This is a genomic window from Vreelandella janggokensis (assembly GCF_031451615.1).
Classification (GTDB): domain Bacteria; phylum Pseudomonadota; class Gammaproteobacteria; order Pseudomonadales; family Halomonadaceae; genus Vreelandella; species Vreelandella janggokensis.
Genome location: NZ_JARWAJ010000001.1, coordinates 115,344 through 173,014, shown reverse-complemented (window position 1 = coordinate 173,014; position 57,671 = coordinate 115,344). Strand labels below are relative to the sequence as shown.

Genomic DNA, 57,671 nt, shown 5'->3' with positions numbered 1-57,671 from the left:
CCATGGAGGCATCTTTGACCAGCACCGGAAAGCCTTGGGCTTCCAAAGCGTTAATGCCTTCGACAATGCTGGGGTACTTCGCCAGCACCTCCTGCGGTACATCCGGCAGGGTCAACTCCTGTTCGAGGATTTCACGCTTGACCGCTCGCTCGAAGATTTCCGACAGGCACTGCACCTGGGCTTCCACCAGGGTATTGCCCGCGCTCATACCGTTACTGAGGAACAGGTTTTCAATCAGGTTGGACGGAAAGTAAACAGTCTCGCCATCGGACTGACGCACATAAGGCAGCGAGACAATCCCCCGGTCTTCGCGACCCGAGTTGGTATCGATCAGATTAGAGCCGCACAGCTCGCCTTCCGGGTTGTAGATCGCCAGACAGTGCTCGTCGAGAATCTCCGCAGGCAGTTCGTCGTTAGGGCCCGGCTGGAACCACTTCTCATTGGGGTAGTGAACAAAGTCACTGCCCGCAATCTCTTCCCCGAAAAACTGGTCGTTGTAAAAGAAGTTGCAGCTCAAACGCTCGATAAATTCGCCCAACGCCGAACATAGCGCACTCTCTTTGGTGGCGCCTTTGCCGTTGGTAAAGCACATGGGAGCAGCCGCATCGCGGATGTGCAGTGACCAAACGTGGGGCACAATATTGCGCCAGGAAGCGATCTCGATCTTCATGCCCAGGTCAGCGAAAAGTGCGCTCATATTAGCGATGGTCTGCTCCAGCGGCAGATCCTTGCCTTCAATATAGGTACTGCTGCCTTCCGGCGCGCCCATCAGCAACGCCTGAGCGTCCTCGTCGATGTTCTCGACCACCTCGATCTGAAATTCAGGGCCGGTCTGGACGACTTTCTTCACCGTACAGCGATCGATGGAGCGCAGCATGCCCTCGCGATCCTTGTCGGAGATATCCTCCGGCAATTCGACCTGAATCTTGAAAATCTGCTTATAGCGGTTTTCCGGGTCGACGATGTTATTTTGCGACAGGCGAATGTTCTCGGTGGGAATGTTCCGCGCGTTGCAGTACACCTTGACGAAGTAAGCCGCGCACATGGCCGACGAGGCCAGGAAGTAGTCAAACGGGCCAGGCGCCGAGCCGTCGCCCTTGTAGCGAATCGGCTGGTCGGAGATAACGTTAAAGTCGTCGAACTTGGCCTCCAGGCGGAGGTTGTCGAGGTAGTTGACTTTGATTTCCATGAACGGGCACCCGGAGTGGTAAATGTCTAAAGGCCGTAAGCTGATTGGTGGCCATTATCCAGTTTTTTACCCGCTTCGTCTTGGGCAGTCTCCCGAATAATCTATTCAACGTCGATGGTGGGAAAGCGTTGCACTCTGCCACCCAAGGCATCACATCAGGCAGCCCAAAGCCCATGAGAAACTCGAGCCATCCCATGATTGTTCGATGGCGCCCTGATCGCTAACGACGTGGCCAACGATGAGCATCACTTCAGAGCCAGGCATTAATCGTCAGAGACCAGCACCTGTTGAAACAGAATTTTCTCAAACTGCTCCATCGGCTCAACAGACTTGAGCGTTTTGGCCCGCAGAATCGCGCCTTCCCAGCCCGAGAGAATAAAGCTGGCCAGATGATCGGCAGGCAGGGCCGCACTGAGTTCGCCGGCCTTTTGAGCGTCCTGCAGGCAAGCGACAAAATATTGTTCCCAGCGCTGGAAAACGCGATCCAGAGCATCGCGAAAGGTATCGCTTTGCCCGGAAAGCTCCTGCCCAAGGTTGCCAATCAGACAGCCGGTCGTATGGTTGCAATCGCACATATACTCACGACCCGCCGCAAAATAGCGCCTTAGCCGTTCAAGCGCAGGCATCGTGGTGTCTTCCAGAAGCTCGGCAAGCTGGGCGTCATAGGCCGTTGCAAACTTATCGATCACCGCCAGACCGAACGCCTCTTTGCTCGAGAAATAGTGGTAGAAGGATCCCTTCGGCACGCCGCAGGTTTTTAAAACAGCATTGATGCCCGTGGCATTATAGCCGTGCTGACCAATCAGTTCGGCACCGGTCTCAATGAGCTTGTCGCGCGTAGCGGTATTTTTCATATCATTAAAGTAGACCAGTCAGTCTATTGTTAGCAAATAAAGTGTCAGCCAAGTAGTCTTGAGCCACGTTACGGCGATAAAGGCGCTTCGCAAGGCGAGTTGCACGCAATTTACACATTGCTTACCTAATCGCTGCGTGACATAGGGTGATGCTAGCATGATACGCCCCAATAGCTCTAAGTTTCGATTTCGGCCAATGGATAACCCGCGACCATGACAGATCATCAACCACTATCACCATCACAACATGGTCGCATTCGGCTAAGCGCAGTGGTTGCGCTATTTGTTTTGATAGGTGGTGCGGCGCTGGCATGGTGGATCGTCACTCAGCCCCCGCGTATTGAGCGCCAGCCCCCACCCGAACCCGCGCCACCACTGGTCGATGTGGTCAGCGTATCATCCGCCGCCCGTTCTCCTGACCTGCAAGGCTTTGGCCGCGTTGAGGCCGAGCAGGCAACCATGCTCGCCAGCCGGGTCGACGGCCAGCTCGAACGGTTCGCCGAAGGTGTCATGCCTGGGCGGGTGGTCGAAAAGGATGCCCCCGTCGCTTATATCGACCAGGCCGACCTACAGTTGGCACTGGAAGATGCCGAGGCTCAGTTAGCCGATGCCCAGGCGCAGTTGTCACTTGAACAGGCGGAGCAGCAACGTGCCCGCAGTGAGTATGAGTCTTTCGGACGCCAGCTTTCCGCCGAGCGCCGGGCGTTGGTCCTCCGCGAGCCACAGTTGCGCCAAGCCCAGGCGCTGGTTGCCCAGGCACGCGTTGCCCGCGACCAGGCCGCGCTTAACCTGGACCGAGCCACCCTGCGCTCGCCCTGGGAGGCGATGGTGCAGGAGCGCCTCGTCGGCGCGGGCAGCCTGCTGAGCCAGGGCACCGAGGTGTTGCATCTGGTGGGCGTCGACCAGTTCTGGGTGCGCGCCTCGCTACCCGGCGAATGGCTTGACTGGCTGCAGGAAGGCAGCCGTGTCAGCTTGTCGAGCAGCGGGTGGCCGGCAGGCGAGCAGCGCGAAGGAACATTGGTCTCGATTCTTCCCGCGCTGGAAGAAAACGGCCTGCAGGCGCAGCTACTGATTGCCGTTGATGATCCGCTGGCGCTTAACACCCAAGGTCCGGCCCTGCGCCTTGGCGATGTGCTGCGCGTCTCGTTTACCACCCGCACCAGGCCGGATCTCATCGCCCTGCCCTCCGCCGCGCTGCGTCCCGGCGAACAGGTGTGGTGGGTCGACGCCGATGACCGCCTGCAGCGTAGCCAGGTCACGCTCGCCTACCGCGGCCAGGATCAGGCATTGGTCAGTAGCGGTCTGGCCGACGGCCGACGCGTCGTGACAGCAGGGTTGGCCCAGCCCAGGGAAGGCCAGCACGTTCGTATCCGACAACGCGGCGACATACCCTCGGACGACAACGGGGGTGACAGCTGATGCTGCGTAAAGGCCCCCTGGCGTGGATGGTCGACCATGGCGTTGCACCAAACCTGCTGATGATCCTGTTTATTGTCGGCGGGCTCATGGCGTCGCTGGCAATCAAGAAGGAGATCTTCCCGGAATTTGAGACTGAAGTGGTCCAGGTCACCATCAGCTACCCGGGCGCCACGCCGGAAGATATCGAACAGAGCCTGCTGCTGCCCGTTGAGGCCGCCATTTCCGACGTCGAAGGCATCGATGAACTGACATCCAGCGCCAGCGAGGGTAGCGCCAACGTCAGCGCCACACTCGTGGATGGCATCGACGTGATGCGCGCCTATCAGGATATTCAGCAGTCGGTTAATGCGATCACGACGCTGCCCAACGCCGCTGACCCGCCCCGCTTCACCCTGGCCGGTCGTGCGCGAAGCGTATTGAGCCTGCAGGTTTACGGTCAGACCGACTTGGGCACGCTCCACGATGCCGCGGAAAACGTCCGGGCCGAACTACAGGCCACCGACGGCCTTTCCCGTGCCGAACTATCGGGGAATCGCGCCCGGGAAATCCAGGTGCTGCTGGATGACGAAGCCATTGAACGCTACGGCCTGGATCATCAGGCATTGGCCAGCGTGATTGGTGAGGAAGCGCTGGACCTGGCCAGCGGCCAGCTGACCACCAACGAAGGTGAATGGCTGGTGCGCTACCAGGGGCGACGAAACAGCGCCGATGCCTTCGCCGAGCTGCCGGTTCTCACCAGCTCCCAGGGTATGCCAATTCGACTAGGCGATATCGCCGACGTACGCGAGGGGTTTGCCGAAACCGACCGGGAGGAGTTTTATAACGGCCAACCCGGCCTCTCGGTGGATGTTTATCAGATTGGCGACCAAACACCGACCAGCATTTCAGAAGCCGTCAACGGCGAGCTTGAACGCCTGCGTGCCGGGCTACCCGAAGGTGTCAGTCTGGATGTTTCCCGGGACAGCTCCGAGGTCTACGAAGACCGGTTGAGCCTTCTGCTGAAAAACGCATGGATGGGCCTGGCGTTGGTCCTGGTCTTGATGGCGCTGTTTTTGGAAGCCCGCTTGGCTTTCTGGGTCACGCTTGGGATCCCCACGGCATTCCTGGGCGCGATGCTATTCCTTCCCTGGATCGGCGTATCGCTGAACATGATATCGATGTTCGCGTTTATCATCGCGCTGGGGATTGTGGTCGACGACGCCATCATGGTGGGTGAAAACATCTACAGCTACCGTGAAGAGGGCTATTCGCTGCGCGATGCAGCGGTCAAGGGTGCCCGGGAAATCGCCACGCCACTGACCTTTGCGATTCTTTCCAACATCGTCGCTTTTCTACCTCTGTTGTTCTTGCCTGGCTTCTTGGGGCTGATTTTTGCGACCGTCCCGGTAGTGGTCATCACCGTCTTCTTGATTTCCTGGGCCGAAGCGCTGTTTATTCTGCCCGCGCACCTGGCCCATAGCCGTAAACCCCGCCAGACACCCACCTGGCAACGCCCGCTGGAAGCCTTGCGCCAACACATGCAAGGCGGGCTTCATCACTTTACCTATCATCAGTTCGAGCCCTTTCTGCAGCGGGCGCTCAATGTCCGCTGGCTGACCGTCGCGCTGGGAATCGTCATCTTGCTGGTGACGCTTGCCTGGAGCATGAGCGGGCGGCTTGGTTTCTCGCTGATGCCTCGGGTCGAATCCGATGAGGTCGAGGCCAGCGTCACACTGCCCATTGGCAGTCATATCAGCGTTAGCCGCGAACTCAGCCAACAGCTATTGGAGGCTCGCGATCAACTGAGTCAACGTGAGGAGTCTCTCCACTTCAGCAGCACCCACACCCGCCTGGACGGCGAGAGCCTGCAGGTAGAATTGGAGATTGCGCCAGAAAGCCTGGAGGACTGGCCGCCTTCGCGAGTTGCCCGGGAGTGGCGCGAGCTAACCGGCGATTTACTTGGCGCGCAATCGGTGCGCTTTGCTTCAGATGCAGGCGGGCCGGGTAGCGGTGCAGCGCTTAGCTTACGCCTGTCACACCCTGACACCCAGGTGCTCGAAGGAGCGGCCAACCAATTGGCCGATTCACTGGGCAACTATGGTTTGATCGATATCGACAGCGGCCTGGGCGATGGTAAACCGCAGCTTGAAATGCGCCTTTCCTCCGAAGGACGCTCGCTGGGCCTTACCGGCAGCGATCTGGCCCAAGCCCTGCGCGGCCCCCTCCAGGGTGCCACGGCCCTGGAGCAGTTTGTCGGGCGCAGCGAAGTCAGCGTCGAGGTACGCCTGCCCGAAGAAAACCGCAATAGTCTGAACGAACTCTACCGCCTGCCGGTACGCACACCCGACGGCCTCAGCGTGCCGCTTTCCCGGGTCGCCGACATCTCGCTGAGCCAGGCCTCCAGTGGCCTTGAGCGGATTAATGGCCGGCGGGTTATCACCGTCACTGCGGATGCCGAGGATGACCTGCCCATCAACCAGGTAATGGCCACCCTTCAGACGGATGTTTTCCCCGACCTGGAAACCAACTGGCCGGGGCTTGACGTCACCCTGGGCGGGCGCCAGCAGGATACCGCCGACAACCTCGCTACGCTTCGCACCTCCATGTGGTTGATGATGGCCGCGCTTTATGCGCTGCTGGCGATCCCGTTCAAAAGCTATCTGCAACCGCTGCTGGTGATGGCCGCGATCCCGTTTGGTATCGTCGGAGCGATTGGCGGGCATATGCTGATGGGCTTCGGACTGTCGATCATCAGCCTGCTCGGCATGCTGGCGCTCTCGGGTGTGGTGATCAACGATGCGCTGGTGCTGATCGATTTTGCCAACCGCAAGCGGCGCGAAGGCATGGCGGCGCGCGAAGCCATCGTCACCGCCGCCACCCGCCGCCTGCGCCCCATCATGATGACCACACTAACCACGTTTTTGGGGCTGGCGCCGATGATAATGGAAACCTCCCGGCAGGCTCGCTTCATGATTCCCATGGCGATTTCGCTGGGCTTTGGCATGCTTTTCGCCACGCTGATTCTGCTGATTCTGGTACCGTGCCTCTACCTCAGCCTCGAGAATCTGCGCGAGCGGTTACGTACGCCGCCGCAGCCGCATTCAGCAGGAGTTAGCTAATGTCTTTGACCTCGTTGCGCTCAACCCTGGGCGGCTTTCGCTGGCGTTTCTCGCGGCTGGGACTGAAGCTGTTCCTGATCATCCTGAGCGTTAACGTGGCGATTTCCGCGGGCGCCTTTCTGGCCGTCTCGTACAGCATTGACCGGGGATTTCTTGAGTATCTTAACCAGGCCCAGGAGCGGCGGGCCACCTTGCTGGCCGACAGCCTGGTGACGCGTTGGCAGCCCCGGCAAAGCTGGGCGTGGCTCGAACGCTCACCGGAACGCTGGCCGATGGTCGTACGCCACGCCCTGGGCCAAGAGCACCGTGACCGTCCAAGTCCACTCGGCGAGGCACAGGACTTTGTGCTGCGCGATGCCGATGAACGTTTTGTGATCCCGCCCCATAATGCCAGTCAGAGCAACTGGCACTGGCTCACGCTACGCAGCGACGACGAAGAGATCGGGGAGCTCGGGTTTCGCCCTCCCCAACAAGTCATGGAACGCATGGAAAACCGCTTCCTTGAACGTCAGCAGCGCAACCTGGTTATTATCGTTCTCTCGCTGGGTGTCGCCTCCTTGTTGTTGGCCGGTGGGCTCTCCTGGTGGCTGGGACGACGCACTCGGGCCCTGGCCACCGCCACCCGGCGCTTGACCGAAGGTGATTATCACAGCCGACTGCCCGAGCGTGGTCGCGACGAGCTTTCGCTATTGGCCCGCGACTTCAATGTCCTGGCTGCCACCCTGGAAGCGAGCCGCAATGCCCGGGCCCGCTGGGTCTCAGACACCGCCCACGAGCTACGTACCCCGCTGGCGGTGCTGCGCGGTGAGATCGAAGCCATGCAGGATGGGATTCGTCCGCTGAACCAGGAAAGCCTCGGGTCCCTCGGCCAGGAAGTGGATCAGTTGGAGCGGCTGGTCGCCGACCTGCGTCTGCTTTCCCAAAGCGATGCCGGCGCACTGGATATTCAGTTGGCGCCGATGAATCTTAGCGATGCGCTGGCGGGTCGCCTGGAAGATGCCGAACGCTGGCTGACAGACAGCGACATGAGTCTGACCCAACAGATCACCCCCGAGATAATGATTCGCGGCGATGCCCAGCGACTGCGCCAACTATGGGATAACCTGATGGATAACAGCTGTGCCTATACCAGCGCCCCGGGTTCACTCAACGTCACCCTGGCCCAAGACGGCAACGAGGCCGTGGTCAACTGGCAAGACAGTGCGCCAGGCGTGCCCGATAGCGAGCTTGAGCGCCTCACTGAACGACTTTATCGGGTCGAAGGCTCGCGCAGCCGCTCTAGCGGCGGCAGCGGTCTTGGCCTGTCGATCGCCAGTGCCCTGGTACATGCCCATGGTGGCAGTCTTTCGGCCTCTCATTCGACGCTGGGTGGATTATGCTGGACACTACGTTTCCCGTTGCTGGAACGCTAACCATTAATCCGGTCCTTTTTCTTCAAGCGAGCTTGCCATGATGGATACCCCCTCTTTACTGGTCGTGGAAGACGAGCCAAAAATTGCCCGTCTGATGGCAGACTACCTGACCACCCATGGCTTCGAGGTGACCACCCTCGACCATGGCGATCATGTGGTACCGTGGATTGAAAAGCAGGTTCCCCGCCTTATCCTGCTCGACCTCATGCTGCCCGGCAAAGACGGCCTGACGCTATGTCGTGAAATCCGCCATCAATGGCCACATATCGCGATTATCATGGTAACCGCCAAGGTCGAGGAAGTGGATCGCCTACTGGGGCTGGAACTGGGGGCCGACGACTACATATGCAAGCCGTTCAGCCCGCGCGAAGTGGTTGCCCGTGTCAAGGCGGTACTGCGGCGAAGCCAGGCGGCGGCCGACACCACCCCGCAAGCGGCGAGCAACGCGCTGGTAACGCTTGATGAAGACGGCTGGCAAGCCCTGGCACAGGGCCACGACCTGGGTCTCACGGCGGTGGAGTTCCAATTGCTGCGGGTGATGATGCAGGCGCCGGGGCGCATCTTCAGCCGCGAGCAGTTGATGGATCACATGTACCGAGACAACCGGATCGTTTCGGAGCGCACCGTGGACAGCCACATCAAGAAGCTGCGCAAGAAAATCCACGAAGCGCTCCCCGAGCAGGAAATCATCCGCTCGGTGTATGGCGTCGGCTACAAATACCAGCCCGAAGGTTAGCGGTACGCACTCCTCAGGGGGAAACCTGGTCGTTGAGGAACGCAATCCCCGCCTCTATGGCGCCGCCACGCAGCAGAAAGCTGGCGAAATGGCCACGCCCATGCAGCAGGTAGAGCTCGCTTTCCACGCCGTTGTCGATCAGCGCTTGATAAAAGTCTTCCGCATGATCCACCGGCACTAGTTGATCCCAGGTGCCGTGGAAGATAAAAAACGGCGGCGCTTCCGACGTTATCTGGCGCTCGGGGGAAGCGAGACGGTAAGCCTGATTTTTTTCAGCGCGGGTACCACCGATAAAGTCGACCACCAGGCGCCCGTCATCAAACTTGAGCAAATCACTGGGCAGGCCACCGGCCAGCACGGCGGCCAAGCGAGCATGCTCTCCGCCATAGGGTTCCGCAAGCGGCCCTTGCGACCCGGCCAGCGCCAGCAGGCTCACCAGGTGCGCGCCGGATGAAAAACCTACGCCCACGATGCGCTGCGTATCCACTTGCCACTCATCCGCGTTGGCGTGAATCCAGGTCATCGCCTGCTGCAGGTCATGCAACTGCGCGGGAAACTGGTAGCTCGGCGCAAAACGATGCTCGATATTCACTGTCACGTAGCCTTGCGCGGCCAGCTGCTCGGCAATCCCCTGCATATCTTCAGGGCCACGATTGCGCCACCCCCCGCCGTGGACAATCAGCGCCGCGGGGCGACGGGTCTGGGTAGGCGAATGCGGCAAATAGACCTCGGCATTGAGCGCCTCAGGCCATGCATCGGGTGTATAGGGGGTAGGCGGAAGGCGCTTATAGGACAACGCCTGACGCGCACCTTCGTCCGCGCCGCTGGCGGGCTCACCTTGGCTGGCAAGATGGGTGACACCGCAGCTGCTTAACAGCAACGCCAAGGCACTCACAGCGCTACAGCGTCGTAAGCAAGACCACCGCGATATATGCAACACAGCATTTCTCCTTGAACAATCCCCCGACCCCCCAGCGAGCCTACCAAGATCACGATTATTGCACACTCCCTGCAAAGGGTTTGCACCCGGACGGACAATACTGACAACGTCCACCCATCAGGAGATACGTCATGACCCTTTCACTCCGTCAATTCGTTGCCCCGGCGCTGTTCGTCGCCGCCTTGTTGCCATTAGCCGCGACCGCCCAGGCGGATCATCACGACGGCGAGAAGCCTCACCATGACCGCGAGCGCATGGAAGAGAGAATGGAAGAACACCGTCAGGACGTTTATGAACGCGCGGCGCTCAGCGACGATAAACAACAAGCACTTAACGAGGCCCACGACACATTTCGCAATGAAATGAAAAACGTTCGCGACGCCCACCAAGCACGCATGGCCGAGATTCTGACCGAGGACGAGCAGGAAGCGCTGCGCGACGCCATGCACGAGGCCCGTGAAGAGTACCGTGAGGAGTACCGGGAAGCCCAAGGTAAACGTCATCACGGTGAGGAAAAAACTAGCCAATAAGCGCGTTTATTTAACGTCTAATACGCTTAATGCCCGGTTCTACCGGGCATTTCTATTTCTATCCTGATCATACAAGGAGGTTGATCACCCCGGGATCGGCCATGTACCGATCAAGGAAGCGACACGGGGAGTTGAAAGACAGACTTGAAGGGAAAGGGTAAAGCGCGTATTTTATTTGAACGTTCATTCAAAATAAAATTGCTTGATCGCATTTCCATCATTGTCTAACAACAGGAGTCCGCCTCCATGGCGAAAGACAACCCCGTCTTACCCTCCCGAGACCGCCTCAACCCCGTGGTATTCCACGGCAGCGTAGCGGGCATTGTGGTCTTTCTGGTGCTTACCATGCTCTTCACCGAGCAGGCTGGTACCTTTTTCGATGCTGGCCTTGCCTGGGTGAGCAAAACATTTGGCTGGTATTACATGCTGGCCATCGTCGCGTACCTGGTGTTTGTCGCGCTGATTGGCATGTCGCGCTACGGCAGCATTCGGCTGGGGCCTGATCATTCACGACCGGAGTTTTCCCTCTTGTCATGGTCAGCCATGCTGTTTGCCGCCGGTATCGGTATCGACTTGCTGTTCTTCAGCGTTGCCGAGCCGGTTGCCCATTATTTGGCGCCACCGGATCTGACCCCTGAAAGCCAGGCAGCCATGCGTAACGCCGTCGTTCAAACCTATCTGCACTGGGGCCTCTCCGGTTGGGGACTCTACGTGTTGATGGGTATGGCGCTGGCTTACTTCAGCTACCGCCACCGTTTGCCGCTGGCAATTCGTAGCGCCTTGTATCCCATACTGGGCAAGCGCATCCATGGTCCTATTGGTAATGCGGTTGATATTACCGCGGTGATCTCGACGGTGTTCGGTATCGCGACCAGTTTGGGCATTGGCGTCATGCAGCTCAATTACGGCCTGAACTATATGTTCGATGTGCCGGAAACCCTCACCGTGCAAATCATCCTGATTGTACTGGTCGTTGTGTTAGCGACGATTTCCGTGGTCACTGGCGTTGAGAAAGGTATCCGCCGACTCTCCGAGTTCAACATGCTATTGGCGTTAGCGCTGATGCTGTTTGTGCTGTTTTCCGGCGATACGCTGATGCTGCTGGATAAAATGGTCAATAACGCGGGTGATTACCTTTCCGGATTTGTGGCCGCCAGCTTCAACACCTACGCGTTCGACGGTGAAGGCGCTCAAGAATGGAAAATGTGGTGGACGATTTTCTTCTGGGGCTGGTGGATTGCCTGGACGCCGTTTGTCGGTCTGTTTCTGGCGCGTATTTCGCGTGGCCGCACCATTCGTGAGTTTGTTGCCGGTGCGTTGTTTATCCCGCTGGCCTTCATGATGGTGTGGATGTCTATCTTCGGCAACAGTGGCATCGAACTCGTCGCCAACCAGGGCATTACAGAGCTTGGCGAACAGGCACTCAATACGCCGCAAACCACTCTATACACGCTGCTTGAATACTATCCGTATGTCGGCATTACAGCGGCAGTGGTCACTATACTGGGGATTGTGTTCTTTATAACCTCGGCAGACTCCGGCGCGCTGGTACTGGCCAACTTCACGTCCATTCTCAGCGATGTCAACCACGACGCGCCGATCAAACTGCGTATTTTCTGGTCAGCCATCATTGGCTTGATCACCATTGCGCTGCTGATGGCAGGTGGCTTGAACGCGCTGCAAAGCGCCGTCGTGATTACCGCGCTGCCGTTCTCACTGGTGATTTTTGCTATCATGGTGGGCATGGTCAAAGCCTTGAAGCTTGAAGGCAGCAAGGCCGATGCACGCCGCATGATTGCTGGCGGCGCCTCTGGGGGTGACTGGCGCGAACGCCTTGATCGTGCGCTGGATACGTCCAACCGTGCTGGCGCAGCTGCGACGATTGAGCACTCGATTCGTCCGGCGATGACGCAGTTTGCTCAGGAGCTGGAGAGCCGTGGCCAGACCGCCAACGTGACCGAAGAGCAGTTAGAGGGCGAATCACTACCCAAGTTGATGCTGCAGGTCGACTTTGGCGAAGCCACCAGCTTTGTCTATCAAGTATGCCCGCACCGCATGCGGACGCCAAGCTTCATACCGGCAGACGATGATTTCTACGTGCGGCTGGATGTTTTCCTCGCCGAAGGCGGTCAGGATAAAGACCTCAACGGCTATACCCGTGGCCAGGTGATTGGTGATCTGGTGGCCGAGTACGAACGCCACCTGCACTTCCTGACACTGGCAGGCCATCAGCAGGCTATGCCGGGCACTATCGGTGAACCACCGGAAGAGTCCACGCAACCTTAAACCAAGCGTGCAACGCCCTCCCGGCCTAATGGCTGGGAGGGCGTTTTTTTGTGGGTAAAGTGCGCTAACTGGGTCGGCTGACCCAGTGCGTCATGCCACTCACCAATACCGGTGAAGCGCACTCGATAGCCATGGCGCTTGGCCACTCCCCTTGCCCACTGCTGAAAACGCCCCCGGGACCATTCAAACTTATGGTCTGGATCTCGGTACTCGCCCTCTTCTAACCCGAGTAACGGGTTATAGTCGGCGTTGGGTGTGGTCACCACCAGATAAGTCGGCTGGAAGCTCGCAAACACCGCTTTTTCCACCGCCGACAGTTGGGCGGGAGGAATATGCTCAATGGTTTCCACCATGGCCGCGGCTGAAAAGTGCTTTAGCGGTTGCTTGTCATCTGTATACGAGCCACAAATCAGCTCTAGACATTGCTTTGCTCGGGGTAAATCCGCCAAGCGAAATTTGGCTTGCGCTAATAGCTCACCGTCCAGTTCGACACCAACGACTCGCTCAAACTGCTCCACCTGCAATAAATATTGTAACAATCCTCCGGACCCGCAACCTAAATCCAATACGTCGCGGGCTTGGGTTGCGCGAAGTTTTTCAGCGACATAAAGCAACCGCTGCTGATGAAGATCCGGCGTTTCTAAATCGGTCACACAGACTCCAATATAAAGTAAAAGACCCTTTGTGGATCGGATCCATCGAACAGTTTGGCGGAATTGATAGCCGATCAAATCAATGCAACTGACCAACAGCGTAAGCGGCAATATCTTAACACCCGCCGTCCAGGTGCCCACGGCGAACCATTAGGGAGGCCCTATCATATATAACGCCCCGTTGTGCAAATTCAGCAGGCAGAGTAACGTAACAATTTGATTTACTTACCACCCAAGAGGCCTACCGCATGTCCCGTTCGCGTTACGTTTTTCCGGTGCCTGGTAGTGCACTCATTAGCGCTTGGCGTGAAGGATACACCCTTGGCAAATTGAAGCGCGATATCATGGCGGGGCTCACGATTGGCGTAGTCGCGGTACCGCTTTCCATGGCGCTGGCAATTGCCACCGGTGTCCCCCCTCAACATGGTCTCTACACTGCCATCGTGGCGGGAGCGGTAATCGCCTTGACTGGCGGTTCGCGGTTTAACATCTCCGGCCCCACCGCTGCCTTTGTGGTCATCCTGTTTCCCATCGTGGCCAACCACGGTCTGGGCGGGCTACTGATTGCCACATTGATGGCAGGTGCTATCTTGGTCGCACTGGGGTTGTCGCGGCTGGGCAGCCTGATTCAGTACGTGCCTTATCCGGTGATTCTCGGCTTTACGGCGGGTATCGGTGTGGTGATTGCGCTATTGCAGCTGCCGGACTTTCTCGGTCTATCCGGCGTCGAGCTTGGCGATAGCACCCTGCATAACCTGATGCTGATTGGCCAAGCACTACCCCGTCTTTCACCCGCAGAGATCAGTGTCGGGCTTATCACCTTGGCGACGCTGATAATCTGGCCCCGTCTGAATACTCCCATCCCAGCCCCGCTGGTCGGTTTGGCAATGGGAACGCTGACGGCCGCGCTGCTCATGATGACTGGCGTTGAAGTCGATACCATCGCCTCACGTTTTAGCTGGGAGTTCGAAGGCCAAACCGGCGGAGGCATTCCCCCCTTTGCGCCTGGTTTTACGGCACCATGGCATTTCCCTGGGGCGGATGGCACACCGCTCGAGATCAACTTTACGCTGATTCAGTCGTTGCTCGGTCCGGCACTGGCGATTGCACTATTGGCGGCCATTGAGTCACTGTTGTGTGCCACGGTGGCGGATGGCCTGACCCGTACGCGCCATGACCCTAACGCCGAGTTAATCGGTCAGGGCCTGGGCAACATGGTGGTGCCTTTCTTTGGCGGCATTACCGCTACCGCGGCCCTGGCCCGCACCGCGACCAATATCAAAAGCGGTGCCTGCTCTCCTGTCGCCGCGGTGGTACATTCGCTGGTGGTATTACTTGCCGTGGTCGCTTTGGCGGGTGTACTGGGCTACGTTCCCATGGCCGCCCTAGCCGCCCTGCTGTTTATCATTGCCTGGAACATGAGCGAGGCGCGCCACTTTGTGCATACGCTGAAAAGCGCCCCCGCCAGCGATGTCACAGTGCTGGTAATCTGCTTTGCATTGACGGTGATTTTCGACATGGTGATTGCCGTGGCCGTGGGTATTGGCCTGGCAGCCGCGCTGTTTATTCGTCGCATGGCACAGTTAACTCATACCCAGCGCTTGGCGGCACCCGACGTCGGCGAAAACTTTCCACCAGAAGTTGCACTCTACAAAATCAGTGGTCCGCTATTTTTCGGCGCGGCCGAAAAGGCCATTGCCACGCTAAGAGTCATTGATCACAGCATTCGGATTGTCGTACTGGATATGCGCGACGTGTCTAGCCTGGACACCACGGGCATGGTGGCGCTGGACAGCCTGCGACGAGAACTGGGTGAGCAAGATGTAGGTGTTATATTTGTTGGACTGCCGCCGCGGATGGCGCTGAAAATAAAACGCGCGGGCATTAAGCGCGAAGCGGGCAAGCTAGCGGTCGTCAGTAACCTTGCCCACGCCGAGCGCATGGCGCGCCGTTGGTTGGGAGGCGCTGCCTAACAAGCAGGTGCGGACAACAAAAAGCACCCCGGCAATCCATGCAATAAACACATGGCCGGGATGCTTATGATGACGTGTTACAAATCGCTAGGCCTTAGAAGAAGCCCAGCGGATTGATGTCGTAGCTGACCAGCAGGTTTTTGGTCTGCTGATAGTGCTCCAGCGCCACTTTATGGGTTTCGCGTCCAACGCCGGATTTCTTGTAACCACCGAATGCCGCATGGGCAGGGTACTGGTGGTAGCAGTTGGTCCACACACGCCCGGCTTGAATACCCCGGCCCATGCGGAAGGCAACGTTGATATCGCGGCTCCACAGGCCAGCGCCCAGTCCGAACTCGGTGTCGTTGGCAATCGCCAACGCTTCTTCCTCATCCTTGAAGGTGGTCACCGCCACGACAGGACCAAAGATCTCTTCCTGGAAGACACGCATCTTGTTATTGCCCTTGAGCAGCGTTGGCTGAATGTAGTAGCCGCTGTTGATGCTGTCATCCAGGGTCTCTTTGTTACCGCCAGTGAGGAACTCGGCGCCCTCGTCACGAGCTATATCCATGTACGACATGATCTTGTCGAACTGCTCCTGAGAGGCTTGAGCGCCTACCTGCACGTCGGTATCCAGCGGATTGCCGCGCTTGATGGTTTGCGTACGCTCGATGACTTTGGCCATGAACTCGTCGTACATGCTTTCCTGAATCAGCGCACGAGATGGGCAGGTACACACCTCGCCCTGATTAAAGAACGCCAGCACCAGGCCCTCGACCGCTTTATCAATAAATGTCGGTTCGGCATTCATGATATCGGCGAAGTAGATGTTGGGGGATTTACCACCCAGCTCGACCGTGGAGGGAATAATATTTTCCGCGGCACACTTCAGGATGTGTGAGCCCACCGGGGTGGAGCCAGTAAAGGCGATTTTGGCGATACGCTTGCTGCTCGCCAGTGCCTGCCCCGCTTCGGCACCGAAGCCATTGACGATATTCAGCACGCCAGGCGGCAGCAGATCGCCAATCACTTCCATCACTTTCAAAATCGACGCTGGCGTCTGTTCAGCGGGCTTGAGCACCACACAGTTACCTGCCGCCAGCGCAGGCGCCAGCTTCCAGGTAGCCATCAGAATCGGGAAATTCCAAGGGATAATCTGCCCCACCACGCCCAGCGGTTCATGGAAGTGGTAGGCCACCGTGTTGCCGTCTATATCGGCCGCCGTGCCTTCCTGGGAACGGATACAGCCGGCAAAGTAGCGGAAGTGGTCAACGGCAAGCGGAAGGTCGGCATTGAGCGTTTCGCGCACGGCCTTGCCGTTATCCCAGGTTTCAGCAACGGCCAGCATTTCCAGATTCTGTTCGATGCGGTCGGCGATCTTAAGCAGAATATTGCTGCGCTCTTGTGCGGACGTTTTGCCCCATGCAGGTGCGGCGCTGTGAGCCGCGTCCAATGCTTTGTCGATATCTTCCGCGCTTGATCGGGGGATTTCGCAAAACACCTGGCCGTTAACCGGGCTGATATTATCGAAGTATTGGCCCTTCACCGGAGGAACAAACTCGCCGCCGATGTAATTGCCGTAGCGTTTTTCAAATGACACCAGTGAACCAGCATCACCAGGATTGGCGTAGATCATTATTGAGCTCCTGCGTATTATGATTATTAAAGGTTGCTCATGCAGTGTTGGTCAGACGGGCGCAACGCGACATACCCCGTTGGCAGGATGCGCCCTCATCCCTTGGTAGGAGACGCCATGTATTCGTTATTGGTGGCAGACGATCATCCGCTGTTTCGCGACGCGCTGCAGGTCGTGGTCAGCAGCGGCTTGCCACATAGCCAACTGTTGGAAGCCGATAGCCTCGCCACCGCCATCTCCCTGATTAGCGAGCACGACGGCCTGGACTTACTGCTGCTCGACCTGAGCTTACCCGATGCGGAAGGGCTCGACGGTTTGACCCACCTGCGCGAAGCGTTTCCCTGGCTGCCGGTGGCGATTATTTCCGCCCATCAGGAGCGTCAGTTAGTGCTGGATGCGATCAGCCTGGGCGCCGTGGGCTACATCCCCAAATCAACCCCCAGGGAGGTCATGCTCAATGCACTCACCCAGATTCTTGAAGGGCAGCTCTATCTGCCTTCCGATGTCATGCGCCGCCCACCATCAGCAACGCCCCCGTCCAAATCCAGAGGATCGGCAGCCGCCGAGCGCCTGGCCGGTGAAAGGCTCACCCAGTTGACCGATAAGCAGCTTGAGGTATTGCGCTGCATGACTCAGGGCATGTCGAACAAGCTGATCGCCCGCGAACTGGATATTGCCGAGACGACTGTCAAAACTCACGTCTCGGCGATCTTGCGCAAACTGGAAGCGACCAGCCGTGTCCATGCCATCGTGATGGCGGGCGAGGATAACCTGCCGCTTTATTTGGCCAGTCGAACGACGCGTTAACCTTACCTCTCCCGTTTGGTTAACAGGCTGACCAGCAGCATCCTCAGGCGCATCGGCTTTAACGGCTTCAACAAGCAGTGCATGCCCGCCTCGCGGGCGGAACGGCTGAGTTGCGCATCATGGTTGGCGGTAATCACCACCACCGCCAAGCCTGGATAGCGACGGCGCAGGCGCGCCGCCAGTGCCAGGCCTGTTTCCCGGTGATCGCCAAGATGATAATCGACCAGCAAGACGTCAGGGGTCTCGCCGTCACTGGTGGCTTCAAGAGCACTGGCCGTGGCCGCCGCCCTGACCCGGCAGCCCCAGCCCCCCAGCAGCGCCTGCATGCCGTCGATAATCGCCTCATCGTCATCGATGACCCACACCACGCATTCAGCAAGCGGAGACCCTGGATCATCGTCTCCCAGAGCACCTCCCTGCTCGGGACTCGTTTGAGACAAGGCGACACGGGAAGATGCATAAGGCACGGTGATCGAAAACAGTGATCCATGCCCAGACCGAGAGGCTAGCGTTACCGGTTGATCCAGCATGGTACTGATACGGTCGACGATCGCTAAGCCGAGACCCAGCCCTCGGCTATGATGGCGCTGAGCGTCCGGGGCGCGCTGAAACTCAAGGAAGATCGCCTCGCGCTGCTGTTCAGCAATCCCCGGGCCGGTATCACCGACCATGATTTCGACGCCCTCGGGGCGGCGGCGGCAACCCAATAGCACGTGGCCGTGCTCGGTATAGCGCACGGCGTTGCTCAAGAAATTACGGACCACCCTTGCCAGCAACGCCAGGTCTGACTCCACCATGACATGCGACGGCACGTAATGCAGACTCAAGCCACGCACTGCTGCCACCTGACGGTACTCCTCTGCCAAGGCATCCAGCAGAGTGCTGACCGCAAAGGGTGCCTTGTCGGCGTGCAGCACCCCGGCATCCAGGCGCGAAATATCCACCAGGGTGCCCAGCAGTCCTTCAACATCTTTCAATGAACGCCCCACATGGCCGACCAGCGTCGTCGATGCCTCGGGCAAGGAATGAGATTCCAAGGCACTGACAAACAGCCTGGCAGCGTTAAGCGGTTGCAGCAGGTCGTGACTGACGGCCGCGAGAAACTTGGTTTTTGACAGGTTGGCGGCGTCAGCGTCGGCTTTTGCCGCCTGCAAATGCGCGTTGGCCTCCCCCAGCTCGTCCAGAGCACGGTGCAGCGCATCGGTACGTTCCTTGACCTGTTCGGCCAGCAGGACAGAGCGCTCGAAAGCCGCGTACGGGGCACCATCGGCACCACTGCCCGATTCCACACGGCTCATGAGCGCCTGACACACTTTGCGCAGACGGCGATTTTCTTCGCGTAAGGCCTCGGGGCTGAGTGTCGTGTCATCACCCGTCGAGAGTTGGAAGAGTGCCAAGCGCCACTCCTGTAAAGGTTTGATTGACATGCATACCGTGGTGCTGCTCACCGTAGGTGTTAAATCCCACCACCCGCGATCGACGCAGCAGCGCCGAGGCCTGCTCGAGATGATCGACGGCTTCCAGCTCCATGCGGCGTAAAAAGCAGTCGCAGCCAATCATCAGCGATGGCGGCCCCAATCGTGCCGTTACCCCGTCAAGCATGCGATTGAGATCATCCAGCAACGGGGCGGGCTGCATTGCCGTCAGTACAATGCCGTTTTCCACTGCACAGTAAAAGTTTAGGCTACCGTCGTCATTCACGCGCTGAATCGAGCGCACGAAATGCTGCCCCCCAAGTTGCACCGCAAGAGGATGCCGTGCAAACACCTCGGGGACGAGGGCATCAAGCGAGACGCCTACCAAATCGGCGTAGACACTGGCCGCAGGAAGGCCGTTAAGTTCCACCACGCGGCGGCGTTCACGGTCAGCTTCGGTCACGACCAGCTTATGACTCAGCGGCAATAGGTGGTGGGTAGAGAATACTTCAAACGGTAGGCACGTATTGATCATCACAACCACGGCAGCACGGCTGTGGAAGCGCCCGTTGGCATACACATGGGTATTGGCAAGGTGGTTATCGTCACCGGCGGAACCGCCGAAACTGGGTATGCGCCCCAGGGCCGCGTCCAGCGTCGCCAGCACCTGTTCCTCGCGGCTTGATAGTCCGTCCAGCAAGGTCAGCGCAAAACTATGCTCGTTCACCGGTGCCAACGCTCGACGGCGACAGCGCTCGATCAGGTCATCGACCAGCGGCTGGGCGTCGCTCAACGCGAAGCGGTCCAGGTCATTGACCAGCGACGTTTCCATGGCGAATACCCGATGATCAAAGCCAATCGCGACAATACTGCCGCGATCATACCCCTCGGGGGTAATCTCACCTGCTGTGGTGCAGCCACTGACTGGTACCGCCGGAAACGCATGGACCAGCGCAGCCGATAGTCGCTCCAGATCATATTCGGCACTACAGAAAAAAATAACGCCGCCAAGATCGGCATGGCTGAGGCCCTCGGCCAATACTTGTACAGCCTGCTCGGCATTTGCCGATCGGCTGGCGACGACCACCGTGCCATGGTTAGAGAGAGAAGTCGTCACGCTGCCATTTCTCCAACGCCAAATGCGTACGTGCTGCGGTTTGACGCAGCGCACTCAAGGCTTGATGCAACTCGCCGGGAGCAGGCCGCTTGACGACCAGCATCTCGAGTTGCTTGGCATGCTGCGCTACCTGCTGAGCCCCGATACTCAGCGCTTCACCGCGCAGTTGGTGGGCCAGACGAGCGACCTGTCCGGCGTGCTCATCAGACAACGTCTCAAACCCGAGGTAAGTCGTAAATTGCGCCAGATAATCCTCAACCTGCCGGTGGTACAGGGCAATCAGCTCACGCAGATGGCTTTCATCGAGGGTTTGGACAAGGCTGCCCAGGGTGTCGCCGTTGAGCAGGCTATCGCCGCCTGACGACGCCTGGGGCTGAACGGGAGCGGCACCGGACTCACCCAGCTGAAACGCGAGAACGTTGCTCAACGCACTCGTTGACAGCGGCTTGGTGATGTAGTCGTTCATGCCCGCATCCAGGCAACGCTGCCGGTCATCCTCAACACCACCGGCGGTCATGGCCACGATGGGCACCTCGACCAGCCACCCCCCCTGCGCGCGTAGCTTTCGGGTGACAGCCAGGCCATCCATGTCGGGGAGTTGAATATCCATGAAAATCAGGTGGAAACGCTGAGCCGCTACCATGTCCAGTGCATCATGACCACTTTCTGCACAGACCACATCGCAGCCCAAGCGCGCCAGCAACTCAATGGCGACCTTGCGGTTGATAGCGTTGTCTTCCACCAGTAGTAGTGACGTATCAGGGAAATGGTGCTGGGTCGACGGCGATGGCAACTCCGGACGCTGGTGGGGCGTCGTTTCCTCCAGGGGTAGTTGGCAGCGGAAGGTACTGCCCTCACCCGGCTGACTATCAACACGCAATTGCCCATCCATGGCATGACTTAACCGTTTGCAAATGGCAAGCCCCAGACCAGTGCCGCCAAACCGCCGGGCGACCGATGCATCGGCCTGTTGAAAAGGTTCGAAAAGACGCTGTTGTTGTACATCGCTCAGGCCACAGCCCGTATCGATGACATCGAAGAATAAATGATCAGCCGTGGCAGAGACCCGCACAGAGACCACTCCGTCATCGGTAAACTTGATCGCATTGGCCAGCAGGTTGAGCAAAATTTGCCGTAAACGACCAGCATCCACCATTACCCAGGCAGGCACCCGCTCATCCACATCGATAGTGAGCATCAGCCCTTTAGCTTCGGCCCTTGGCTTGAACAATGCCACGACGCTTTCGACCAGCGGCTTGACCGCAGTAGGTGCCGTCTCAAGGCGAAGATGACCAGCCTCGATTTTGGAAAAGTCCAAAATTTCATTGATCATCGCCAGTAACTGATTGGCGCTGTCGTAAATTGTGTTGGCGTAATCTTCAACCTGTACCCGATTGGCGGGCTCGCGCAACAGTTCGCTCATGCCGATAACGCCATTGAGCGGCGTGCGAATTTCATGGCTAACCATGGCAAGGAAATCGGATTTCGCTTGATTGGCTGCCTGGGCCTGCTCGGCAGTGACTTCCAATTGGCGGCTAAGCGTTTCCTGGTCTCGCCGGGCTGCAGCGCTCTCACGCATTTCCCTTACCAGAAAGACCACCACCAGCAATGCCGCCAGGCTCATCGCCATAATCAGGCTCATCAACAGCTTGTAAAGCAGGCTAAGCTGGGCGCGCTCTTCAGTGGCGGACTCTGCCAGAAAGCCATTGATCGTGATCACCAGCCGTTCGGTGAGCCGCGTCAGTGCTTGCAGTTCGGTTTCCAGTGCGGTGATCGGCATCTGTTCGAGATCTTCGTGCGGTTCGAACATCGGGTCGAGAGTGTCTAGCTGCTGCTGGATGTCATTGAGCAGCTGGCGTGCAGGCTCAATGCGGTTGAGCAACTCGCTGACCTCCCCTTCATTGAGCAAGTTGAGGCGACTATAGAGCAGCTCAAACCTCAGTTCCAACTCATCCTGAGCACTCGGTGCTATTGGCCCCCGGGTCGCGTTGAGTAGCTGGTTGAGCAACTGGACCGCATCACGGTCCAGTTTATAAACCACCCAGGAGGTGTCTTCACGCAGGGTTTGGGTCAGGTTATCTTGCCGCCAGGCGGCGATTGTCGCCACGACCAGGGCTGCCGCAAACAGCACCACCGCGGCCATGGCAACCAGCTTGAAGCGCCATGGATAGCGCAGTAATCGAGGATAATGCGTCGAGGGAGCGCTAGAGGACATTAATGAGCATCACCTGCCAGACAGCTCGAAAACGCATTTTCTCACTCAGCAGGGCGTCATCCTGATCAAAGGGATACAGGACCCAAAGCGGGCCGTATTCTCGGACTGGAATCGCCTCACCATCGCGTTTGAGTGCCAGAATGACATCGTAGTCATAAAAATCACTGACCGGAATTTCAGCCTCGTAGCCATTCAGCGCCAGTACATTGACGTTGCCCTCCTCCACGCCCAAGTGCGCCAGCAAGTCGCGCATCAGCGGGCCTTCATAATGATGCCGGCTGTCGGTCCAGGGCGTGGTCGTGGCAAAATCATGCTGCGGCAGTTGCTCCAGCATCTTGCGATCAAAATGCGCTTCGTCATCGACATTTGTGTGGGCAATATCACCCACAACTTTCAGAATCACCGGACCTGTCGGCGCATGGCTTTCAACTGACGTGGACGCAACCCCCGCCAGCGGAATGCTGAACGCCAGCAGGACGGCTCTCAATAAAAACGCCTTCACTGCGATATCCCCTTCGGGCAACTAGCGGACAATCATGACCGACATCTTGGCATGGTGTACCACATGCTCGGCGTTAGGCCCAAGTACGTAATCGACAAACTTGCGCTTGGTATGCGAGGCCATGACGATCAGGTCGATATCCAGCTGTTTAGCGACCTTGATGATCGCCTCCCATGGTGAGCCATCGACAATCACGCTTTGGGTATTGATTGTCTCAGGCACGTGCTGCTCTATAAACGCATGTTGCGCGTCCTTGACGGCCTCATGCGCCTTCTTGGAGAAGTCTTTAGGAAAATAGGCCCCCACCATGGGCATCTTAAAGTCCGGCAGCACCGTCACCACGTGTAGCGACGCGTCAAACGTCTGGCACAGCTCGATGGCCGTGGGCAACGCCTTGCTCCATGAACTTTCTTCATTGAGATCAACGGGCAGTAAAATTTTGTGGTACATGACAGCCCCTCCTCACGCGGCATTAGCCTTGGTAGTGCGACCATCGGGGTCCCGCCGACGGCGCTGTAGCATGACGATCAGGGCGAACACGCCGAGAGCGGGTATCCAGATCCACTCTTTTGTCCAGCGGTCCACCGGTGCCAGTACTTCGACGATTTCCTGATCGAAATCAAAGCCCAGGTCTGCCGCATCACTGCCATAGGTCACCATATCGACGATAGCTTCATCGTTTTCTGTCAGCAGCATCAGCCCCAGATTATCCAGGCGCTCCTGTCCACTATCACCCTCCGGCACAGGCACCAGAATATAGGTCGTCATGGGATCACCATAATCATCCAGGCCACTAATCTGGACTCTTAGCGACGATCCCTCATCGACGTTACCCAGGGTTTCAACAAACTCGGTGGGCTCGGTAGACCGATATGGATCGTGAATCATGTCCATGAAAAAGCCTGGACGGAAAAGTGCAAAGGCCACCACGAGCAACAGGACCGACTCATACCAGCGGTTACGCGTAATCATGAAGCCTTGAGTGGCGGCAGCAAAAATCAGCATCGCCACGGTCGCCACCACAAAGATCAATATCCCTTGCAGCGGTGTCACGTCAATCAATAGCAGGTCGGTGTTGAAGATGAACAGGAAGGGGAGTGCCGCCGTACGCAGGCTGTAATAAAACGCCTGGAAACCAGTGCGAATCGGGTCGCCTCCTGACACGGCAGCTGCCGCAAACGAGGCAAGCCCCACCGGTGGCGTAACGTCCGCCATGATGCCGAAATAAAACACAAAAAGGTGCACGGCAATCAGTGGTACCAGCAGGCCATTCTGAGCCCCCAATTGAATAATGACTGGCGCCAACAGGGCCGATACCACAATGTAGTTGGCAGTGGTCGGCAGCCCCATGCCGAGGATCAAACTGAGTACCGCGGTAAACAGCAAAATCAGCAACAGGTTGCCCATTGCCAGGGTTTCGACCACATCGGCCAACACCAGTCCGACCCCTGTCTGGGAAACCGCACCGACAATGATACCCGCCGTCGCCGTCGCAATGCCGATACCAATCATGTTACGGGCACCGGTCACCAGTCCGTTCCACAGGTCAATAGCGCCTTCACGCAGGTCGGAGGCAATATCGCTACGGCCACGAAAATACGCGGTAATCGGACGCTGAGTCAGCATGATAAAGATCATGAACACCGTGGCCCAAAAGGCTGAAAGCCCGGGGGACAGGCGCTCTACCATCAAACACCATACCAATACGATCACGGGCAGAATGTATTGCAGCCCCACCAGCACCGTAGGGCGGGTTTGCGGTAGCTTGACCACTGGCTCATTGGGATCATCGACTTCCAGTTCAGGGTAGCCCGAAGCCAGTTTGAGCAATGCGACATAAACCGCCGCGAGCACTAAACCAATCACCCAGGGGGCCGCCGGGCCCAGCAGGGGCTGCAACCAGCCCAGGCCGTAATATACCGCAAGTGCCGTGACCATCATCAGCAACAGGCCAGCCAGAAAGCCCGTCACCTTGCGAACGAGCGGCTTGGGCGGGTTGCTGCTTTCAAGCCCCTGCATATTGGCTTTCAGGGCTTCCAGGTGGACGATATAAATCAGCGCAATATAGGATATCAACGCGGGCAGAAATGCGTGCTTGATGACTTCTACATACGAAATGCCCACGTATTCGACCATCAGAAACGCGGCAGCCCCCATGACCGGCGGCATGATTTGACCATTGACAGAGGAGGCGACTTCGACGGCACCGGCCTTCTCCGAGGAAAAGCCCACGCGCTTCATCATGGGAATGGTAAAGGTGCCGGTGGTCACCGTATTGGCAATCGAAGAGCCCGAAATCAAGCCGGTCATGCCCGACGCCACCACCGCCGCCTTGGCCGGGCCGCCCTTGTAGTGCCCAAGCAACGAAAACGCGACTTTAATGAAGTAGTTACCAGCGCCTGCTTTATCCAGCAGCGCACCAAACAATACGAACAGGAAGACAAAGCTGGTGGACACCCCCAGCGCTATACCGAATACCCCTTGGGTAGTTAGCCATTGATGATTAACCAGTCCATAAAGACTCACGCCACCATGGGCAAGCATGCCCGGCATCCAGGGCCCGGCCAGCGAATAGAACAAAAACACGGAGGCAACAATCATCAGTGGCGGCCCGAGCGCACGTCGTGTCGCTTCCAGCAACAGCAAAATCCCCGCCACACCGACGACGACATCGGTCAGCAGCGGAGCACCAGGACGCTCCGACAAGCCTTCGTAAAAGATGAACATGTAGGCACCGCAAAATGCGGCCACCGCCGCCAGCACCCAGTCTTGCAGTGGAATACGATCGCGGGGCGACCGCTTGAGCGCAGGATATGCCATGTACGCCAAGAACAGCGCAAAGGCCAAATGAATCGAACGGGATTGCGTCGCGTTAAACACCCCGAAGCCGAAGATGTAAGGCAATGGCGACGCGATCCACAGTTGAAAAAGTGACCACACCGCCGCAATCCCTACCAGCAGCTTGCCAGGCATTCCGGCCGGTTTACGAGACCCGGAGTCCGTAGAGGCCACCAGATCTTCAAGATCAACATTTGACCCACCGGTCTTGGTGTTATCCGTTGTCATATGCATGCCCTGCAAAAATTTGGATGACAATGAGGAATGCCAATAAGAAGCCCTGGATCAATCAAGGCGACATTCCAAACACAGCGCGCGGCCCCGTGAGAGACCGCGCGCATCTTTCAATCGGTGATTAACACCCAGTACCGATAACCTTACTCTTCGATCCAGCCCTGCTCGACGTAGTAGCGCTTGGCACCGTCATGCAGAGGTGCAGACAGGCCTTGCGTCACCATGTCCTGGGCATCCAGATTTTCGAAGGCAGGGTGTAGACGCTTGAAGCGGTCGAAGTCGTCGAATACTGCTTTAACAGTTTCGTAGACCACATCGTCATCGGCATCCGCTGAGGTCACGAACGTCGCCGCCACACCGAAGGTCTCTACGTCATCAGGGTTGTTTTTATACAGACCGCCGGGAATCACAGACGTGGAGTAGTAGGGATATTCGTCAACAATGCCCTGAATATCGTCGTCGTTCATCGGGATCAGGTGTGAATCCACCGTGGTGGTGGCTTCCTGAATGGAACCGTTCGGGTGACCGACCACATACACCATGGCATCGATGTTGTTGTCAGACAGTGCAGCAGCCTGCTCGGCGGCGTCCAGCTCGGAGACCAGGGAGAAGGTGTCTTCGTCCCAGCCCTTGGCATCCATCACCACTTCCATGGTGTTGCGCTGACCTGAGCCCGGGTTGCCGATATTAACGCGCTTGCCTTCGAGATCATCCAGCGTTTCGATACCCGAGTCCGCGCGGGCCAGCAGCGTCAACGGCTCACCATGAATACGGAAGACGGCACGCAGATCCTCAAACGCATCCCCCTCGAAATTCCCGGTACCGTTATAGGCTTGGAACTGAACGTCGGACTGGGCAACCCCCATATCCAGCTCGCCGGATTTGATGCCGTTAATATTGGCCACCGAGCCACCGGTCGATGGCGCGTTACAACGGATGTTGTGCTCGTCGCTGCCGCGGTTGACCAGGCGACAGACGGACTGGCCGACGACGTAATAAACCCCGGTCTGGCCACCGGTACCGATGGTAATGAATTGTTCGTCTTCCTGTGCCATTGCGGGAGAAGCAAAGGCAGTAGCAGCGAGTAACGTGCCTGAAAAGGCAGCGGTGGAAAATGCATGGCGTTTCATGAACACACCTCTTTATCTTGATGTTATGAGCAATTTATCTTGATGTTATGAGCATTGTACGTTCGCCCCACCTGCGCGCTAATCATGCAGGCTTAAGGATCCAAAACGTTTTCAAGACAATCTGTTATCAGCATCGACAGCTTCTGTCGGCTTTCACTACTTTAGCGAAAAAAAACCTCGTTGGCGAAATCAGATACATCAAACCAGCAAACTTCGTTTACCAACCTGTAAACCCAGTGTAGCGATCTTCACCGTTTAGGGAGCGTTAACCGTCATTCCGCTTTGGCATAGGCCAATCGATATCAATCAACGTTATAGCCCAGCACACGGGGTAGCCACAGCGCAATGCTCGGGAATATGGCCACCAATGCCAATGCACAGCCCATGGCCACCACGAACAACAAGGCCCAGCCCAGGGTCTGCTCCAGGCGGATTTTGGCCACCTCCGTCGTGACCATCAAGTTCACGGCCACCGGCGGTGTAAACTGCCCGATGGCAATGTTCATGGCCAGCAGTATGCCGAACCACACGGGGTTCCATTCAAAGTGCTGCATGACCGGAATCAGGATCGGCATCATGATCAGATAAATCGAGATCGCATCCAGCAGCATTCCCGCCACCAGGACGGCCAGCATCACCAGAATCAGCAGCAGAACGCCGTTATCGGTCAACCCAATAATCCATTCCGCCAGATGCCGAAATGTACCCAGCATGGTGCCGGCCCAGGCAAAAATACCCGCCAGGGCAATAATCAGCATCACCACGCCCGAGATAATGGCCGCTTCGCCAAACAGTTCCCACAGGTCCCGCCATGACAGCTCGCGGGTAAGAAAAAGCCCGACGACGGCGCCATAGGCCACCGCCACCACCGCCGCTTCTGTCGGGGTAAAGAGCCCGGAGCGCAGCCCGCCAAGAATCAGCACCGGTGCGAATAAGGCGGGCAATGCCTGCCGGAAGGTGTCCCGTACACTCAACTGCTCAGCACCCTCCGTCATTGCCCCGCCTTCCCAGCCATAGCGTCTGGACACCAAGAGTGCCGGTAGCAACAGCGCCAAACCCGCGAGCACACCCGGAAACAACCCGGCGGCAAACAAGGCCCGCAGATCAACACCCGGCACAACAATGGAGTAGAGAATCAGCGCGACGGAGGGCGGGATGAGAATCGCGGTGGAGGCCGAGGCCGCAATCAATGTGGCGGAAAACGGCTTTGGATAGCCTGCCTTGGTCATGCTCGGCAACATCACCATGGCAACGGCTGCCGCGTCTGCGGGGCCAGAACCGCTCATGCCCCCCATAATCATGCACACCAGCACCGCGACCAGCGCCAACCCCCCGTGGCGCGGGCCAATCAACGCCTGGGCAAAGCGCACCAGGCGCAGCGCGACACCGGCACGCTCGAAAATCAGCCCGGTTAGTATAAACAGCGGAATGGCGATGAGCGGGTATTTGGCAATACTGTTGTAGGTGTTGGTACCAAGTGTTGCCAGCATATCCGGCGACAGCCCGATAAGGATCCCCACCGCGCCCGAAAGCGCTAGCGAAAACGCCACCGGAACGCCCGCGATCAGCAATCCTGCAAACGCCAGAATCATCCACACGTCAGGCGTCATCGCCGAACCTCCCGTTCAAACGGTCACGGGTTTGCTCCAGCAAACGCCACAGCATGGCCGCGGAAAGCACCGGCAGCCAGACGATATACCACCACTGCGGCAGGCCAAGCCCAGGCGAAAGCGACTCCCACTGGTATTCCTGCCAGGCAAGCTTGCCGCCATACCAAGTGATCAAGCCCAGTACAATGGCACCGCATAGCGCTTGAAACAGAATCAACGCACGGCGGTACTTAAACGGCAGTGCGCGTTCCAGGAAGCTGATTCGGATATGACGGTTACGTCGCAGCGCTACCGACGCCCCGGCGAAGGTCAGCACGACCAGCAGGAACACCGAAAACTCCTCGGTGAAGGAAAACGACCCGCCGGTTAAATAGCGCGTGATCACATTGCCCAGGCTAATCAATGCAATAATGATCAATGCCAGCGCGCCCAGCCAACGCTCAGGGCGCGCATCAGGAAAGCCTTTCATGGCAGCCTCACAACGAAAACTCCCAGCCTTGACGACTGGGAGACAGAACATCAGGGATGATTAGCGTGCGTCGATAGCGGCTTGTGCGGCCTCTACAAGGTCCTCGCCGATACGCGGGGTCCACTCTTCGTAGACGGACTGTGTTGCGTCGACAAAGGCCTGGTACTGCGCATCGGTTAGTTCGGTTACCGTCACGCCGCGTTCTTTAATGGCCTCAAGCCGCTCGCTTTCCTGTTCTCGGGTCATGGCGATTTCCCACTCGCCCGCTTCAACCGCGGTTTCACGCAGCATCGTTTGCTGTGCTTCACTCAATGATTGCCAGACCTGCTGGTTGACGGCAAAAATCAGTGGGTCGTTCATGTAGTTCCAGAGCGTCAGATGCTCCTGACCGACCTGGTCAATGCGCGCCACATCAAATACCGAGAGCGGGTTTTCCTGGCCGTCAACCGCACCGGTGGTCAGCGCTGGCTGAGCATCGGTCCAGCTCATTTGTGTCGGGTCGGCATCCAGCGCGGAGAACGTATCCTGGAACAGCGGCGAGCCTACTACGCGGATTTTCAAACCGTCCAAGTCACTCGGTTCACTGATGGGGCCTTGCGAATTAGACACCTGGCGAAAGCCATTTTCCCCCCAGGCCAGCGGAATAACTCCCCGGGACTCGATCGCTTCAAACACCATTTCTCCGGCCTCACCACCGGTGACCGCATCCACAGCGGCCTCGTCAGGAATGAAAAACGGCAACGAGAAAAGGTTGAGTTCGGGCACCTGCGGTGACCAGTTGATAGTCGAGCCGACGGCGGCGTCAATCAGCCCTGAACGCATGGCCGAGAATTCGCGGGTCTGGTCGCCGGATACCAACTGTGAGTTGGGATACACCCGCATCGTCAGTTCACCGTCGCTACGTTCCTCGACCAGTTCTGCCCACTTTTCGGCCGCCTGCCCCCACGGAAAAGCGTCAGACAATACGGTGGAAACCGAAAGCTCACGCGCCTGTGCGGAAAGCGATAGAGACAACAACATTGCACCGGCCAGGCCGGTAGACATGCAAGCCATTGAGCGTGTCAGCGTCATAACAGATCCTTTTTTATCGGTTTTTATGGTGGTGTGTTCAACGGCCGCCTGCCGTTGGCGGCACCCCGCTTCATTGTATGCACTTCACTAGTAAAAGGAAGACATCCAAGGTCGCCCTGGTCGTTGTTGGCAGCATAAGATGAAGAAAATGCAGCGACTTACGGCACTATCATTTGGGCAGTCTACCAAGCTGATATAATGATTGCCTTTGCCATCTATCAACGGACATCAACGTGCCCCTACGCGACCTGCTGCTCGGCCTCTTTGTCATCACTATCTGGGCGTTGAACATCATCGTCATCAAGGTCGGCGTGACAGAGCTTCCCCCTCTGCTGCTGACCACGCTGCGCTTTATGCTGGTCGCGGCATTATTGGTGCCCTTTTACCCGGTGGCACGGGCGCAACTGCCTTTTTTGATGCTGTTGTCGACGACATTCGGCAGTCTGCATTTTGCTCTGTTGTTCATTGGCCTGGAGCAGGCAGAGGCAAGCACCGGAGCGCTTCTGGTGCAGATGGGGACACCCTTTGCCACGCTACTGGCCGTGATATTTCTCAAGGAAAAACTTGGGCCAAAACGTATTGCGGGGCTGTTGCTGTCGTTTGCTGGCATCATTGTGCTGGCAGGTGGCCCCACCTTGCCGACCCCACTGCCATTGGCAGTTCTATTGTGCAGCGCCATGGGCTGGGCGGTATCGCAGTTGTTAATTAAACGCGGGCCGCCCATTGCGCCGCTGGCGTTGGCGGGCTGGGTCGCGCTGTTTGCGGTGCCGCAGGTGGCCCTGGCTTCATGGCTGTTTGAGAGCGGCCAGTGGCAGGCAATTCAGCAGGCGAGCTGGTTGGGCTGGGGGGCGATGATTTACACCGCCGTGATGTCATCCATCATCGCTTACGGGATCTGGTACGCGCTGTTACGCCGCCACCCGGTCAACCGTGTGGTGCCCATGACACTCCTCGTACCGGTATTGGCGGTCGGCCTGGGTGCGCTCTTGCTGGGCGACAGCCTTGGCGTGCATAAACTGCTGGGCGGCGGTCTGGTGATCGCAGGCATTGCCCTGATTGTGCTCAATATCACCCCTCGCTCTCGTCCGGCTTAATCTTCCGGTTGGCAAAAGCCGGCCAGGGCGGAGACGGATACACAGTCACCCACGCCAATTCCCCGTTCGGCAAAGTAGCCAGCGTTGACTTCAAGCGCCGCATGATAGGCGGCGCCGGGGGCATACGAGGGGCAGTCACTCGGTGACGACGATTCGCAGGGTTGCATGGTGTCAATGGCGACGATGTGCCCTGCATCGTCGATGAAAGCAATGTCCAGCGGGATCAAGGTACGGTACATCCAGAACCCATTCCCGGCTGACCGTTCGCTGTCAAAGACAAACAGCATGCCGCGCTTTTCGGGGAGATGGTCTCGCTGCATCAACCCTCGCTGACGTTCAGCCAATGTATCGGCCAGCTCGACATCCAGGCGATGCGGGCCTTGCGGGGTGTGAATCGCCAACGACAAGGTTTCAGCGTCGTCTGGCGTCGCTTGCGCCCACAATGACGTCCCGGGTAGCCATAGCGACAGCGGTAATATGATGGAGGCTTTGAGCAGCGACCGGCGGTTCATGGTCATGGTGTTTTCCTTGTCTTATCGGGCGCTATCAACGCCGTATCCTGGCATCAGATGAATCCCTCCCGCCAACAGTGATACGTGCACTGCGGCGCCGGGGGTCAGTTGATTACGTCGTGCCGCATGGGTGGCAATATCGAAACGTAGCATATCGCCATGTTGAACGCGCAATGCGACCGAGGTCATGCCGCCTAACACGACAAGCTCATCGACCGTCGCGGCAATCGGATTTTCCCGCTCGCCAAGCGACGGTCGGTCGCGACGATGGAGCACGATATCCGAGGGTGGCAGGTACCACGCCACACGCTCATTGATAGGAAGCGCGTCAAGCCCCGAGGCAACGTCCAGTTGAGCGTTGCCCCAGCGCAAACGGCGCTCTCCACCGACCTCGACCACCTGCCCTGCAAAGACGTTATGCCGATCCAGCAGCCTTGCGACGCTGGGCGAGGCAGGCGTTCTGAAGAGGATTTCAGGCGAAGCTTGTTGCAGACTGCGACCGTTATGCAGCACACAGACTTGATCCGCCAGCGCGGCGGCTTCTTCCAGGTCGTGGGTGACCAATACGATGGGTATCGAGATTTGCTGGCGAAGCCTGGCCAGTTCACGCTGTAGTCGTCGCCGGGTTACCTGGTCCACCGCCGAAAACGGCTCGTCGAGCAGCAGCACCTGAGGCTCGCGAGCCAGCGCACGCGCCAGGGCTACACGCTGACGCTGGCCGCCGGAGAGCTCGTTGGGATAGCGGCTTTCGAGACCTTTCAAGCGCACCGTTTCAAGCCATTGTTCCGCCTGAGGGCGGCGCCTGGCGGGCGGCAAATGCCGCAGTGCCAGCGCAATATTGGCCAGGGCAGTCAAATGAGGAAAAAGGGCATAATCCTGAAACACCATGCCGACCCGGCGTTGCTGGGGCGATAGCGAGCGCTTACCCCGCGAGTCAAACCAGGTTTGTCCGGCACACTCAATAAGGCCCTGCTGGGGGCGATACAGCCCGGCAATGGCACGCAGCAAGGTGGTTTTACCACTCCCAGACGGCCCCACCAGCGCCAACAGCTCGCCGGGCAAGCAGCTGAACTCGGCATTGAGTGGAATCGGCCCACTTTGTTCCGCGCTCACTATCAACCTAGCCACGCGCCCACCTCCGGCGACCCGCCAAGCCATAGACGACGCCCAGGGTGGTAAATGACACCACCAACAGCAACGCCGCCATCAGAGCCGCCCCCTGCTCGTCAAAGGCCTGTACCCGGTCATATATGGCGATCGCCAGTGTTCGGGTTTCGCCGTCTATCGCCCCACCGACCATCAAGATGACGCCGAACTCGCCCAGGGTATGGGCGAAGGTCAATGCGGCAGCGGACAGGATACCCGGCCATACCAGCGGCAGTTCAATGCGCAGCAGCGTTTGCCACGGGCTTAGCCCGCTGCACCACGCTGCTTCTCGCAAGTTATGGGGGATGTTCTCAAACGCACGCTGAATCGGCTGCACGGCAAAGGGCAGGTTGGCAACCAAGGAGGCCAGCAGGATACCGCTGAAGGTAAAATTGAGACCGCCCCCGGTGAGCGACATCCACAGCTGGCCGAACGGCGCCTCGCGGCCAAAACTTTGCAGCAGATAAAACCCCAATACGGTGGGCGGCAACACCAGCGGCAGCGCCACCAGCGCCTCGCAAAGGCCTTTACCGCGAAAGCGGGCACTCGCTAACCAGCGTCCCAGAAAAATACCTATCGGCAGCAAAAAAGCACAGGTTAGCGCCGCCAGGCGGAATGACACAGAAAGCGCCGACCAATCCATCAATCTGTACTAAACCCATAGTGTTGAAAGATCGCCCGCCCTTCTTCCTGCTGGAGCCAGGTATAAAACGCCTGGGCGGTATCGCCCGCTTTGCAGGTGAGCACCATGCGGTGGCGCAGCGGATCGTGCCAGCCTTCAGGAATGAGTATGTACTCACTTCGATCGACTAACGGCGGCGCCAGTGCCAGCGAATAGGCCACCAGGCCGCCTTGGGCATCATCAGAAAGCGCGAATTGCGCCGCCTGGGAAACGTTTTCTCCCAGCACCCTCAGCGGTTCGGTTTGATCCCAAAGCCCTGCATGCGTCAGTGCTTGCTGCGCGGCCACGCCATACGGTGCGTGCTCAGGATTGGCAAGCGCGATACGGGGGCGCTCACCCTTCGCATGGCGCGCCAGTGCCTGCTCTACGCCCGCCATGGGGGCATCGCCAAACGACTTTGCCTGCCCTGGCCGCTGCAGCCACACCAGACGCCCATGGGCGTAAATCACCCCCTCATCACGAGTATGACCTTCGTCATGTAGCGCCTCTACGTAGCGCTCATCTGCAGAAAGAAAAAGCTCAAAGGGCGCACCCTGGGCAATCTGGCGTCGAAAATTGCCCGAAGAGCCAAAGTTCAGCCGCAGCGTGTGCCCGGTGTCGTGCTCGAAGCGCTCGGCGGCTTCGGTCAGCGCGAACTGCAGGGAAGACGCCGCCGCCACTGTTGCCGTCCCCGCCGACACGGGCATGGCGGTAAGCAGCAGCCAGGCCAACAACAGCCCATGCCGGTATAGGCCACGCATCACCTAGCCCGCCTTTGGAGGAAGGTGCTGCTCGGTAATCGCCATGACCTTCATGGTGTTGGTACCGCCATGAGCATTCATATGATCACCGCGGGTCAGAATCACGTAATCGCCAGGCTTGGCGACCCCCTGCTTGACCAACAACTCAAGCGCGCGGTCATTAAGCTCAGTGGCGGTCATTTCAGAGGTATCAAACGGCAGTGATACCACGCCACGGTAGAGCGCCATGCGGCGCTGGGCGATGGGGTTATGTGCCAGGCCAACAATCGGCAGCCCCGAGCGGATCCGCGAGGCGATCAGTGGGGTATAGCCCGACGAGGTCATACACGCAATCGCCTTGACGCCTTCCATGTGGTTGGCTGCGTACATGGCGGACAGCGCAATGGTTTCGTCCGGGCGGGTAAAGCCTTCGTGGATGCGGTGACCAGACTCTTGGGCGGTTTTTTCGCGCTCGGCTCCCAGACATACCCGTGCCATGGCATCGACGGTCTCGACGGGATAATCACCCGCGGCGGTTTCAGCGGACAGCATCACTGCGTCGCTGCCGTCCAGCACGGCGTTGGCCACGTCGAACACCTCGGCACGCGTTGGTAACGGCGACGCGATCATGCTCTCCATCATTTGTGTTGCCGTGATCACGGCACGGTTGAGTGTCCGCGCTCGCTTGATCATGCGCTTTTGAACGCCTACAAGCTGGGCATCGCCAATCTCGACGCCCAGGTCGCCACGCGCGACCATCACCGCCTCGGAGGCTTCGATAATGCCATCCAAGGTAGCGTCATCGGCTACCGCCTCGGCGCGCTCCACCTTGGCCACCAGGCCGATATCTTTCCCTTCCTCACCCAAGAGGCGACGCGCCTCAAGCATGTCCTCGGCCGAGCGTGGAAAGGAAATTGCCAGGTAATCGACGCCGATCTCGACGGCGGTTTTAAGGTCTTCCTTGTCTTTCTCAGTGAGCGCTGGGGCTGAAAGTCCACCGCCCTGCTTGTTAATGCCCTTATTGTTGGACAGCTTGCCGCCCACCACGACCTGAGTATGAATCTGCGAGCCTTCGACGCCGGTGACATCCAGCACCACGCGGCCATCATCGAGCAGCAAGCGATCCCCCGCCACGACGTCGTCGGCAAGCGTCTTGTAGTCGCAGCCGACCCGTGTGCTGTCGCCTGCGTCACCGTCCATCGCCATATCGAGAATAAACGGCTGGCTTTCCTGCAGCGTCACCGCGCCCTCTTTAAAGCGGGCAACACGGATTTTCGGGCCCTGGAGGTCGCCTAACGCGGCCACACTTTTGCCCAGTTTGGCGGCGGCCTCACGTACCTCTTGAAGTCGGCGACGATGATCGTCGGCGCTACCGTGGGAAAAATTCAGCCGCACCACATCGACACCCGCCGCGAGCATGGCGTCAAGCACGCCCTCGCGGTCACTGGCAGGCCCCAGGGTGGCGACAATCTTGGTGCGGCGGATAGAGGAATGGTGCAGTGCGTTCATAAAGCTCCCAGGCGCTAAACGTTGATGATCACTAGCCTAACAGTATAACGCGCGAAACATGACCGCTATGCAACACCTCAAGTTAATCGGCGAGGTGAATCCGCAACGAAAGAGGGTATTCGTCGCAGTTGTTGCCATCACCGCCCCGGTCTACTACTAAAAACTCGCCTTCTCGGTCCAGCACCGATTGAATGGCGTGCCAGGTGCCCGCGCGATAATTGACGCCCTGGCGACCATCGGTCACAAAAGCCCGCACGCTGGCGTCTTCAATGTGCTCGCCGGGGGGAGCAACCACCACAATAAACCGCTCTTCATGCAGCGGCATAAACGCCTGGCTGCCCTGAGGATGGCGCTCCAGAAACGTGAGTTCCAGCGGCAGGGTGACCGGCTGGCTGACAAAGATATTAATCAGCGTGCGGGCGTTTTCACCCAGGGTCTCCACCTTGGCCAGATCATGGTGGCGCTGGGTACGCCCGGCATTAATGGGAAACGACGTCGATGTACGCGCATCAATCACATCGCCAAATGGAGCAAAGGCCCCTGCCGTTAGCGGCTCGGCTTTTAGCTGCAACATGGCGGCTCCTTAACGAGATGACAGTTTTAGAGAAGCATGGCGATTAACATCTTTATACAACAAATACCGGAACGGCCCCGGGCCAGCGGCATAGCAGGCCTGAGGGCAGAAGGCACGCAGCCACATGAAATCCCCGGCTTCGACTTCCACCCAGTTTTGATTCAAGTGATAAACAGCCTTGCCCTCCAGCACATAAAGGCCATGTTCCATGACATGGGTTTCATCGAAGGGGATTACGCCGCCCGGCTGAAAGGTCACGATATTGACATGCATATCGTGGCGAACATCCGCCGGGTCGACAAAGCGCGTGGTCGCCCAGCGACCTTCGGTACCCGGCATTTCGATGGGACCTATATCCTGCTCGTTGGTGACAAACGCCTTGGGCACCTCCAGTCCTTCGACAAACTCATACGCCTTACGCACCCAATGAAAGCGCACTGCCTCAAGGCTTTCATTGCGCACCTGCCAATGGCTGCCCGGCGGGATAAATGCATAGCCACCGGGACGCATGGTGTGGCGCTCGCCTGCCAACGTCAGGGTTAACTCGCCGTCGACAACAAACAGCACACCCTCGGCCTGAGGGTCCAACTCCGGCTTATCGCTGCCGCCTTCCGGCTGCACTTCCATGATGTATTGGGAGAACGTCTCGGCAAATCCTGACAGTGGGCGCGCCAGCACCCACAGCCGGGTGCCTTCCCAGAACGGCAGGTTACTGGTGACGATATCGCGCATGACGCCTTTGGGAATCAGCGCATAAGCCTCGGTAAATACCGCCCGGTCGGCGGTGATCTGCGTTTGCGGCGGGTGCCCGCCGGTGGGGGCGTAGTAAGTGGAGACGCCATAAGTGGGCGAAGGAATTGCAGGCATTTTATATCCTCATCAGCTAGCGTGATGTCGTAGACTGCGCCATCCAGCGCAGCATTCTTGTGTATGCGTCCTTGTATACGATATTACGCTAGAGGACCGCCGAAATGAATTGTCGCAATTCGGCCGTTTGCGGATTAGCGAACAACTCACTGGGGCCGCCTTCTTCATGGATCCGCCCCTGATGCATAAACACGACGCGGTCAGCCACGTCCCGGGCAAAGCCCATTTCGTGAGTCACCAGAATCAGTGTCATGCCTTCGGCCGCCAGCGTTTCCAGGACGCGCAGCACTTCCCCCACCAACTCTGGGTCAAGCGCCGAGGTCACCTCATCGCAGAGCATCACTTTAGGGCGCATGGCGAGCGCCCGAGCAATGGCCACTCGTTGCTGCTGTCCGCCGGAAAGCTGCGCCGGGTAAGCATCGTATTTATCCGAGAGGCCGACTTTCTCAAGCACTTCATGGGCGATTTTCTCGACTTCCCCCTTCCCTTCGCCGCGTACCACTATGGGCGCCAGGCAAACGTTTTCACCCACGGTTTTATGGGGAAACAGGTTGAAGCTTTGAAATACCATACCGACGTTTTCACTCAGTTCCCTGGGCGACATGGAAGCCGCATCCAGTTGCTTGTCGGCGATGGTAATCTTGCCGCTGTCGTGCTTTTCAAGCTGATTCAAACAGCGCAACAGGGTGCTTTTACCCGAGCCGCTGCGGCCAATAATGGCGACGACTTCGCCCTGTGCGACCGAAAGATTAATACCTTTAAGCACTTCCAAGTCGCCAAAGGCTTTATGAACGTTATCAACGCAGACCAGCGTCATAGAGCTTTTTCTCCAGATAGCGCGCATAGCACGAAAGCGGGTAGCACAGCGCGAAGTAAAGAAGGGCCACAAGGGCAAAAATGGTGAAGGGCTCAAAGGTGGCGTTGTTGAGCATGGTGCCGGCCTTGGTCAGCTCGACAAAACCAATGATGGACGCCAGTGCCGTGCCTTTGATGACCTGCACCGAGAACCCCACCGTGGGCGGAACCGAAAGCCGCAGCGCCTGGGGCAGAATCACATGACGCATGGTCTGGAAATAATTCATCCCCAGCACCTGCGATGCATGCCACTGCCCTTTGGCCACCGCCTCCAGGCACCCCCGCCAGATGTCAGTCAGAAAGGCGCTAGTGAATAGCGTGAGCGCAATGGAGGCTGCTACCCAGGGTGAAATCTGGTGGCCCATGGCAGCGGCACCAAAGAAGATCAAGAACAGCTGCATCAGCAGCGGCGTGCCCTGGAAAAGATCAACGTAGAGTGACGTTAAACGCTGCAGCCAGCGGTTGCTGGAAAGGCGCATAAAGGTCAACAGCAGCCCTACCGTCGCCCCACCCACAAAGGCAATCAGCGACAGCACTACCGTCCAGCGCGCCGCCATCAACAGGTTGCGCAGAATGTCCCAGAAGGTGAACTCGATCATCGTTGCTCTCCTTGCTGATAGGCGAATAGGCGTTTGCCCACCAGCATAAAGCTGCGCCGCATACCAAAGGCGAGAAGCAGATAAACCAGCGTGATCAGCAGGTAGACTTCAAAGCTGCGAAAATTTCGCGACTGGATAAAGTTGGCCGCGTAGGTCAGATCAAACACCGAAATCTGTGACACCACCGCCGACCCCAGCATGACGATAATCGACTGGCTGATAAGTGCGGGGTAAACCCGCGCAAAAGCAGGCACCAGCACGACATGGCGATAGTTTTGCAATGTGGTCATGCCCAACGCCCGCCCGGCCTCCAGTTGCCCTTTCGCCGTCGCACCGATACCGGCACGGAGTATCTCGGCGCTGTAGGCAGCCAGGTTGAGCGTCATGGCGATAAAGGCCGCGGTAATGGCATCGATTTTGATGCCGAGCCCTGGTAGCCCAAAAAAGATAAAAAACAGTTGCACGATAAAGGGAGTGTTACGGGTCAATTCGACGTAACCGCCGAGCCCCCAACGCACCCATGGCTGCGCATTCGCGCGTAGATAAGCCACGGCCACCGCCAGCGCAAGCCCCGTCAAGGTGGTCACCACGGTCAGGATGACCGTGGTGGTAAGGCCTTTCAGAAGCTCACTGACGTAGGGCAACAGGGTAAGGAAATCGAGTGTTGGCCCCATGATGAACCTCAGCTACCGAAGTTTTCAGGCAGGTCGGCACTGAACCAGCGCTGGGACATCTCGTTCAAGGTACCGTCTTCAAGCGCCTGGGCGATCAGGCGGTTAACCTCTTTCATCAGCGCAGGCTCATTTTTATTCATGCCCACGTAGCAGGGCGAATCTTTCAACTGATACACCAGCGAGGGCGCCCGGTCGCTATTACGCTCGGCGATCTCGGCCGCTACCACGTTACCGGTGGCAACATAATCGACCTGCCCGGAAAGAAACGCAGAAATGGTGGTGGCGTTATCTTCAAAGCGCTGCACCGTGGTGGAGTCTGGTGCAATCTCGGAAAGCTCCATATCTTCCACGGCACCACGGGTTACACCGATGGTTTTATCGGCCAAGCCTTCCGGACTCTCCACGCTTTCATCTTCATCGGCGCTGAACACACCCAAAAAGAACGGCGCATAGGCGTCTGAAAAATCAATCGCCGCTTCGCGCTCAGGGTTCTTACCCAGGCTGGAAATCACCAGATCCGCCTGGCCGGTCTGCAAATAGGGAATCCGGTTGGCGCTCGTCACGGTAATCAATTCAAGCTCCACGCCCATCTCGTCGGCGAGGTAGTTGGCCATATCAATGTCGTAGCCACGGGGTTCCAGGTCGGTACCCACCGAGCCGAACGGCGGAAAATCCTGCGGCACGGCAATGCGAACGGTGCCTCGGGATTCGATGTCCTCAAGGGCATCCGCCTGAACGTCTGGGCTTGTCGCGACAGCCCCCAGGGCAACAGCGGCACTCAAGCCCGTTGCTAAAAGACCGGACTGCAACCGCTTGAAGCGGCCATTAAAGGCGTGGCTGAAACGCTGCGATAACAATTTCATAGGACTCTCCTGGCAGGGACGCGTTTTATTAAGGAATGCTTTGTATGTAATAAGCCGAAGCGGCAATTCATGTAAGGCTAATGAAAGCTTTGTTTCATACAGCAGATACAAGAAACTTTCGTTTCACCTACTCGCATAAAAGCAATGGCGATGCCAGAAGTCGCTAACCGCATTTATAACAGCACTTTATTGAAACCACGGGCGATGGTGCAGCGGTCGCTGCGCCAGAAAGGAAGGAGGTGTGCATGGTGTTGGTGCAGTTTCAAACCAACAAAAGAACGATATGCACTACGACAGGGTGGAAGTCTACTGGGCGTTCCAATCAACACTCATGATGGGTGATTCCAGTTCGCTGAGGTCAGCGTAACTATCGCTGATCGCACTGATCCGCTTTCGACCTTCACCAAGGCGCCGGTGCAATACGCCGTTGGCCAGCAGGCAGATCAGGCTATTGGCGGTGGCGTAGCTATCAAACGCCGAGAGACTTTCCAGCGGCGCTTCCATCAGCCAGTCGACCTGGGAGACAAAATTTACCGCGGTAGGGTCGGCGATCAGCGCCACCTCGGCTGGCGAGTGCTCGAGGGCATTCACCAGCGCGGCAAATGCTGCCGGGCGGCGGCGAAAACCAAACAGTACCACCACATCCTGCTCGTTGAGATCGACAATCTCTTCAGCCAACGATTGGTTGGGCTGGGGTACCACACGCACCTGGGAGCGCGCCTGAATCAACTGCTGGCGAAAATGCAGCGCCAAGGGATAGCTGTTACGAAACCCGATCACGACCACATGACGTGCGCTAGCCAGGCGCTCTACCAGCGCGGTAAATTGATCCGCCGCGATGCCATTCAGGCAGCGCTGCAGATTATCCTGCTCGCGCTGCAAGTGACGCTGGAACGGCGCGCCCGCCTCATCCTGCATGGCGTTGGCATCGATCACCAAGGGCACCCCCAGGTTGCGCAGTTGACGGGCGTGGTCTTTAACCGAGCGATAGCTTTCGAACCCCAATCGCTTGAACAGTCGGCTGACAGTCGATTTGGAGACCCCGGTCAAGCGCGCCAAATCGGCAGCGCTGTATACCGCAAGATCATCAAAGTGATCGAGGATAAAGCTCGCCACGCGCTGTTCCTGGGCACTTAGCGCGTCAAACTGGGCGGTAATCCGCTGTCCGATATGCGGCGTCATAATATCCTTTTAGCTGCTTGATTAACGCGTTGATGGCGGGTGGTGCTCCGCCCAATGGCGGGCGATATCGACCCGCCGGGTCACCCAAACGCGGTCGTGGGTTTCGATGTAATCCAAAAAGCGCTGCAGGGCACGAAAACGCCCTGGACGCCCCAATAAACGGCAATGCATGCCCACCGAAAGCATCTTGGGCGCCTCCTCCCCTTCCGCGTAGAGCACATCGAACGCATCGCGCAGGTAGGTAAAGAAGTGATCCGCGGTATTAAAACCTTGCGGCGCGGCAAAGCGCATGTCGTTGCTGTCCAGCGTGTAGGGCACGATCAAATGGTTGTGATCGCTGCCCTGGCTATCGGTTACCTGGGTCCAGAACGGCAGGTCGTCGCCGTAATAGTCGCTATCGTAAAGGAAACCGCCCTCGTCCAACACCAGTCGACGGGTATTGGGGCTGTCGCGCCCGGTGTACCAGCCCAGCGGTTTCTCGCCGTACAGCCGCTGGAAAATCTCCATGGCGTTTTGCAGGTGTTCGCGCTCGATATGTTCGGGGACTTCCTGATAGTGAATCCAGCGATAGCCGTGGCAGGCAATTTCATGGCCCAACTCCTTGAAGGCCAGGGCGGCCTCGGGGTTGCGCTCCAGCGCCATGGCCACGCCAAACACCGTCAGCGGCAAATCACGCTTCTCGAACTCGCGCAGAATGCGCCACACCCCGGCGCGGGAGCCGTATTCATAAATCGACTCCATGCTCAGATGGCGGTCTGGATAGGACGGTGCGCCGATGATTTCTGACAGGAACTGCTCGGAACCTGAGTCGCCATGCAGCACGCAGTTCTCGCCACCCTCCTCGTAGTTAAGCACGAACTGCACCGCTATTTTAGCGTTGCCGGGCCAGTTGGCATGGGGCGGGGTGCGTCCGTAACCGATCAAGTCGCGGGGGTAATGGCGCTGTGTCATAGACGGCTCCTTAGATGAATCCTGGCATGCGTCGACATAACATGATCATTCGCAACGCATTATTAGCTTGTATACAAAATAGCCTGATCAAACCTTAACCGCAACGCACGACAAAGCGAATAGGTTGAGACAGGGGATGTTTCACTACCAATAAAGCAGCGAACAGCGCAAAAGTTGATCAATTGGTCAACTAACAACTTGACATTTGACGCAGTCTCGCACTTGCGGTGGACGAAAAATCGCCCTATTTTGTATACAAGAAAAGATAAATTGTTTACCTGAAACGAACGTATTGCGACCAAGAGGAGAATCGGGTGGCCCATATACGCCTTATCAACCCCAATACCACGGCCTCAATGACCGCCTCGATTTATCGTGCCGCCAACGACTATGCCGCCGCAGGCACGCAGGTCAGTGCCTGTCAGCCGGAAGCTGGCCCAGTGTCGATTGAAAGCCATTTCGATGAGGCAATCAGCGCCGTCGGCGTCGCACAGGAAGTCATCAAGGGCGAGCAGGAAGGCAACATCGATGCCTATGTCGTGGCCTGTTTCGGTGACCCTGGGTTGCTCGCTGCCCGTGAGCTGACCCGCGCCCCGGTGGTGGGCATTGCCGAAGCCGCCTTTCACATGGCGACGCTGATCAGCACGCGGTTTTCGATTGTCACCACGCTTGGCCGCACCGGCATCATTGCCGAACACCTGCTGGAACAGTACGGCTTTCGACAGCACTGCCGACGCATTCGCGCCGCCGAAATCCCGGTTCTGGACCTTGAACACCACCCCGAAGTCGCCTACCAGCGCATTGTGCAAGAATGCTGCCGAGCCCGCGACGACGATGGTATTGGCGCTATTGTGCTGGGCTGCGGCGGCATGGCCAACCTCACCCAGGAAATTAGCCGTGAGGTAGGCCTGCCCGTTGTCGAGGGTGTCAGCGCTGGGCTCAAGCTTGCCGAATCCTTGGTGGGGCTGGGGCTCTTTACCAGCAAGCACGGCGACCTGGCTTACCCGCGGCCCAAACCGTTTACCGGTCAGTTTGCCGATTTTTCAAACCTGACACTGCCGCCCGGAGGCTAACCCAAAAGACACCATCACGATGCCAGCCAATAACAATGACCGCATCAAAAACACACGCCAGCCGCAAGCATCCCCAGCACCGCTGTGGGTCAATAACAGCCATCTTGCGAGGTTCACACCATGAGTGCATCACCATCGGGTCTGACGTCGGACGACCCAGCGACCGTTACACCCAGCGACGGCCAGAAAAGCATAGGCGACGAATCGCTCGCGCCACAAAGTACGCGAATAATGGGGCGCGCCTCTTATTTTCTTGCCTGGTTTGGCGGCTGCGTGTCCATTGGCACCTTTGCCATGGGTTCGAGTGTGGTCGGCACGCTCAACCTGATTCAGGCGACGCTGGCGATCGCCATTGGCTGCTTTGTGATTGGCATTGCCTTGGCGCTCAACGGCGCCGCTGGCTATAAATACGGCATTCCCTTCATGGTCCAGGCCCGCAGCGCCTTTGGCTTTGCGGGCACCCGGCTGCCAGGGCTGGTTCGCGCGGTACCGGCGATCGTGTGGTACGGGTTTCAAAGCTGGATCGGCGCCGGTGCGCTGAACATGGTGTCAGCGACGCTGTTTGGCTTTGATAATCTGGTGTTCTACTTCATTACCTTCCAACTGCTGCAAATCGCTCTTTCGGTTACCGGTTTTCAGGGCATCAAGTGGCTGGAAAATCTGGGTAGCGGGTTTATTCTCCTGTCACTGGTCTACATGTTTGTAGCTACCATTCAGCGCTACGGCGATGAACTGTCGGCAAACCTGCTGACCATGGAAGGTTCCTGGGGCATGCCGTTCTGGGGCGCAACCATGCTGTTTCTGGGCATCTACAGCACCATGATGCTCAACGTCAGCGACTACTCCCGGGAGCATAAAACCGGCTCAGGGCCGGGCCTGCTGACCACGCTGTATGCCATGTCGATTCTGCCCTGCACGCTGTTCATGGGCCTGATTGGTTTTATGGTCTCGGAAGCCACCGGCACCGCCGACCCCATCCAGGTCTTCGCCAACGCCGTGGATAACACCCCGCTGCTGATGACCACGCTACTGTTCATCGCCTTTGCGCAGGTAACGACCAACGTTCTGAATAACGTCGTTCCGCCCACCTACGTCCTGATGGATATCTTTAAGCTCAAGTTCCCCGTGGCCACCGTGATCGTCGGACTGCTGGCGTTCGCGACCTTTCCCTGGAAGCTGGTGCAGCCGGGATCGGCAGAAGGGTTGCAGCTTTTCGTGCAAACCTACTCAGCCTTTCTCGGCCCGATCTTCGCCATTCTGGTGGTGGATTATTACGTGATTCGTCGTCGCACGCTGGATCTGGACAAGCTTTACGACGCCAGCGGCCCATACCGGGGTGTTAATGCGGCGGCCTTGATCGCCACCGCCGTGGGCATTGTGGCGGCGCTGCTGTTCTCAGCCGTTTCCTGGTACGCCAGCCTGATTCCCGCCGGGCTGACCTACTTCCTGTTGATGAAGCACTGGCCCGCCTGCCAGCGTTTTAACTCGTAAATCCACTCGCCACTACAAGAGCTAATGCCATGAACAAGCGTAACGACGTCGGCGATCTGGATATCAAGCATATCGATCCCACGCTGTATAACGAGGACCTCGCGCCACTGAAACCCCAGGACCGCAACTGGGGAGCGTTCGAGATATTCAACGTCTGGTCCAACGACATCCAGAGCCTTTTTGGCTATACCCTGGCCGCTTCGCTATTTTTGACTTACGGCCTCAATGGCTGGGCCGTCATGGCCGCCATCATCCTGGCGGGCGTGATCGTGATGTTTCTGGTCAACCTGACCGGCAAGCCCAGCGTCAAGTACGGCATTCCCTTTCCGGTGATGGTACGCGCCAGCATGGGCGTGCGTGGGGCCAACCTGCCCGCGATGCTGCGGGCGATTGTGGGGATTTTCTGGTACGGCGTGCAGACCTACTTTGCCTCGACCGCCATGACGCTGCTGCTGGCAGCGCTGTTCGGTGGCGGTGACGGCGCCACTTTCCTGGGATTATCCAGCTTAGCGTGGATATCGTTCATCATCGTCTGGCTGTTCCAGATCGCGATCTTCTGGGCGGGCATCGAGCGTATCAAGCACTTCCTCAACTGGGCAGGGCCGCTGGTTTACCTGGTCATGATCGCGCTCATGGTCATCGTATGGGTCAAGGCTGGCAGCGAATTATTGCCTGCGATTGACACGATTTTCAGCGGCGGCGAAGCCGATACCACCACGCATCCAGTTAGTGCCTTCATGGCCATTGTGGGCACCATGGTGGCCTACTTCGCGGCAGTGGTGATCAACTTCGGCGACTTTACCCGCTTTGTGAAAACCGAACGCCAGATGAAGCTGGGCAACCTGCTGGGCTTGCCGCTTAACGTCGCGTTCTTCTCGTTTATCGCGCTGATCATCACGGCGGGCACGCTGGTCTTGTTTGGCGAGGCGTTGACCAACCCTTCCGACATTGTCGAACGTGTGGATAATCTGGCGTTGACGATCGTGGCCGCCCTGACCTTCTTCGCCGCCACCGTGGGCATCAACCTGGTGGCGAACTTTATTCCGCCCGCCTACGATCTCGCCAACCTCTTCCCCAGCAAGGTGAGCTTTAAACTGGGTGGCCTGATCACGGCGATCATCGCGTTTTTTGTTGGCGCGCTGTGGGTCTCGGTCATCAGCCAGATTGGCGTACCTGGGTTTGTGAATGCGGTGGGGGCCATCGTGGCCCCTTTCTACGGCATCATCGTGGTCGACTACTACCTGATCAAGCGCCAGCATTTGAATATGCAGGAGCTGTTTTCCTCCGACGCCAACGGTGCCTACTATTACACCAACGGCTGGAATACCCGTGCACTGATCGCCTTTGGCGTGGCAGCACTGTTCTCGATTTCCACTGTGCTGGTACCGGCGCTGGCAAGCCTGAATGGCTACGGCTGGTTAATGGGCGCGGGCCTCGGCGGGCTTTTCTACTACGGTTTGATGCGGCAGTTTAAGGTAGACCCTACTCTTGCTGAGCAGAAGACAAGCTGAAATGAATTAGCCGGTGCTAGCGGCTAATGATTCTAAACGCCATCGGTTCAACGCCGATGGCGTTTTTTATATGTCGGTCTAAACCGGTCATTATGAAGCCCGTTAGTAGCCTCACATGGCAATTCATTTCGCGGTATTGAAGCCCAGTGTAATGAGCTTTTTTCAATCTACAGCGCATATTTTTCTGTCGGGCTGGTATTGCAATACCAATTAAGTGCAAGCCTCCTTAACCCCCAAAAATCTGCTGCAAATCGGGCACGTTCTCTTCCTCTTCGACCATCGAGAGCGAGGCTTCAATAGCTTTCAGATGACGGCTCATAAACGCGCTTGCGCGCTCGCCATTGCCGGTTTCCAGATAGCCGACCAGGTCGTCGTGGTCGTGGGATTCACAACCTAAGTGGCCGGGATGGCCATAGACGGCCAAGATCAGCGATGAACGTGAACACAGGCTTTCCACGAAGGCTGCCAGTGTCGCATTGCCGGAAAGCTGCGCTATGCGAACGTGAAAATCCGCCGACAGGCGTATCGCCACGCTCTGCTCGCCGTTGCGCAACGCCTGGCGCTCGCGCTTGGCCATGTCGCGTAGTTCCGCTGCTTCTTTGTCGCCCATGCGCCGCGCCACGTCGGGCATTAACCCGCATTCGATCAACTGGCGCGCATCAAACACATCCTTGGCTTCGTCGGCGGTGGGCCGGGTAACGCTGGCCCCACGGCGCGGCGTCAGGGTCACCAGTTGCTCCAGCGCCAGGCGCTGCAATATCTTGCGGATCCCGGTGCGGCTGATGCCGAACACATCGGCCAAGGCATCTTCACGCAGCCGTGCGCCGGGCTTAAGCCGCTGTTCAACAATCGCGTCGCTCACCGCGCGATAAATCGCCTCGTGGCGTTCATCGCCTTCCGCTTTCGACGCCGATCGCTTAACCGCCTGCGCATCACTCATCGACTCTCCTCATTGATCATTCGTCCCAGGCGGCGATGGTATCGCGTTCTTCATCGCTCATCTCGGTCATGTTACCTAACGGCATGTAGCGACTCTCGACCACCTGCTGTATGACCGCTTTGTGGGCCAGGATGTCGTCCCAGTCGTCGAACGCATAGTCGGCCGGTGGCGCGGAGAAACCGGCATGTTCAGGATTGCTTGCGTGGCACTGCACGCAGTGCTCCTCGATCAGCCCCGCTATCTGATTGTCGCCGACATCGCTGGCCTGGGTGTCGCGGTCTGATGGGTCAGCGGTTTGCGAATCCGGTGCCGCTACCCAAAACGCCAGGATGACCAGCACCACGCCAGCCGCCGGGTAGCCCCACTGCCGCTTGCCCGCGTGCAGTAGCACAAAAAACTGGCGGATAACGGCGCCTGCAAAGATCAGCAGCGACATCGCTACCCAGGCCAGTTCGTGGGAGTAAAGAAACGAGTAGTGATTGCTGACCATCAGCAGTACCACGGGCAAGGTGAAGTAGGTGTTATGCACTGAGCGCTGCTTGCCGCGCTTGCCATCCAGAGGGTTGGGCGCATCGCCTGCTTTCATGGCCTTCACCATGCGCCGCTGGCCGGGGATAATCCAGAAGAACACATTCGCGGACATGGCGGTGGCCATCACGGCCCCGGTGAGCAGGAAGGCTGCCCGCCCGCCAAACAGCTGGGTGCTTAAATAGGCAACCACCACCATCATGACCGCCACAGCGATACTCAACAGGCCGTCGCGCTGCATGGTGGGGCTGATGCGTTTGCACAGCTGGTTGTAAACCACCCAGCCGCCGAGCAGGAACAGTAACGCCAGCAGGTTGGCCTGCCAGCCTGACATGTTGGCCGCCCACTGCCACGGGCTATCCGGGTTTATCAGGTAGAAGCCAGGGTTGACCATGTAGAGGATGACGAACAGGGCAAAGCCGGAAAGCCAGGTAGTGTAGGCTTTCCAGAACGACCAGTGCAGGTCGTTAGGCAGTTTGCCGGGGGCCGTGGTGTACTTCTGGTTATGATAGAAGCCGCCGCCATGGACGGCCCACATCTCGCCAAAAATCCCCTTCTGGCGGTCAGCTTCGGCCTTTGGCGTACGCAGGCTGTTATCCAGCATCACGAAATAGATGGACTCACCGATCCAGGCGATGGCCGCAATTACATGCAGCCACCGCAGCAGCAGGTTAACCGCGTCTATCAAATACGTTTGCATCACTGGCCTCCGCCATCAGCTGCCACGATAGGTCGAGTACCCATAGGGCGAGAGCAATAGCGGTACGTGATAGTGCTGCTCGGCATCCGCCACGCCGAAGCGGATGGGAATGACATCCAGGAAGCGCGGTTCAGCGGCGTCGACGCTCTTGGCGCGTAGGTAGTCGCCGGCATGGAAGCACAGCTCGTACTCGCCGGGTGTAAAAGCATCGCCTTCGAGAAGCGGTGTATCACAACGGCCATCCTGGTTGGTGATCACGGTGTGCAGATGCTGCCGCTCGCTGCCGTTTAGCCGCAGTATATCGATGGCAATGCCCTGGCCGGGGCAGCCGAGTGCGGTATCCAGCACGTGAGTCGTCAGATATCCCATGGTGGCTCCTTATTGCTTTTGTGTATCGCGGGTTCAGCGTCGCGTATCGATGGCTTTAGAGTACCGTTAGCTTGTTTTATTGTATACATTGAGCCATCACACACTCAGCTTAGCCCGGAGCGCCCCATGCCCTCACCCGCCGCCGACTTATGCCTTCAACCCTGCCCGAGTGAGCTATCCCTTGACGCCTTTATCGAGCATTACGGCGATATCTACGAGCACTCTCCCTGGGTCGCTCAGGCAGCCTGGGAAACCGGCTTGACCTCGGCACATGACCACCCGGATGCCCTGGCTGACGCGATGGGCCTTCAACTCCAGCAGGCGAGCAGCGAAAAACAGATACGCGTTATTCAGGCGCACCCCGACCTCGCTGGCAAAGCCGCAATGGCAGGCAGATTGACCCAGCACTCTACCAGTGAACAGGCAGGGGCCGGGCTTGACCAATGCACGCCTGAAGAGTTTGCCCGCTTCGAGCAGCTTAACGCCGACTACAAGGAAAGATTCGGTTTTCCTTTTGTGATCGCCGTGAAAGGGCTGGACCGGTTCGCCATTTTGGAGGCATTCGCCAAGCGCCTCGAGAACGACGCAATGACAGAGCGCAAAACCGCCATCGAACAGATCATCCGCATCGCTAGGCTACGTCTTCGCGCACGGGCCGCGGAACAACAGCAATAGGTTTGGCGGCCTACCAACCGCTTGTATACAGCACCCAGCAAAAAAACTGCGCTCTAAAAAGAGCGCAGTCATTAACCAAGGCGATTAAACGATAGTGACCAGGCTTACTGCTTGGCCGTCTCTACCGCTTTCTTGGTGGTATCTTCGGCCATTTTCTGGCTGTCTTTGATGAAGCTCTGGCTGATGGAAGTGACTTTTTCGCCATCCCCCTTCATGCGCTCCATCAGGTCGCTGGTAGCTTTCTGCTGGCTTTCCATTGCCTTCTTGAAGCTGTCGGCATCTTTCACGTCCAGCCAGGTGCGAGCCTGGGCAATGCTCAGATCCGAGTAGGCACGAACAGCGTCAAGCTGTGCGCTAACGATCTGATCATAGTAGTCCAGCGCTGTCAGCGTGTAAGAACGCATCGGCGATACAAAGATGGACTCGACTTGCTGGCTGGCTTTTTCGGCGGCTTTATTCATCGCGCTAACTCCTTAAAGTGAGTAACGACATAGGCGCGCCTTGGAAAGGGAATATCAGTAAGGTCAGCGCCTCTGCTACACCACACGTTAGCAGTCGATTTTGTGCAGTGCAACATAAATTTTCGACTAGGCGATATCCCGCACCGTGGCAGCCTTGCCGGCAATGCCATCGTGAACAGCCAGCATGCGCTTAAACCATTGATCCACAACGTCTTCTGCATCAACCAGCGACTCATTCGATACGGTATATGCCCACATCATGCTGCCAAATAACAGGTAATCAGCCCCCGCGGGCGAGTCGCCATCGATAAAGTCGGCGTCATTCAGTTGAGCGTAGACCGGCGCAAGCGCCTGCTTGAGTTGCGCCCGCCCCTTCTCGGGCTGGTGAAGCGATTCCAACGTGCAGCCAAAACGCGCCTCGCGGGTCTCACGGAAATAGTCGCGGTCGTCGGGATGGATCACCGCCAGCAAGTCGAGCGCGACTATCTTGAACAGTGCGGGCGTCACGCTACGTTCAACATAATGCTTGAAGAACCGCGCCCGCTGATAGCTGGCCCCTTCGCCAAAAAGCGGCGCCTGGGGGTAGGTATCGTCAAGGTAGCGCATGATATCAAAACTGTCGGTCACCACTTGCTCACCATCCACCAGTACCGGCACCTTGTCGTGATTGGCAAACGCGATAGCGTCTTTTTCGAGAAACCGCCAGGGCTGGGTGGTAAATGAGAGGCCTTTATGGGCCAGCGCCATGCGCACTCGCCAGCAGAAGGGCGAAAAACGTAGTCGCTCGTCGCGACCACACAGATCATAGAGTTTGATTGCCACCGTCATCGTCTCCTTGTTGCTGTTGGTCATAATGGTAGGACACCTTAACCCACTAACCATGGCCGCAAGTCTTCCACGACGCAAGCGCCTGCGATTAGCGGTGCAGTACTGACCCTCGACAGGCTAACCCTACTGTCTATTAGTCTAATGAGTAGCGCTCGATATCTTCTTAACAATTCTCCATAAAAAATAATATAAACAGCTACTTAACGAACAACAACAAGATTACAACATGACATCAGGACTGATCGTTATTGGTCATACCAATTTTCCACCAGTAGTCATCGTATCGGTAGCGCCGTATCTTTCGTTCTGACATCTAATGCCTTAAATACGGCGCGTCATTATTGTGGAGCACAACGGTTAATAACAAGGAGTCGAGTTCTTCCCATGAATGAATCATTTCTTGCCCTTCTGGCATTCACACCGCTGTTGTTAGCGGGAATATTGCTCATTGGCTTTAAAATACCCGCCAAGATCGCCATGCCCATCGTCTTCCTGGCGGCGGCCATTATCGGCCTGACCGCCTGGGACATGTCTTTGTCACGGATAGTTGCTTCGACGATCCAGGGGCTGATCCAAACGGCAGGGCTGTTGTGGATTATTTTCGGCGCGATCCTGCTTCTCAATACGCTCAAGCACTCGGGCGGTATCACTGCTATTCGTAACGGCTTTTCGGGTATCAGCCCCGACCGCCGCGTCCAGGCGCTGATCGTTGCCTGGCTGTTTGGCTGCTTTATTGAAGGGGCGTCCGGCTTTGGCACCCCCGCCGCTGTAGCCGCACCGCTGATGGTCGCGCTGGGATTCCCGGCGCTGGCGGCAGTTGTGGTCGGCATGATGATCCAGTCCACGCCCGTCTCCTTTGGCGCCGTGGGCACCCCGATCGTCGTCGGCGTGGGCAGTGGTCTTGACCGTGCAGGCATCACCTCTGAACTGGAATCCGTGGGGTCAACCTGGGATATCTTCTTCCAGCAGGTAACCAGCGGTGTGGCGGTCACCCACGGTATTGTCGGCATCCTGATGCCGCTGATTCTGGTCACGATCATGGTGCGTTTCTTCGGTGCCAACAGGTCGTGGAAAGAAGGCCTGTCGATTGTGCCCTTCGCCATCTTTACGGGTATTTCATTCGTCGTTCCGTATATGCTGGTGGGCGTGTTCCTGGGGCCAGAGTTTCCGTCCATGATCGGTGCGATGGTGGGTCTCGCAATCGTCGTACCGGCAGCACGCAAAGGCTTTCTGCTGCCCAAGGACACCTGGGACTTCCCCGAGTCGACCTCATGGCCCGACGAGTGGATCGGCAACCTGCAGATCAAGCTTGAAGACGTTGTCGGGCAGGCACCGATGTCGACCTTCAAGGGCTGGGTGCCTTATGTGCTGCTGGCTGTCTTCCTGGTGGCGTCGCGCACCATTGAGCCGCTGCAAGCGGCACTGACCTCGTTGAGCCTGAGCTGGTCGAATATCCTCGGCGAGGAAGGTATCAGCGGCAGTATTCAGCCGCTCTACCTGCCGGGCGGCATCATTCTGGCAGTGGTGGCCGTCACCTTCTTTATTCACCAGATGAATGCCCGCAAGATGAGCGCGGCACTATCTGAATCCACCAAAACCATTTTTGGCGCGGGCTTCGTACTGATTTTTACCGTGCCGATGGTACGAATCTTGATCAACTCAGGGGTTAACGGTGCTGATATCGCGTCCATGCCGGTGATGATGGCGCAGGCCGTTGCCAGCGGCGTGGGTGATATCTATCCGTTCTTCGCACCAGCTGTGGGTGCCATGGGCGCCTTTATTGCCGGTTCGAACACCGTGTCCAATCTGATGCTGGCCGAGTTTCAGTTCAGTGTCGCGGAAACCCTTGGCCTGTCCACCGCCATGATGGTGGCACTGCAAGCCGTTGGGGCAGCCGCCGGTAACATGATTGCGATTCACAACGTGGTCGCTGCGTCGGCAACGGTTGGGCTATTAGGCCGCGAAGGGGCTACCATTCGTAAGACGATCCTGCCGACGATCTATTACCTGGCCGCCACAGGCTTGATCGGCTTGATTGCCTTTTATGTACTGGGTGTTACCGACCCGCTTGTCGGGTCGTAATCCTCAACCCCATGACGTCGCCGGGGGAAACCTCGGCGACATTATGCAAAAGCTTTCCACCATCATCAGGATGGATTTATGGAAATCTTTTCCATAACATAGAGCCACGGACTTCCCACGCTCTCCTCATCTTCAGGAGCTATCATGAACATCCTCTTTGATGAGCGCCTCGATGGCGAACTGGTTCGCCGCGATAAAACCGAGGTGTTGACCGACCTGCAGCAGGCAGTGCCTTCGCTTACCTTACTCCACCGCGAAGAGGATCTTCGACCGTTTGAGTGCGATGGCCTGGCGGCTTACCGGATTTTGCCGATGCTGGTGGCGCTACCCGGGACCCTTGAAGAAGTGGAAGGGTTGCTCAAACGCTGCCACGCTCTCGGCGTGCCGGTGGTCACGCGCGGCGCGGGCACCGGGCTTTCCGGGGGCGCGCTGCCTCTGGAACGCGGCGTGCTGCTGGTCATGTCCCGCTTCAATCAGATTCTCAAGGTCGACCCCGAAGCGCGCCTTGCAAGGGTGCAACCCGGCGTACGCAACCTGGCGATCTCCGAAGCCGCCGCCCCCTATGGGCTTTACTACGCCCCCGACCCGTCGTCACAGATCGCCTGCTCGATTGGCGGCAATGTGGCCGAGAACGCTGGCGGCGTGCATTGCCTGAAATACGGCCTGACGGTGCACAACGTGATGCGCGTCGACATACTGACCATCGAAGGTGAACGCATGACACTGGGCGCCGAGGCGCTCGATGCGCCAGGCTTTGACCTGCTCGCGCTGATGAACGGTTCTGAAGGCATGCTCGGGGTCGTCACCGAAATCACCGTCAAGCTATTGCCCAAGCCGGAAACCGCCAAGGTCCTGATGGCCAGCTTCGACGACGTCGAGAAAGCAGGTCGCGCAGTAGGCGATATCATCGCCGCAGGCATTATTCCCGGCGGCCTGGAAATGATGGACAAGTTGGCCATCAAGGCTGCCGAGGATTTCGTCAAGGCGGGCTACCCGCTGGATGCCGAAGCCATTCTGCTGTGCGAACTCGACGGCGTGGAAGCCGATGTGGACGACGACTGCGACACCGTTCGCCGCGTGCTTATCGACGCCGGGGCCACCGACATTCAGCAGGCCCGCGATGAGGCCGAACGCGCCAAGTTCTGGGCGGGCCGCAAGAATGCCTTCCCGGCGGTTGGCCGGATGTCGCCGGATTACTACTGCATGGATGGCACTATTCCGCGACGAGAATTGCCAAGGGTGCTCAAGGGCATTGCCGCGCTGTCCGAAGAAAGCGGCCTGCTGGTGGCCAATGTGTTTCACGCCGGCGACGGCAATATGCACCCGCTGATTCTGTTCGATGCCAACAAGGAGGGCGAACTGGCGCTGGCGGAAGATGTCGGCGGCAAGATACTGGAATTGTGCGTGGCCGCTGGCGGGTCGATCACCGGCGAGCATGGCGTAGGCCGGGAAAAGATCAACCAGATGTGCAGCCAGTTCCAGCCCGACGAGCTGACCGTTTTTCATGCCTTGAAAGCGGCGTTTGACCCGCTGCGGTTGCTCAATCCGGGCAAAAATATTCCTACTCTGGCGCGCTGCGCCGAGTTCGGCGCGATGCACGTCCATAACAACGAATTACCGCATCCTGAACTGCCACGTTTCTAATGCGCCAGGTAAAGACCCTGACTAGGAAAGACCATGACTAACACCGTGACTCACACTGCGGATGGCGACATCGCCGAGGCGCTGTGCGACCAGGTCCGCGAGGCCCACGCCTCACGCACACCGTTGCGCATTGTCGGCGGCGACACCCGGGCCTTCTATGGCCGCCCGGTGGAAGGCCAAGCGCTCAACCTTGCCGGTCACAGCGGCATTGTCGACTATGACCCGGTCGAGCTGGTGGTCACCGTTCGCGCCGGTACCCGGTTAAGCGCACTAGACGCCGAATTGGCCAAGAACCATCAAATGCTCGCCTTTGAGCCGCCTGCCTTTGGCGAGGCCAGCACCATTGGCGGCGCTGTGGCTACCGGGCTTTCCGGCCCACGCCGGCCCTGGGCAGGCGCCGCTCGCGATTTCGTTCTCGGCACACGGGTCATTACCCAGGAAGGCAAACTGCTGCGCTTTGGCGGCGAGGTAATGAAGAACGTCGCCGGTTACGATTTCTCCCGCCTCATGGCAGGCGCACAAGGCACGCTGGGCGTGCTGGCCGATATCTCCTTCAAGGTACTGCCGTTGCCCAGCGCCAGCCACAGCTTGCGCCTGTCAATGGGTATCGACGATGCGCTGAAGAAGCTCGCCGAGCTTGGCCGTCAGCCGCTGCCGATCACGGCCGCTGCCTGGCATCAGGACGAGCTTTTTATCCGCCTGGAAGGTGGTCATAGCTCGGTGAAAGCCACGCGTGAACGCCTGGGCGGTGACGACCTTGATGCCAGCTTCTGGCAGCAGTTGCGCGACCATCAGCACGCGTTTTTCACCCCAAGTGAAGGCCAGGTACTGTGGCGGCTGTCGCTGCCACCCAACACACCGCCTCTGGCGTTGGGTATCGACGACGCTGATATGTTCTACGATTGGGGCGGTAGCCAGCGCTGGGTGAAGACATCGCTGGATGCCGATACGCTTCGCGATGCCTGCCATACCTCCGGTGGCCACGCCACCTGCTATACCCCCTATGCGCAAGGTGGCACGCAAAGCCCCTTTACGCCGCTGCCCAGCGTGGTGGAAAAATACCACCGCAACTTGAAAGCGGAACTAGACGCCCACGGCATTTTTAACCCGGGACGTCTCTATGCGGCGTTTTAATCAGGAGAGCTGACATGCAAACGCAGTTTACCGATGCCGACCTTGAAAAGCCGCACATCCAGGAAGCCGACCGCGTGCTGCGCACCTGTGTGCACTGCGGCTTCTGTAACGCCACCTGCCCAACCTATCAGTTGCTGGGCGATGAGCGCGACGGTCCTCGTGGTCGCATCTACTTGATGAAGGAGCTACTTGAGAGTCGTGATGACGACGATCAGGTCACCGAAGAAACCCGCCTGCACCTGGACCGCTGCCTCACCTGCCTTAACTGCGAGACCACCTGCCCGTCAGGCGTGGAGTATCACAAGCTGCTCAATATTGGCCGGGCCGAAATTGAGCGTCGCGTACCGCGACCGGCTGCCGAGCGGGCGCAGCGTTATGCACTACGCAAAATGCTGGTCGAGCCGCAGCGCTTCAAGGCACTGCTGGCGCTGGGCCAAACTTTCAAACCCCTGGTACCCGGCAAGCTACGCAGCAAAATGCCGGGCGCGCCAGTCGACGCGGGTCAGCGGCCGAGTACCCAGCACAGTCGTCAGGTATTGATGCTGGAAGGCTGCGTCCAGCCAGGTCTATCGCCCAACACCAATGCCGCCACCGCAAGGATCCTCGACCGTTTGGGCATCAGCGTGACGCCGGTATCCGAGGTGGGCTGCTGCGGCGCGATCGACTTCCACCTCAATGCCCAGCAAGCTGGCCTCGCCCGTGTGCGGGCCAATATTGACGCTTGGTGGCCACACGTTGAGCAAGGTGCCGAAGCCATCGTGCAAACCGCCAGCGGCTGCGGCGCCTTCGTCAAAGAGTATGGCGAAATGCTCAAAGACGACCCGGACTATGCCGACAAGGCCGAGAAAATCAGCGCCCTGGCAAAGGACATCGTCGAAGTGCTGCGTGACGAACCGCTTGAGTCACTGGATGTGCAAGCCAGCCAGCGGCTGGCGTTTCACTGCCCCTGCACGCTGCAGCACGCTCAGAAGCTCAACGGCGCGGTTGAAGGTGTGCTGACCAAGCTTGGCTTTGCACTGACTCCGGTGCAGGATGCTCACCTATGCTGCGGCTCGGCGGGCACTTATTCGATCACCCAGCCTGAACTGGCGACCCAGCTACGCGACAATAAACTCAACGCTCTGGAAGCGGGCAATCCGGAAATGATTGTCACCGCCAACATTGGCTGCCAAACCCACCTGGCCGGTGCCAACCGCACGCCGGTACGCCATTGGGTGGAAATCGTCGACGCTGCGTTACACTGATTCCACACATCACATTACCCCGTGCCAAGCGAATGGCACGGGCATGTTTAACGGCAAACCAACCAAAGGACCACCTGATGCAAACTAAAGCTGTCTTATCCCAAGCAGACGTTACCCACGTACTTGATGCCGCCCAAAAAGAAGCCGACAGCAATGGCTGGGCGGTGACCATCGCCGTCGCTGATGATGGTGGTCATCTGCTTGCCCTACGCCGCCTGGACGGCGCGGCGCCCTTCAGCGCCGATGTGGCCACCCAGAAAGCACGCAGCGCGGCGGTAGGTCGCAAAGAAACCCAGGTCTTTGAAGAGATGATCAACGGCGGCCGTACCGCCTTTGTATCCGCACCACTTCAAGGGCTGCTCTCCGGCGGCGTGCCGATTATCGTCGACGGCCAGGTGGTCGGCTCGGTAGGTATTTCCGGCGTCAAACCGGACCAGGACGTTCAGGTCGCCAAAGCGGGCGTGGGTGCGATTGCCTGAGTTAGCGGCTGTATAAAGCACATACGAAAAACCCCGGATCGATGATCCGGGGTTTTTTTAAATTCGTTCGGTATAAAACCGATAATTCTGGCTGCTGGAGATAAAAGCTGCGTAATGGCGGACCGGACGAGACTCGAACTCGCGACCTCCGGCGTGACAGGCCGGCATTCTA

Annotated in this window: 51 protein-coding genes and 1 tRNA gene (2 of these 52 cut by a window edge); 18 read left to right on the top strand and 34 right to left on the bottom strand. The window is 58.1% G+C overall.

The features are described from left to right. Together QC816_RS00805 and QC816_RS00800 are read right to left on the bottom strand one after the other, a co-directional pair. Positions 1-1,189 carry the 5' portion of an OsmC domain/YcaO domain-containing protein gene (locus tag QC816_RS00805; protein WP_264823605.1) on the bottom strand. 995 nt of this gene lie to the left of the window's left edge, so the window shows 1,189 of its 2,184 coding nt (coding positions 1-1,189); it begins with the start codon at positions 1,187-1,189; its stop codon lies off the left edge, out of view. Positions 1,190-1,452: 263 nt separating this feature from the next. Next, entirely contained in the window at positions 1,453-2,043 is a 591-nt protein-coding gene (locus QC816_RS00800) for a TetR/AcrR family transcriptional regulator (RefSeq protein WP_085917151.1), read from the bottom strand. Positions 2,044-2,256: 213 nt separating this feature from the next. Here QC816_RS00800 and QC816_RS00795 point away from each other — a divergent pair, with 213 nt between their 5' ends. The 4 genes from QC816_RS00795 to QC816_RS00780 are packed head-to-tail and all read left to right on the top strand — an operon-like array spanning position 2,257 to position 8,708. Continuing rightward, complete coding sequence (locus QC816_RS00795; RefSeq protein ID WP_309780570.1) at positions 2,257-3,462, top strand: efflux RND transporter periplasmic adaptor subunit; 1,206 nt, start codon at positions 2,257-2,259, stop codon at positions 3,460-3,462. Further along, positions 3,462-6,560, top strand: a complete 3,099-nt coding sequence (locus tag QC816_RS00790) for an efflux RND transporter permease subunit (protein ID WP_309780569.1) — start codon at positions 3,462-3,464, stop codon at positions 6,558-6,560. Before QC816_RS00795 ends, QC816_RS00790 begins: the two co-directional genes overlap by 1 nt. Next, positions 6,560-7,972 (top strand): ATP-binding protein, encoded by a 1,413-nt coding sequence (locus tag QC816_RS00785; RefSeq protein ID WP_264823608.1) that lies wholly within the window; start codon positions 6,560-6,562, stop codon positions 7,970-7,972. The genes QC816_RS00790 and QC816_RS00785 overlap by 1 nt, the downstream gene beginning before the upstream one ends. Positions 7,973-8,009: 37 nt before the next feature. Continuing rightward, positions 8,010-8,708 carry a response regulator gene (locus QC816_RS00780; protein ID WP_085917147.1) on the top strand — a complete coding sequence of 233 codons (699 nt, stop codon included), beginning with the start codon at positions 8,010-8,012 and terminating at the stop codon, positions 8,706-8,708. Between the two features lie 13 nt (positions 8,709-8,721). Here the strand turns inward: QC816_RS00780 and QC816_RS00775 are convergent, their stop codons facing one another. Next, on the bottom strand, positions 8,722-9,594 hold the full coding sequence (locus QC816_RS00775) for an alpha/beta hydrolase (protein WP_233337275.1): 873 nt from the start codon (positions 9,592-9,594) through the stop codon (positions 8,722-8,724). A gap of 185 nt (positions 9,595-9,779) precedes the next feature. On the opposite strand from QC816_RS00775, the gene QC816_RS00770 reads away from it, so the two are divergent. Together QC816_RS00770 and betT are read left to right on the top strand one after the other, a co-directional pair. Further along, positions 9,780-10,178, top strand: coding sequence for a hypothetical protein (locus QC816_RS00770; protein WP_199283936.1), 399 nt, complete (start codon positions 9,780-9,782; stop codon positions 10,176-10,178). Between the two features lie 246 nt (positions 10,179-10,424). After that, complete coding sequence (gene betT, locus QC816_RS00765) at positions 10,425-12,464, top strand: choline BCCT transporter BetT (RefSeq protein WP_085917144.1); 2,040 nt, start codon at positions 10,425-10,427, stop codon at positions 12,462-12,464. Here betT and QC816_RS00760 read toward each other — a convergent pair. After that, positions 12,461-13,117: a methyltransferase domain-containing protein gene (locus QC816_RS00760; protein WP_085917143.1), complete on the bottom strand. Its 657-nt coding sequence runs from the start codon at positions 13,115-13,117 to the stop codon at positions 12,461-12,463. The two genes, betT and QC816_RS00760, sit on opposite strands and share 4 nt — an antisense overlap. Before the next feature lie 248 nt (positions 13,118-13,365). On the opposite strand from QC816_RS00760, the gene dauA reads away from it, so the two are divergent. Further along, positions 13,366-15,090, top strand: a complete 1,725-nt coding sequence (gene dauA / locus QC816_RS00755) for a C4-dicarboxylic acid transporter DauA (protein ID WP_309780568.1) — start codon at positions 13,366-13,368, stop codon at positions 15,088-15,090. Between the two features lie 94 nt (positions 15,091-15,184). Here dauA and exaC read toward each other — a convergent pair whose 3' ends face one another. Further along, positions 15,185-16,705 carry an acetaldehyde dehydrogenase ExaC gene (exaC, locus tag QC816_RS00750; protein ID WP_085917141.1) on the bottom strand — a complete coding sequence of 507 codons (1,521 nt, stop codon included), beginning with the start codon at positions 16,703-16,705 and terminating at the stop codon, positions 15,185-15,187. A gap of 117 nt (positions 16,706-16,822) precedes the next feature. Here exaC and QC816_RS00745 point away from each other — a divergent pair, with 117 nt between their 5' ends. Then, positions 16,823-17,512 (top strand): LuxR C-terminal-related transcriptional regulator, encoded by a 690-nt coding sequence (locus QC816_RS00745; RefSeq protein ID WP_085917140.1) that lies wholly within the window; start codon positions 16,823-16,825, stop codon positions 17,510-17,512. Positions 17,513-17,514: 2 nt separating this feature from the next. Here QC816_RS00745 and QC816_RS00740 read toward each other — a convergent pair whose 3' ends face one another. The 10 genes from QC816_RS00740 to QC816_RS00695 all read right to left on the bottom strand — a co-directional run bounded on the left by QC816_RS00740 (position 17,515) and on the right by QC816_RS00695 (position 30,113). Continuing rightward, the gene (locus QC816_RS00740; protein WP_309780567.1) at positions 17,515-18,909 is read right to left on the bottom strand and encodes an ATP-binding response regulator; all 1,395 of its coding nucleotides are present in this window, start codon (positions 18,907-18,909) and stop codon (positions 17,515-17,517) included. Next, positions 18,881-20,044, bottom strand: a complete 1,164-nt coding sequence (nosP, locus tag QC816_RS00735) for a nitric oxide-sensing protein NosP (RefSeq protein ID WP_309780566.1) — start codon at positions 20,042-20,044, stop codon at positions 18,881-18,883. The genes QC816_RS00740 and nosP overlap by 29 nt, the downstream gene beginning before the upstream one ends. Then, positions 20,025-22,259, bottom strand: a complete 2,235-nt coding sequence (locus QC816_RS00730) for a hybrid sensor histidine kinase/response regulator (RefSeq protein WP_309780565.1) — start codon at positions 22,257-22,259, stop codon at positions 20,025-20,027. The genes nosP and QC816_RS00730 overlap by 20 nt, the downstream gene beginning before the upstream one ends. Beyond that, entirely contained in the window at positions 22,249-22,767 is a 519-nt protein-coding gene (locus tag QC816_RS00725; RefSeq protein WP_422823726.1) for a putative pterin-binding protein, read from the bottom strand. The genes QC816_RS00730 and QC816_RS00725 overlap by 11 nt, the downstream gene beginning before the upstream one ends. Before the next feature lie 15 nt (positions 22,768-22,782). Beyond that, positions 22,783-23,211, bottom strand: a complete 429-nt coding sequence (locus QC816_RS00720; protein WP_085917136.1) for a universal stress protein — start codon at positions 23,209-23,211, stop codon at positions 22,783-22,785. 12 nt (positions 23,212-23,223) lie between these two features. Then, positions 23,224-25,827, bottom strand: a complete 2,604-nt coding sequence (locus QC816_RS00715) for a TRAP transporter permease (RefSeq protein ID WP_309780563.1) — start codon at positions 25,825-25,827, stop codon at positions 23,224-23,226. Positions 25,828-25,976: 149 nt separating this feature from the next. Beyond that, entirely contained in the window at positions 25,977-26,963 is a 987-nt protein-coding gene (locus tag QC816_RS00710) for a TAXI family TRAP transporter solute-binding subunit (protein WP_309780562.1), read from the bottom strand. Positions 26,964-27,265: 302 nt separating this feature from the next. Beyond that, positions 27,266-28,573, bottom strand: a complete 1,308-nt coding sequence (locus tag QC816_RS00705; RefSeq protein WP_309780561.1) for a TRAP transporter large permease — start codon at positions 28,571-28,573, stop codon at positions 27,266-27,268. Further along, positions 28,563-29,042, bottom strand: a complete 480-nt coding sequence (locus QC816_RS00700) for a TRAP transporter small permease (RefSeq protein WP_085917132.1) — start codon at positions 29,040-29,042, stop codon at positions 28,563-28,565. The genes QC816_RS00705 and QC816_RS00700 overlap by 11 nt, the downstream gene beginning before the upstream one ends. Before the next feature lie 60 nt (positions 29,043-29,102). Then, positions 29,103-30,113 carry a DctP family TRAP transporter solute-binding subunit gene (locus tag QC816_RS00695; RefSeq protein WP_085917131.1) on the bottom strand — a complete coding sequence of 337 codons (1,011 nt, stop codon included), beginning with the start codon at positions 30,111-30,113 and terminating at the stop codon, positions 29,103-29,105. Between the two features lie 233 nt (positions 30,114-30,346). Here QC816_RS00695 and QC816_RS00690 point away from each other — a divergent pair, with 233 nt between their 5' ends. Next, positions 30,347-31,207: a DMT family transporter gene (locus QC816_RS00690; RefSeq protein WP_309780560.1), complete on the top strand. Its 861-nt coding sequence runs from the start codon at positions 30,347-30,349 to the stop codon at positions 31,205-31,207. Here QC816_RS00690 and QC816_RS00685 read toward each other — a convergent pair. From QC816_RS00685 to puuE, 13 genes are all read right to left on the bottom strand, one after another. Beyond that, positions 31,204-31,725, bottom strand: a complete 522-nt coding sequence (locus tag QC816_RS00685; protein WP_309780559.1) for a DUF192 domain-containing protein — start codon at positions 31,723-31,725, stop codon at positions 31,204-31,206. The two genes, QC816_RS00690 and QC816_RS00685, sit on opposite strands and share 4 nt — an antisense overlap. Positions 31,726-31,740: 15 nt before the next feature. After that, positions 31,741-32,847, bottom strand: coding sequence for an ABC transporter ATP-binding protein (locus tag QC816_RS00680; RefSeq protein ID WP_233337277.1), 1,107 nt, complete (start codon positions 32,845-32,847; stop codon positions 31,741-31,743). Further along, a complete protein-coding gene (gene modB / locus QC816_RS00675; protein WP_233337278.1) occupies positions 32,840-33,487 on the bottom strand; it encodes a molybdate ABC transporter permease subunit in 648 nt (215 codons plus the stop codon). The genes QC816_RS00680 and modB overlap by 8 nt, the downstream gene beginning before the upstream one ends. Positions 33,488-33,507: 20 nt before the next feature. Further along, a complete protein-coding gene (gene modA / locus QC816_RS00670) occupies positions 33,508-34,287 on the bottom strand; it encodes a molybdate ABC transporter substrate-binding protein (protein WP_309781415.1) in 780 nt (259 codons plus the stop codon). A gap of 3 nt (positions 34,288-34,290) precedes the next feature. Next, entirely contained in the window at positions 34,291-35,775 is a 1,485-nt protein-coding gene (pyk, locus tag QC816_RS00665; RefSeq protein WP_264823617.1) for a pyruvate kinase, read from the bottom strand. Positions 35,776-35,857: 82 nt separating this feature from the next. Beyond that, positions 35,858-36,349 (bottom strand): ureidoglycolate lyase, encoded by a 492-nt coding sequence (locus tag QC816_RS00660; RefSeq protein WP_085917125.1) that lies wholly within the window; start codon positions 36,347-36,349, stop codon positions 35,858-35,860. A 9-nt stretch (positions 36,350-36,358) separates the two neighbouring features. After that, positions 36,359-37,216 (bottom strand): bifunctional allantoicase/(S)-ureidoglycine aminohydrolase, encoded by an 858-nt coding sequence (locus QC816_RS00655; RefSeq protein ID WP_309780558.1) that lies wholly within the window; start codon positions 37,214-37,216, stop codon positions 36,359-36,361. Between the two features lie 88 nt (positions 37,217-37,304). Next, positions 37,305-38,033: an amino acid ABC transporter ATP-binding protein gene (locus tag QC816_RS00650; RefSeq protein WP_309780557.1), complete on the bottom strand. Its 729-nt coding sequence runs from the start codon at positions 38,031-38,033 to the stop codon at positions 37,305-37,307. After that, a complete protein-coding gene (locus tag QC816_RS00645) occupies positions 38,014-38,670 on the bottom strand; it encodes an amino acid ABC transporter permease (protein ID WP_199283947.1) in 657 nt (218 codons plus the stop codon). The genes QC816_RS00650 and QC816_RS00645 overlap by 20 nt, the downstream gene beginning before the upstream one ends. After that, complete coding sequence (locus QC816_RS00640; protein WP_264823618.1) at positions 38,667-39,344, bottom strand: amino acid ABC transporter permease; 678 nt, start codon at positions 39,342-39,344, stop codon at positions 38,667-38,669. The genes QC816_RS00645 and QC816_RS00640 overlap by 4 nt, the downstream gene beginning before the upstream one ends. 8 nt (positions 39,345-39,352) lie before the next feature. After that, positions 39,353-40,207 (bottom strand): transporter substrate-binding domain-containing protein, encoded by an 855-nt coding sequence (locus tag QC816_RS00635; protein WP_309780556.1) that lies wholly within the window; start codon positions 40,205-40,207, stop codon positions 39,353-39,355. A gap of 306 nt (positions 40,208-40,513) precedes the next feature. Beyond that, positions 40,514-41,389: a MurR/RpiR family transcriptional regulator gene (locus tag QC816_RS00630; RefSeq protein ID WP_199283950.1), complete on the bottom strand. Its 876-nt coding sequence runs from the start codon at positions 41,387-41,389 to the stop codon at positions 40,514-40,516. A 21-nt stretch (positions 41,390-41,410) separates the two neighbouring features. After that, entirely contained in the window at positions 41,411-42,340 is a 930-nt protein-coding gene (gene puuE / locus QC816_RS00625) for an allantoinase PuuE (RefSeq protein WP_199283951.1), read from the bottom strand. Positions 42,341-42,654: 314 nt separating this feature from the next. Between puuE and QC816_RS00620 the strand changes: the two genes are divergently transcribed. From QC816_RS00620 to QC816_RS00610, 3 genes are all read left to right on the top strand, one after another. Continuing rightward, positions 42,655-43,413: an aspartate/glutamate racemase family protein gene (locus QC816_RS00620; protein ID WP_309780555.1), complete on the top strand. Its 759-nt coding sequence runs from the start codon at positions 42,655-42,657 to the stop codon at positions 43,411-43,413. 120 nt (positions 43,414-43,533) lie between these two features. After that, entirely contained in the window at positions 43,534-44,904 is a 1,371-nt protein-coding gene (locus QC816_RS00615) for an NCS1 family transporter (protein ID WP_085917118.1), read from the top strand. A 29-nt stretch (positions 44,905-44,933) separates the two neighbouring features. Continuing rightward, positions 44,934-46,415 carry an NCS1 family nucleobase:cation symporter-1 gene (locus QC816_RS00610; protein WP_309780554.1) on the top strand — a complete coding sequence of 494 codons (1,482 nt, stop codon included), beginning with the start codon at positions 44,934-44,936 and terminating at the stop codon, positions 46,413-46,415. A gap of 226 nt (positions 46,416-46,641) precedes the next feature. On the opposite strand, the gene QC816_RS00605 is transcribed toward QC816_RS00610, so the two are convergent. From QC816_RS00605 to uraH, 3 genes are read right to left on the bottom strand one after another with little or no spacing between them, the layout of a single operon-like run. Beyond that, the gene (locus tag QC816_RS00605) at positions 46,642-47,355 is read right to left on the bottom strand and encodes a GntR family transcriptional regulator (protein WP_085917116.1); all 714 of its coding nucleotides are present in this window, start codon (positions 47,353-47,355) and stop codon (positions 46,642-46,644) included. Between the two features lie 16 nt (positions 47,356-47,371). Then, positions 47,372-48,583 (bottom strand): urate hydroxylase PuuD, encoded by a 1,212-nt coding sequence (locus tag QC816_RS00600; RefSeq protein ID WP_309780553.1) that lies wholly within the window; start codon positions 48,581-48,583, stop codon positions 47,372-47,374. Positions 48,584-48,598: 15 nt separating this feature from the next. Next, positions 48,599-48,952 carry a hydroxyisourate hydrolase gene (uraH, locus tag QC816_RS00595; protein WP_199283955.1) on the bottom strand — a complete coding sequence of 118 codons (354 nt, stop codon included), beginning with the start codon at positions 48,950-48,952 and terminating at the stop codon, positions 48,599-48,601. 126 nt (positions 48,953-49,078) lie between these two features. Here uraH and uraD point away from each other — a divergent pair, with 126 nt between their 5' ends. Next, a complete protein-coding gene (gene uraD / locus QC816_RS00590; RefSeq protein ID WP_309780552.1) occupies positions 49,079-49,627 on the top strand; it encodes a 2-oxo-4-hydroxy-4-carboxy-5-ureidoimidazoline decarboxylase in 549 nt (182 codons plus the stop codon). Between the two features lie 104 nt (positions 49,628-49,731). Here the strand turns inward: uraD and QC816_RS00585 are convergent, their stop codons facing one another. Continuing rightward, positions 49,732-50,088, bottom strand: a complete 357-nt coding sequence (locus QC816_RS00585) for a phasin family protein (protein ID WP_085917112.1) — start codon at positions 50,086-50,088, stop codon at positions 49,732-49,734. Between the two features lie 126 nt (positions 50,089-50,214). Continuing rightward, positions 50,215-50,910 carry a glutathione S-transferase family protein gene (locus tag QC816_RS00580; RefSeq protein ID WP_199285505.1) on the bottom strand — a complete coding sequence of 232 codons (696 nt, stop codon included), beginning with the start codon at positions 50,908-50,910 and terminating at the stop codon, positions 50,215-50,217. A gap of 390 nt (positions 50,911-51,300) precedes the next feature. On the opposite strand from QC816_RS00580, the gene QC816_RS00575 reads away from it, so the two are divergent. The 5 genes from QC816_RS00575 to QC816_RS00555 all read left to right on the top strand — a co-directional run bounded on the left by QC816_RS00575 (position 51,301) and on the right by QC816_RS00555 (position 57,499). Then, positions 51,301-52,998 carry an L-lactate permease gene (locus tag QC816_RS00575; RefSeq protein ID WP_309780551.1) on the top strand — a complete coding sequence of 566 codons (1,698 nt, stop codon included), beginning with the start codon at positions 51,301-51,303 and terminating at the stop codon, positions 52,996-52,998. Between the two features lie 144 nt (positions 52,999-53,142). Beyond that, positions 53,143-54,642 carry a glycolate oxidase subunit GlcD gene (gene glcD, locus QC816_RS00570; protein ID WP_085917110.1) on the top strand — a complete coding sequence of 500 codons (1,500 nt, stop codon included), beginning with the start codon at positions 53,143-53,145 and terminating at the stop codon, positions 54,640-54,642. Positions 54,643-54,675: 33 nt separating this feature from the next. Next, complete coding sequence (gene glcE, locus QC816_RS00565) at positions 54,676-55,776, top strand: glycolate oxidase subunit GlcE (RefSeq protein WP_309780550.1); 1,101 nt, start codon at positions 54,676-54,678, stop codon at positions 55,774-55,776. Between the two features lie 14 nt (positions 55,777-55,790). Beyond that, positions 55,791-57,020, top strand: a complete 1,230-nt coding sequence (gene glcF / locus QC816_RS00560) for a glycolate oxidase subunit GlcF (RefSeq protein WP_085917108.1) — start codon at positions 55,791-55,793, stop codon at positions 57,018-57,020. 77 nt (positions 57,021-57,097) lie between these two features. Beyond that, entirely contained in the window at positions 57,098-57,499 is a 402-nt protein-coding gene (locus QC816_RS00555; protein WP_085917107.1) for a heme-binding protein, read from the top strand. Between the two features lie 115 nt (positions 57,500-57,614). Here the strand turns inward: QC816_RS00555 and QC816_RS00550 are convergent. Next, positions 57,615-57,671 (bottom strand) — tRNA-Asp (locus tag QC816_RS00550) (it continues 20 nt past the right edge of the window).

Excerpts from the sequence above, each read along its gene's own strand:
- QC816_RS00800 (WP_085917151.1), bottom strand. The coding sequence starts at position 2,043 with ATGAAAAATACCGCTACGCGCGACAAGCTCATTGAGACCGGTGCCGAA.
- QC816_RS00795 (WP_309780570.1), top strand. The coding sequence starts at position 2,257 with ATGACAGATCATCAACCACTATCACCATCACAACATGGTCGCATTCGG.
- QC816_RS00790 (WP_309780569.1), top strand. The coding sequence starts at position 3,462 with ATGCTGCGTAAAGGCCCCCTGGCGTGGATGGTCGACCATGGCGTTGCA.
- QC816_RS00785 (WP_264823608.1), top strand. The coding sequence starts at position 6,560 with ATGTCTTTGACCTCGTTGCGCTCAACCCTGGGCGGCTTTCGCTGGCGT.
- QC816_RS00780 (WP_085917147.1), top strand. The coding sequence starts at position 8,010 with ATGATGGATACCCCCTCTTTACTGGTCGTGGAAGACGAGCCAAAAATT.
- QC816_RS00770 (WP_199283936.1), top strand. The coding sequence starts at position 9,780 with ATGACCCTTTCACTCCGTCAATTCGTTGCCCCGGCGCTGTTCGTCGCC.
- betT (WP_085917144.1), top strand. The coding sequence starts at position 10,425 with ATGGCGAAAGACAACCCCGTCTTACCCTCCCGAGACCGCCTCAACCCC.
- dauA (WP_309780568.1), top strand. The coding sequence starts at position 13,366 with ATGTCCCGTTCGCGTTACGTTTTTCCGGTGCCTGGTAGTGCACTCATT.
- exaC (WP_085917141.1), bottom strand. The coding sequence starts at position 16,705 with ATGATCTACGCCAATCCTGGTGATGCTGGTTCACTGGTGTCATTTGAA.
- QC816_RS00745 (WP_085917140.1), top strand. The coding sequence starts at position 16,823 with ATGTATTCGTTATTGGTGGCAGACGATCATCCGCTGTTTCGCGACGCG.
- QC816_RS00730 (WP_309780565.1), bottom strand. The coding sequence starts at position 22,259 with ATGTCCTCTAGCGCTCCCTCGACGCATTATCCTCGATTACTGCGCTAT.
- QC816_RS00720 (WP_085917136.1), bottom strand. The coding sequence starts at position 23,211 with ATGTACCACAAAATTTTACTGCCCGTTGATCTCAATGAAGAAAGTTCA.
- QC816_RS00715 (WP_309780563.1), bottom strand. The coding sequence starts at position 25,827 with ATGACAACGGATAACACCAAGACCGGTGGGTCAAATGTTGATCTTGAA.
- QC816_RS00710 (WP_309780562.1), bottom strand. The coding sequence starts at position 26,963 with ATGAAACGCCATGCATTTTCCACCGCTGCCTTTTCAGGCACGTTACTC.
- QC816_RS00705 (WP_309780561.1), bottom strand. The coding sequence starts at position 28,573 with ATGACGCCTGACGTGTGGATGATTCTGGCGTTTGCAGGATTGCTGATC.
- QC816_RS00700 (WP_085917132.1), bottom strand. The coding sequence starts at position 29,042 with ATGAAAGGCTTTCCTGATGCGCGCCCTGAGCGTTGGCTGGGCGCGCTG.
- QC816_RS00695 (WP_085917131.1), bottom strand. The coding sequence starts at position 30,113 with ATGACGCTGACACGCTCAATGGCTTGCATGTCTACCGGCCTGGCCGGT.
- QC816_RS00685 (WP_309780559.1), bottom strand. The coding sequence starts at position 31,725 with ATGACCATGAACCGCCGGTCGCTGCTCAAAGCCTCCATCATATTACCG.
- modA (WP_309781415.1), bottom strand. The coding sequence starts at position 34,287 with ATGCGTGGCCTATACCGGCATGGGCTGTTGTTGGCCTGGCTGCTGCTT.
- pyk (WP_264823617.1), bottom strand. The coding sequence starts at position 35,775 with ATGAACGCACTGCACCATTCCTCTATCCGCCGCACCAAGATTGTCGCC.
- QC816_RS00660 (WP_085917125.1), bottom strand. The coding sequence starts at position 36,349 with ATGTTGCAGCTAAAAGCCGAGCCGCTAACGGCAGGGGCCTTTGCTCCA.
- QC816_RS00655 (WP_309780558.1), bottom strand. The coding sequence starts at position 37,216 with ATGCCTGCAATTCCTTCGCCCACTTATGGCGTCTCCACTTACTACGCC.
- QC816_RS00650 (WP_309780557.1), bottom strand. The coding sequence starts at position 38,033 with ATGACGCTGGTCTGCGTTGATAACGTTCATAAAGCCTTTGGCGACTTG.
- QC816_RS00645 (WP_199283947.1), bottom strand. The coding sequence starts at position 38,670 with ATGATCGAGTTCACCTTCTGGGACATTCTGCGCAACCTGTTGATGGCG.
- QC816_RS00640 (WP_264823618.1), bottom strand. The coding sequence starts at position 39,344 with ATGGGGCCAACACTCGATTTCCTTACCCTGTTGCCCTACGTCAGTGAG.
- QC816_RS00635 (WP_309780556.1), bottom strand. The coding sequence starts at position 40,207 with ATGAAATTGTTATCGCAGCGTTTCAGCCACGCCTTTAATGGCCGCTTC.
- QC816_RS00630 (WP_199283950.1), bottom strand. The coding sequence starts at position 41,389 with ATGACGCCGCATATCGGACAGCGGATTACCGCCCAGTTTGACGCGCTA.
- puuE (WP_199283951.1), bottom strand. The coding sequence starts at position 42,340 with ATGACACAGCGCCATTACCCCCGCGACTTGATCGGTTACGGACGCACC.
- QC816_RS00615 (WP_085917118.1), top strand. The coding sequence starts at position 43,534 with ATGAGTGCATCACCATCGGGTCTGACGTCGGACGACCCAGCGACCGTT.
- QC816_RS00610 (WP_309780554.1), top strand. The coding sequence starts at position 44,934 with ATGAACAAGCGTAACGACGTCGGCGATCTGGATATCAAGCATATCGAT.
- QC816_RS00605 (WP_085917116.1), bottom strand. The coding sequence starts at position 47,355 with ATGAGTGATGCGCAGGCGGTTAAGCGATCGGCGTCGAAAGCGGAAGGC.
- QC816_RS00600 (WP_309780553.1), bottom strand. The coding sequence starts at position 48,583 with ATGCAAACGTATTTGATAGACGCGGTTAACCTGCTGCTGCGGTGGCTG.
- uraH (WP_199283955.1), bottom strand. The coding sequence starts at position 48,952 with ATGGGATATCTGACGACTCACGTGCTGGATACCGCACTCGGCTGCCCC.
- uraD (WP_309780552.1), top strand. The coding sequence starts at position 49,079 with ATGCCCTCACCCGCCGCCGACTTATGCCTTCAACCCTGCCCGAGTGAG.
- QC816_RS00585 (WP_085917112.1), bottom strand. The coding sequence starts at position 50,088 with ATGAATAAAGCCGCCGAAAAAGCCAGCCAGCAAGTCGAGTCCATCTTT.
- QC816_RS00575 (WP_309780551.1), top strand. The coding sequence starts at position 51,301 with ATGAATGAATCATTTCTTGCCCTTCTGGCATTCACACCGCTGTTGTTA.
- glcD (WP_085917110.1), top strand. The coding sequence starts at position 53,143 with ATGAACATCCTCTTTGATGAGCGCCTCGATGGCGAACTGGTTCGCCGC.
- glcE (WP_309780550.1), top strand. The coding sequence starts at position 54,676 with ATGACTAACACCGTGACTCACACTGCGGATGGCGACATCGCCGAGGCG.
- glcF (WP_085917108.1), top strand. The coding sequence starts at position 55,791 with ATGCAAACGCAGTTTACCGATGCCGACCTTGAAAAGCCGCACATCCAG.
- QC816_RS00555 (WP_085917107.1), top strand. The coding sequence starts at position 57,098 with ATGCAAACTAAAGCTGTCTTATCCCAAGCAGACGTTACCCACGTACTT.